At 42.6% G+C, this 55,267-nt stretch carries 39 protein-coding genes (1 of these 39 running past the window's edge); 26 read left to right on the top strand and 13 right to left on the bottom strand.

Annotated elements, in window-relative coordinates:
• Nucleotides 1-124 precede the first annotated feature (124 nt).
• Nucleotides 125-1,126 carry a FecR family protein gene (locus tag NBH15_RS10575; protein ID WP_250822627.1) on the bottom strand — a complete coding sequence of 334 codons (1,002 nt, stop codon included), beginning with the start codon at nt 1,124-1,126 and terminating at the stop codon, nt 125-127.
• A 137-nt stretch (nt 1,127-1,263) separates the two neighbouring features.
• On the opposite strand from NBH15_RS10575, the gene NBH15_RS10570 reads away from it, so the two are divergent.
• From NBH15_RS10570 to purL, 4 genes are all read left to right on the top strand, one after another.
• Nucleotides 1,264-1,863 carry an RNA polymerase sigma-70 factor gene (locus NBH15_RS10570; RefSeq protein WP_284706468.1) on the top strand — a complete coding sequence of 200 codons (600 nt, stop codon included), beginning with the start codon at nt 1,264-1,266 and terminating at the stop codon, nt 1,861-1,863.
• Nucleotides 1,864-2,204: 341 nt separating this feature from the next.
• Nucleotides 2,205-3,305: a DUF4934 domain-containing protein gene (locus tag NBH15_RS10565; protein WP_186960253.1), complete on the top strand. Its 1,101-nt coding sequence runs from the start codon at nt 2,205-2,207 to the stop codon at nt 3,303-3,305.
• 83 nt (nt 3,306-3,388) lie between these two features.
• Nucleotides 3,389-4,600 carry a DUF4934 domain-containing protein gene (locus NBH15_RS10560; protein ID WP_250822625.1) on the top strand — a complete coding sequence of 404 codons (1,212 nt, stop codon included), beginning with the start codon at nt 3,389-3,391 and terminating at the stop codon, nt 4,598-4,600.
• Between the two features lie 244 nt (nt 4,601-4,844).
• Nucleotides 4,845-8,534 carry a phosphoribosylformylglycinamidine synthase gene (gene purL / locus NBH15_RS10555; protein WP_250822624.1) on the top strand — a complete coding sequence of 1,230 codons (3,690 nt, stop codon included), beginning with the start codon at nt 4,845-4,847 and terminating at the stop codon, nt 8,532-8,534.
• A gap of 151 nt (nt 8,535-8,685) precedes the next feature.
• On the opposite strand, the gene NBH15_RS10550 is transcribed toward purL, so the two are convergent.
• Together NBH15_RS10550 and NBH15_RS10545 are read right to left on the bottom strand one after the other, a co-directional pair.
• The gene (locus NBH15_RS10550; protein ID WP_250822623.1) at nt 8,686-10,404 is read right to left on the bottom strand and encodes a RagB/SusD family nutrient uptake outer membrane protein; all 1,719 of its coding nucleotides are present in this window, start codon (nt 10,402-10,404) and stop codon (nt 8,686-8,688) included.
• An 18-nt stretch (nt 10,405-10,422) separates the two neighbouring features.
• A complete protein-coding gene (locus NBH15_RS10545; protein WP_128135022.1) occupies nt 10,423-13,419 on the bottom strand; it encodes a SusC/RagA family TonB-linked outer membrane protein in 2,997 nt (998 codons plus the stop codon).
• Between the two features lie 604 nt (nt 13,420-14,023).
• Between NBH15_RS10545 and NBH15_RS10540 the strand changes: the two genes are divergently transcribed.
• Complete coding sequence (locus NBH15_RS10540) at nt 14,024-14,788, top strand: glycerophosphodiester phosphodiesterase family protein (protein ID WP_250822622.1); 765 nt, start codon at nt 14,024-14,026, stop codon at nt 14,786-14,788.
• Between the two features lie 4 nt (nt 14,789-14,792).
• Here the strand turns inward: NBH15_RS10540 and NBH15_RS10535 are convergent, their stop codons facing one another.
• Nucleotides 14,793-15,341 carry an RNA polymerase sigma-70 factor gene (locus NBH15_RS10535; RefSeq protein ID WP_186960249.1) on the bottom strand — a complete coding sequence of 183 codons (549 nt, stop codon included), beginning with the start codon at nt 15,339-15,341 and terminating at the stop codon, nt 14,793-14,795.
• Between the two features lie 148 nt (nt 15,342-15,489).
• Here NBH15_RS10535 and NBH15_RS10530 point away from each other — a divergent pair, with 148 nt between their 5' ends.
• The 4 genes from NBH15_RS10530 (at nt 15,490) to NBH15_RS10515 (ending at nt 23,269) form a co-directional block, all read left to right on the top strand.
• Complete coding sequence (locus tag NBH15_RS10530; RefSeq protein WP_250817668.1) at nt 15,490-16,458, top strand: FecR family protein; 969 nt, start codon at nt 15,490-15,492, stop codon at nt 16,456-16,458.
• Between the two features lie 121 nt (nt 16,459-16,579).
• On the top strand, nt 16,580-20,020 hold the full coding sequence (locus tag NBH15_RS10525) for a TonB-dependent receptor (protein WP_250822621.1): 3,441 nt from the start codon (nt 16,580-16,582) through the stop codon (nt 20,018-20,020).
• Between the two features lie 32 nt (nt 20,021-20,052).
• Entirely contained in the window at nt 20,053-21,813 is a 1,761-nt protein-coding gene (locus tag NBH15_RS10520; protein WP_250822620.1) for a RagB/SusD family nutrient uptake outer membrane protein, read from the top strand.
• Nucleotides 21,814-21,895: 82 nt separating this feature from the next.
• Nucleotides 21,896-23,269, top strand: coding sequence for a Gfo/Idh/MocA family protein (locus NBH15_RS10515; protein ID WP_250822619.1), 1,374 nt, complete (start codon nt 21,896-21,898; stop codon nt 23,267-23,269).
• 39 nt (nt 23,270-23,308) lie between these two features.
• Here NBH15_RS10515 and NBH15_RS10510 read toward each other — a convergent pair whose 3' ends face one another.
• On the bottom strand, nt 23,309-27,337 hold the full coding sequence (locus tag NBH15_RS10510) for a hybrid sensor histidine kinase/response regulator transcription factor (protein WP_250822618.1): 4,029 nt from the start codon (nt 27,335-27,337) through the stop codon (nt 23,309-23,311).
• 616 nt (nt 27,338-27,953) lie between these two features.
• Here NBH15_RS10510 and NBH15_RS10505 point away from each other — a divergent pair.
• The 17 genes from NBH15_RS10505 to NBH15_RS10425 all read left to right on the top strand — a co-directional run bounded on the left by NBH15_RS10505 (nt 27,954) and on the right by NBH15_RS10425 (nt 49,536).
• Entirely contained in the window at nt 27,954-31,046 is a 3,093-nt protein-coding gene (locus tag NBH15_RS10505) for a SusC/RagA family TonB-linked outer membrane protein (RefSeq protein WP_250822617.1), read from the top strand.
• Between the two features lie 16 nt (nt 31,047-31,062).
• Nucleotides 31,063-32,745, top strand: coding sequence for a RagB/SusD family nutrient uptake outer membrane protein (locus tag NBH15_RS10500; RefSeq protein WP_250822616.1), 1,683 nt, complete (start codon nt 31,063-31,065; stop codon nt 32,743-32,745).
• Nucleotides 32,746-32,825: 80 nt separating this feature from the next.
• The gene (locus tag NBH15_RS10495) at nt 32,826-33,188 is read left to right on the top strand and encodes a hypothetical protein (protein ID WP_128133830.1); all 363 of its coding nucleotides are present in this window, start codon (nt 32,826-32,828) and stop codon (nt 33,186-33,188) included.
• A gap of 102 nt (nt 33,189-33,290) precedes the next feature.
• Nucleotides 33,291-34,481: a DUF4934 domain-containing protein gene (locus NBH15_RS10490; protein ID WP_244050660.1), complete on the top strand. Its 1,191-nt coding sequence runs from the start codon at nt 33,291-33,293 to the stop codon at nt 34,479-34,481.
• Nucleotides 34,478-35,338, top strand: a complete 861-nt coding sequence (locus tag NBH15_RS10485; protein WP_250822615.1) for a hypothetical protein — start codon at nt 34,478-34,480, stop codon at nt 35,336-35,338. The genes NBH15_RS10490 and NBH15_RS10485 overlap by 4 nt, the downstream gene beginning before the upstream one ends.
• Nucleotides 35,339-35,349: 11 nt before the next feature.
• Nucleotides 35,350-37,095, top strand: a complete 1,746-nt coding sequence (locus tag NBH15_RS10480; RefSeq protein ID WP_250822614.1) for an O-antigen ligase family protein — start codon at nt 35,350-35,352, stop codon at nt 37,093-37,095.
• The gene (locus NBH15_RS10475) at nt 37,095-37,694 is read left to right on the top strand and encodes a S26 family signal peptidase (RefSeq protein ID WP_250822613.1); all 600 of its coding nucleotides are present in this window, start codon (nt 37,095-37,097) and stop codon (nt 37,692-37,694) included. Before NBH15_RS10480 ends, NBH15_RS10475 begins: the two co-directional genes overlap by 1 nt.
• Nucleotides 37,673-37,825, top strand: a complete 153-nt coding sequence (locus NBH15_RS10470; protein WP_350472268.1) for a S26 family signal peptidase — start codon at nt 37,673-37,675, stop codon at nt 37,823-37,825. The genes NBH15_RS10475 and NBH15_RS10470 overlap by 22 nt, the downstream gene beginning before the upstream one ends.
• 11 nt (nt 37,826-37,836) lie before the next feature.
• Nucleotides 37,837-39,261: a transglutaminase domain-containing protein gene (locus NBH15_RS10465; RefSeq protein WP_128133834.1), complete on the top strand. Its 1,425-nt coding sequence runs from the start codon at nt 37,837-37,839 to the stop codon at nt 39,259-39,261.
• Nucleotides 39,262-39,299: 38 nt separating this feature from the next.
• The gene (locus NBH15_RS10460; protein WP_128133835.1) at nt 39,300-40,097 is read left to right on the top strand and encodes a DNA-binding domain-containing protein; all 798 of its coding nucleotides are present in this window, start codon (nt 39,300-39,302) and stop codon (nt 40,095-40,097) included.
• A gap of 122 nt (nt 40,098-40,219) precedes the next feature.
• Nucleotides 40,220-40,489, top strand: coding sequence for a 6-bladed beta-propeller (locus tag NBH15_RS10455; protein WP_233567043.1), 270 nt, complete (start codon nt 40,220-40,222; stop codon nt 40,487-40,489).
• Between the two features lie 35 nt (nt 40,490-40,524).
• A complete protein-coding gene (locus NBH15_RS10450; RefSeq protein WP_244050662.1) occupies nt 40,525-42,024 on the top strand; it encodes a hypothetical protein in 1,500 nt (499 codons plus the stop codon).
• Nucleotides 42,025-42,048: 24 nt separating this feature from the next.
• Nucleotides 42,049-43,932 (top strand): alpha-L-fucosidase, encoded by a 1,884-nt coding sequence (locus tag NBH15_RS10445; protein WP_250822611.1) that lies wholly within the window; start codon nt 42,049-42,051, stop codon nt 43,930-43,932.
• A gap of 45 nt (nt 43,933-43,977) precedes the next feature.
• Nucleotides 43,978-45,894, top strand: a complete 1,917-nt coding sequence (locus tag NBH15_RS10440) for a beta-N-acetylhexosaminidase (protein WP_244050664.1) — start codon at nt 43,978-43,980, stop codon at nt 45,892-45,894.
• 152 nt (nt 45,895-46,046) lie between these two features.
• The gene (locus NBH15_RS10435; RefSeq protein ID WP_128133836.1) at nt 46,047-47,333 is read left to right on the top strand and encodes a putative porin; all 1,287 of its coding nucleotides are present in this window, start codon (nt 46,047-46,049) and stop codon (nt 47,331-47,333) included.
• Nucleotides 47,334-47,508: 175 nt separating this feature from the next.
• A complete protein-coding gene (locus NBH15_RS10430) occupies nt 47,509-48,327 on the top strand; it encodes a phosphate ABC transporter substrate-binding protein (protein ID WP_250822610.1) in 819 nt (272 codons plus the stop codon).
• Nucleotides 48,328-48,468: 141 nt separating this feature from the next.
• Nucleotides 48,469-49,536 carry an NAD(P)H-dependent flavin oxidoreductase gene (locus tag NBH15_RS10425; protein WP_128133838.1) on the top strand — a complete coding sequence of 356 codons (1,068 nt, stop codon included), beginning with the start codon at nt 48,469-48,471 and terminating at the stop codon, nt 49,534-49,536.
• Nucleotides 49,537-49,614: 78 nt separating this feature from the next.
• Here NBH15_RS10425 and NBH15_RS10420 read toward each other — a convergent pair whose 3' ends face one another.
• The 8 genes from NBH15_RS10420 to NBH15_RS10385 all read right to left on the bottom strand — a co-directional run.
• Complete coding sequence (locus NBH15_RS10420) at nt 49,615-51,063, bottom strand: DUF3868 domain-containing protein (RefSeq protein ID WP_250822609.1); 1,449 nt, start codon at nt 51,061-51,063, stop codon at nt 49,615-49,617.
• Between the two features lie 15 nt (nt 51,064-51,078).
• Nucleotides 51,079-51,645, bottom strand: a complete 567-nt coding sequence (locus tag NBH15_RS10415) for a DUF3575 domain-containing protein (RefSeq protein WP_009859741.1) — start codon at nt 51,643-51,645, stop codon at nt 51,079-51,081.
• A 152-nt stretch (nt 51,646-51,797) separates the two neighbouring features.
• Nucleotides 51,798-52,412: a response regulator transcription factor gene (locus NBH15_RS10410; protein WP_128133841.1), complete on the bottom strand. Its 615-nt coding sequence runs from the start codon at nt 52,410-52,412 to the stop codon at nt 51,798-51,800.
• 6 nt (nt 52,413-52,418) lie between these two features.
• Nucleotides 52,419-53,111: a hemerythrin domain-containing protein gene (locus tag NBH15_RS10405; protein WP_186960230.1), complete on the bottom strand. Its 693-nt coding sequence runs from the start codon at nt 53,109-53,111 to the stop codon at nt 52,419-52,421.
• 76 nt (nt 53,112-53,187) lie between these two features.
• Nucleotides 53,188-53,574, bottom strand: a complete 387-nt coding sequence (locus tag NBH15_RS10400) for a type II toxin-antitoxin system RelE/ParE family toxin (RefSeq protein WP_250822608.1) — start codon at nt 53,572-53,574, stop codon at nt 53,188-53,190.
• Entirely contained in the window at nt 53,553-53,795 is a 243-nt protein-coding gene (locus tag NBH15_RS10395; protein WP_128133843.1) for a hypothetical protein, read from the bottom strand. Before NBH15_RS10395 ends, NBH15_RS10400 begins: the two co-directional genes overlap by 22 nt.
• Before the next feature lie 47 nt (nt 53,796-53,842).
• Nucleotides 53,843-54,988, bottom strand: a complete 1,146-nt coding sequence (locus tag NBH15_RS10390) for a Rid family hydrolase (protein ID WP_186960229.1) — start codon at nt 54,986-54,988, stop codon at nt 53,843-53,845.
• Nucleotides 54,989-55,090: 102 nt separating this feature from the next.
• Nucleotides 55,091-55,267, bottom strand: partial view of a response regulator transcription factor gene (locus tag NBH15_RS10385; protein WP_186960228.1) — the 3' end only. It continues 432 nt past the right edge of the window; the window shows 177 of its 609 coding nt (coding positions 433-609); its start codon lies off the right edge, out of view; it ends in the stop codon at nt 55,091-55,093.

Here is a 55,267-nt window from a genome sequence, read left to right as displayed (position 1 = left end):
GAACATGAATCTTATTCCATTTTTTTACTGGTTCACTCTTTGTCTTCCTTTCTTTCAATGGTTTGACATATTACAAATCTATCTTTTTTATCTTATCGAAATTCTATCTGCCAAAACTAAGGTATTATTTAGATCTCACATAGATTACATCATCTTTGATCGAATAACGGATTGGTGCGATCATTTCCAGCAACTTGAATATTTCGTCGGGCGACTCTTTCCGAATCGTCAGCGACAGGCGCTGGTCGACGGGAGTTCCCGGTTGGCAGACGAGTTCCATGCCGTACCATAGCTTTATTTTGTGTAAGATGACGGACAGTTTTTCATTGTTGCATACCAGCTTTTCGTTGATCCATAAAATATATTCCGAGGCATCGACCTGTCTTATTTCATGAACACCGGTCTCTTTATCCAGGATGATCCGTTGGTTGGGTTTCAACAGGATGCTGTTCGGATTATTCGGTAGCTGTATTTCAACCTTTCCGGTGATCAGGGTGGTTTCGCTGTTCATTTTATCCGAGTAATCCTTTACGTCGAAGCTTGTGCCCAGTACATTGACTGTCATTTGATTGGTCTCGACGAAAAACGGTGCCTGTTCGTTCTTCTTTACTTCGAAATAACCTTCTCCTTCCAGTTTGACTTTTCTGTATTTGTCGGAAAATTTTTCCGGATAAGTCAGCTTACTGTTCGTGTTCAGCCAAGCGACGCTTCCGTCGGGCAGTGTAACGGAACCTTTGCTTCCCTTGCCCATGATGGCCTGGTTCATAATGACGGCTTCTTTCTCTATGTAAACGATATCCGGAGTGTTTCTACCTATATAATATCCTCCGATCGAACAAATCAGGAGAATGGCAATGGAGGCGGCAATACGTAAAAACGGGCGTATAGAACGTTTAGACGAACGGCTGTTTCGTTCGTTACGGCGGACGCTCTCTTCAAATATCCGGAAAGCGTTTTCTGTGTAATCCGGCGCATGAACCGGAGTCTTTCCGGATACCAGCCAGATATCCCGTAAGTCGATGAATGTCTTTTTATTCGCTTCGCTTTCCCGCAACCAGGCGAGAAGACGTTCTTTTTCATCCTTGCCGGCTGTTCTCTGTAAATATTTTAATATGATGTCGTTCATCCTTGTTTTGTATCCCTTTCGGTAATTATTCAGTTACTCTTCTATACATATCACAAAACAAAACCGATTAACCCTACCTCAATGAGAAAAAAAAGATTATTTTTACGCAAATATTTTGGGGAACCGGAGATACAGTAATGATAACCATCAGTGATAATAAGTTTAACGAAAGGGGTAGTAGATTGGGTGAGTTTATTTTATTTCAGAGGCTTTTTGAGGATTATTTTCGCTCTTTGGTCACGTACTCGTACCGGTATGTGAACGACTGGTCGGTGGGTGAAGATATTGTACAGGATGTGTTTATGGCTCTTTGGATCAACCGGGATAAAATTGATTTTGAGGAACCGATAAAACCCTACTTGTATCGGGCTACCTATAACAGATCGATAAACTACCTTAATTCCGTGTCGGTTCAGCGACGCGTAGATCATGCCGATATGCTGGATGAACTGATCGACCGGGAGATACTGTCGTATAACCAGCATGACAATCTGCTACTGAAAGAGATAGAAGAGGAGATAACCTCTTTTGTCGGTACGCTTCCCGAACAGCGTAGAAGAGTTTTTCTGTTGAGCCGCGAAGAAAATCTAAAGAACAAAGAAATCGCACTTCGTTTGAATATCAGTGAGAAAGCAGTAGAAAAGCATATAACCAAAGCCTTATCCGATATCCGTACCCACCTGACAGAAACCGGCCTGATATCCGGGCTGATTTGTTTCTTGCTGAACCAGAATTGATTTCTTACCAATGTCTTTCTGATTACTATACGTACTAATTAGAATTAGTATGCCGGGAAATCAATGGTTGATAACCTTCGGCCGTATGGTTCATAATTATCGGCCGATTGGTTCATAATTATCAACCAAACGGCTGACAATTATCGGCCGCTGATTTGAATAGGAGCCAATATAGTAAAATAAGCAATAAGTTGTTTAATGCAAAGGCAGTAAATTCATATGTGATTGGAATTATTTTTTTGATATTTGATAGAATGACAATTGTTATGTGAAATCTTTTCAGTAAATTGCCTTCGAAACTTTGAAACTACACGTTTCTGTCGCTTAAATCTTGATTAATTATGAAATACGTGAAACTCTTTTTGTTGACAGTTGTGGTACTTTGTTCATTTAGTAATGAAAAAATACCAAAGATTGATTTACCGGTCCACACTCCTAAACAGACTGCGCAAATGAGTAAATTGTTCCGTAAAGTAAGGTATGTTCCTCTGGAAACGACAGATGATTGTTTACTTTCTTATATCCATGTGCAGAAGATACAAGATTATATACTAGCCTGGGATTACGATAGCTGTTGTTTGTTTAGTGCTAAAGATGGAAAATTTATACGGAGAATAGGGCATAAAGGCGATGATCCGGAAGCTGTATATTCATTTTATGAGAATTTCTATAATCCGTATGATGGACTTCTTTATTTTCAGGGTGTTGAAGGAATTCGAGTTAAGTATGGGCTGGATGGTAAATATATAGGTAAAATGAAAGTCCCGTTGTCGACAGGTGTCTCTCCTCAATTTGTAGTACCATTGGACTTAACGACTTTTTGTGCTTTTTTTGCGAATAGAAGTGGACGGGAGAAGAAAAGAATAGTTTTATTTGATCATAACGGAAATGTAAAAAAAGAGTTTCCTAACCATCATTTTGTAGAAACAAAAATGTATATTATTGATTCGGGTGATGGACTTACGTATAGATATAAAGGTAATCTTTATTTTAAAGAAATGTTTATAGATACGGTTTATCAAGTTAGTAAAAATCAGTTGAAGGCAGAATATATTTTAAATATAACATCTCGTTCTGTGCCTTATAAAGAGCGTTATGACAGACATAAGGAAGCGATATCACCTTATTTTATATATGAAAATGATGTAAATATAGCTTTTCGTTATCATATGAATGGAGTAGGGCAACTATGTGTTTATAATAAACAAGCAGGAGAAAGTTCTTACTATTTATGTGAAAATGGTCCGATTGATGATATCAACGGGTTTATGCCTGTTTGGATATCTACGATTTGTGATGATGGAACTTGTATGGGGCTTTTGTATGCTCCTGATATTTGCGATTATATAGATAAAAATGGAATATCTTCCAATCCGAATCTCAATTTCCTGAAATTGATTTCACCGGATGACAATCCGGTGGTTGTGTTTATGGAGAACTAAAATTAGGTCTGGTGACATAGCTGATCGTTACGCTTTGCGTGAACCAAATCTATTTTAATCGATATATAAATTACAAAAGCCTTATGACGAATAGATGGATATACATATTAGTTATTGCGTTATTATCCTGCCATGAACAAGGGAATAAAAGAGGTATGGAAATGATAATAGAGGATCCGGCAGAACTGGCAACCGTAACTGATGTGGTGAAAGTTCGTGATACACAGCATAATAATGATGATATATCGATAAAGAATGAATTTAAGAGTATAGAATATGTTCGTATTGACAATAAAAAAATAATCGGAAAGATAATAGATATAGCTTTTACAAAGGATTATATGTTTTTAATGCTCTCTCATGATGGCGGAATAATGAAATATGACCGGAAAGGTAATTTTATTAAAGTAATCGCCAGGGTTGGTGAAGGTCCTGAGCAAGTTAATCCACATCATATATTTGTAGATGAAAATAGAGAGAAGGTCTATGTAATGCAGTTTAGAAGAAAACATAGTATAGCCGTTTTTTCTTTTGAAGGAAAGTTTTTAGGAAACTTGGAATATCCGTTCGATAAAATAGATTTTATGTTACCTTTAGGTGATGAGGTATTTTTTTCTTTTAGTGAATCTATAGTTCCTTTGACTGATTCATTGAATTATGTTTCTGGTATGTTTGATATTCTGGGAAAAAAGTATTATTCAAGAAAATCGTATGTAAAACAATGCGACCTTGAAAATTGCAGATTAAGACGTGTGTTCTTTTTTTCTCATAAAAACAGTGTGTTATACAAAATCGGGGGTATTAATATCCTTTATAGGGCAATGCGAGATACAATTGTTCCTGCTTATTATTTGGATTTAAAAAATCCTATCAGAGGAGAAATTTATCAATTGGCTTACTCTTCTAAAGAGTATACAAATTCTCTTGATGGGAATAATCTGAATTATATATTTATTAATAGAGAAGGCTTTTTTGAAACAGACTCTTGTTTATATTTGAGATATGCAAGTGATAGAGGCGGTACCGTTTTGCGGTATAATAAAAGTAGAAAACAAACAAATAGTTATGCACCAAAAATAACAAGAGTTTTAGGTGTTAAAAATGATATTGATAATGGAGTTCCTATTTGGCCATTATACCATTATGCGAAAGAGAATATATATGTTCAGACTTTATCAGGAGGAGAAATTCAAGATTTGAAAGATTTGAACTATTTTAATGAACAAGCTCCAGCTGTCTATCGTGATATGAACGAAGATAGTAATCCTCTCGTTATTATATATAAATGTAATTGATTAATAGAAAAGTAGTCAATTTTAAAATTATCTGGGACTGAGAAAAGTCGGTTATTTGCTGGTTATGGGATCCGGCGAAAGTTGGATAGGGCAGGTATTGTTCCGTTACAACGCTTTTTCCAGCCTCTGAAAAAGATTCTGAAAGAAGGACTTTAAATCTAAAATGTAATGAGTAATATTCTTATCTGCTACATATTTACTATCTTTGCAGTCTGTTATTGGAATATCTTAATAAATCGACGATATGATTCTATTCTTTCAATCTCCAACAAAGACGGTGCTGGCTGTTGAGGCGGCACATGCTTTCTCTCCTGAAGATGTTCAAAAGCTCGTTTGGTTGTTTAGTGAAGCCGCTCCACTCCAATCCGAAACATTGGATGGATGGTATGTTGGTCCGCGCCGGGAAATGATTACCCCGTGGAGTACCAATGCTGTGGAAATCACTCAGAACATGGGTTTGAGCGGTATCTCACGTATCGAAGAATACTTCCCAGTTTCTTCCGGTGAGGCTGATCATGACCCGATGTTGCAACGCATCTACAACGGCTTGAACCAGGATATCTTCACAATCAGTAAACAACCGGATCCGATTGTTTATATCGAGGATATTGCAGCTTACAACAAAAAAGAAGGATTGGCTTTGAGCGACGAAGAGGTTTCCTACCTCAATGAAGTAAGCCAGAAGCTGGAACGTAAGCTGACCGACAGTGAAGTGTACGGTTTTGCACAGGTAAACTCGGAACACTGCCGTCATAAAATCTTCGGCGGTACATTCGTTATCGACGGAGAAGAGAAAGAAAGTTCTCTTTTCAATCTGATTAAGAAAACTTCGGCAGAAAACCCGAACAAGCTGGTTTCTGCTTATAAAGATAATGTGGCTTTCAATGAAGGTCCGATGATCGAACAGTTTGCTCCGGCAAGCGGCGACAAACCTGACTTTTATGAGGTAAAAGAAATCAAATCGGTTATCTCGCTGAAAGCTGAAACACACAACTTCCCGACAACGGTTGAACCGTTCAACGGGGCAGCAACCGGATCAGGTGGTGAGATCCGTGACCGTCTGGGTGGTGGTAAGGCTTCTTTGCCTATAGCCGGTACAGCCGTTTACATGACTGCTTATCCGCGTACGGAAGGTGCCCGTGAATGGGAAAAGGTGCTTGATCCGCGTCCCTGGTTGTATCAGACGCCGGAACAGATTCTGATCAAGGCTTCAAACGGAGCTTCCGATTTCGGAAACAAGTTTGGTCAGCCGCTGATCTGCGGTTCGGTGCTGACTTTCGAGCATGAAGAAAATAATAAGAAATATGCTTACGATAAGGTAATCATGTTGGCCGGTGGTGTCGGTTACGCTAATATGCGTGATGCGCTAAAGGGTGATCCTCAACCGGGTGAAAAGGTGGTGTTGCTGGGTGGTGACAACTATCGTATCGGTATGGGCGGTGGTGCTGTATCCTCTGTAAACACAGGGCAGTATACCAGCGGTATCGAACTGAATGCCGTGCAGCGTGCTAATCCTGAAATGCAGAAACGTGTATCGAATGTGATCCGTGCTATTGCCGAATCGGATAATAACCCGGTTGTTTCTATCCATGACCATGGTGCAGGCGGTCACCTGAACTGTCTGTCGGAATTGGTGGAAGCTACAGGCGGACATATCGATATGAGCCAGTTGCCTGTCGGTGACCCGACGCTTTCTGCCAAAGAAATAGTTGGTAACGAAAGCCAGGAACGTATGGGCTTGTTGATGAAAGAAGAAGATGTAGCCCGCGTAAGACGTATCGCCGACCGTGAACGTTCTCCGATGTATGTGGTTGGTGAAACGACCAACGATATGAAATTTGTATTCGAGCAAGCTGACGGTGTAAAGCCTATCGATATCAAGCTGGAATATATGTTCGGTAAACCGCCCAGAACGATCATGAAGGATCATACGGTGGAAGAAACATATGCTCCGGTCGTTTACAAAGAATCGGAACTGCATCATTATCTGGAAAACGTACTTCAGCTGGAAGCTGTGGCATGTAAGGACTGGTTGACCAATAAGGTGGACCGTTCCGTAACAGGTAAAATCGCCCGTCAGCAGTGTCAGGGTGAATTACAGTTGCCGTTGAGCGACCTGGGTGCCGTAGCATTGGATTACCGTGGAAAAGCTGGTATCGCTACTTCTATCGGTCATGCTCCGCAGGTGGCAATGATTGATCCGGCTGCCGGTTCTGTTATGGCTATTGCCGAGTCGTTGACGAACATCGTCTTTGCTCCGTTGGCAGATAAGCTGACAGGTGTTTCTTTGAGTGCCAACTGGATGTGGCCGTGCCGCAACGAAGGGGAAGATGCTCGTCTGTATACCGCTGTTCAGGCCGCTTCCGATTTTGCTTGCGAACTGGGTATCAATATCCCGACAGGTAAGGACTCTTTGTCGATGACACAGAAATATGGTGACGATAAGGTGATTGCTCCGGGTACGGTAATTATTTCTGCCGGTGCTGAGGTAAGCGATATCCGCAAGATCGTATCTCCGGTATTGGCTCACGAAAAGAACTCTTACATATATTATATAGACTTCTCGTTTGATACGATGAAGCTGGGCGGTTCCGCTTTTGCACAGACTTTGAACAAGCTGGGTGATGAAGTGCCGACCGTGAAGGATAGCGAATATTTTGCTGATGCTTTCAATGCAGTTCAGGATGCCATCGAAAAGGGCCTGATCCTTGCCGGACACGATATTTCTGCCGGCGGTATGATCACTACCTTGCTTGAAATGTGTTTCGCAAACGTAGATGGCGGTCTGGAAGTCAATCTGGATAAGCTGTCTGAAACAGACATTGTGAAGATCCTGTTCGCTGAAAATCCGGGTATCCTGGTACAGGTGAAAGACAAGAAGGCGTTCGAAAAGCTGATGGAAGAAGCCGGTGTTGGTTGCGCAGTCATTGCCAAGCCGACCGACGAACGTCATATCCTGGTGGAAAAAGAAGGTGTTCAGTATCATTTCGGTATCGATTATATGCGTGATGTATGGTACGAGTCTTCTTATAAACTGGATATTAAGCAGAGCGGTAGCGTATGTGCCGGAAACCGTTTCGAAAACTATAAGATGCAGCCGTTGGAATTCAAATACAACAAGAACTTTACTGGTAAGCTCGCCGATTATGGCCTGACTCCTGATCGTAAAGGAAAGAGCGGAATCCGTGCTGCCGTTATCCGTGAAAAGGGTTGCCAGTGTGAACGTGAGACTTCTTACGCGTTGTATCTGGCCGGTTTCGACGTGAAAGACGTTCACATGACTGACCTGGCTTCGGGACGCGAAACACTGGAAGATGTGAATATGATCGTTTTCTGCGGTGGTTTCTCCAACTCCGACGTTTTAGGTTCAGCCAAGGGATGGGCCGGTGGTTTCTTGTATAACGAAAAGGCTAAGAAAGCATTGGATAACTTCTATGCACGTCCTGATACGTTGAGTCTGGGTATCTGTAACGGTTGCCAGCTGATGGCTGAACTGGGTGTGGTTTATCCGGAACACGAAAAGAAACATAAGATGTTGCATAACGACTCTCACAAACTGGAGTCTAACTTTATCTCTGTGGAAATACCGAAGAATCATTCAGTCATGTTCGGTCCGATGAGCGGTCAGAAGCTGGGTATCTGGATCACGCATGGAGAAGGAAAATTCTGGTTCCCGTACGAAGAGAAGGAATATCATATCGCACTTAAATATAACTACGAAGGTTATCCTGCCAACCCGAACGGTTCGCCCTGGTCGGTTGCCGGTGTTTGCTCGCATGACGGACGCCATATGGCTATGATGCCTCACCTGGAACGTGCTTTGTTCCCTTGGCAGTGCGGTTATTATCCTGCTGACCGTAAAGGTGATGAAGTAACTCCGTGGATTGAAGGTTTCGTAAATGCACGCAAGTGGATTGAAGAAAACAAGAAATAAGAAAGAGAGATATATCTTTATAAAAGTAAAGGTTGCAATGTTCTGAGCATTGCAACCTTTTTTCTATGAATAAGCAGCCTGGAAATATTATTATTAAGTGCGAAATTGTTAGTTAATGCAGCCACTTATTCATAGTAGTTTCATCGGGTGATTACCAACCTTTAGTTGTTTGCTTTAACAACGGATTGGCATCCAGCTGACGTTTGGGGATCGGGAAGATCGTGTATTCTTTATCCGACGGATCGACATCTTTATCCCACCAGGCATTACCGAAACGTCCCCAACGGATCAGGTCCGAACGGCGGCGGCGTTCGCCGATAAACTCGCGTCCCCATTCGTCGACAAACTCCTGGTCGGTCAGCAAGGCCGGATTTTGTACATAGCTGTATTTACCCCATTCGTCTGCCGGATAGTTTCTGACACGGGTAAAATCGAGCAGTTCGGCAGCCTTAGCTTTGTTGCCGCTTCTGTAATTGATCTCTGCCAGCATATAATAGATTTCTGTTAGACGGATCTCCGGTGCGGATTGGCACATATATAGTCCGTCGCCTTCCTGCAAATAAGGGAACTTATTGAAACGTACGCCTGAATTTTCTTCTCCTGTCGTTACGCGCGAACCTTTTTCTTTAGCCGTGCTGAGACCTTCGGAGAAACGGCCGACCTGATCTACGTAGATCAACGGTTCACCTTTGTATTCTTCCGTTCCTTTTACTGTTTCGTTCGTGTAGCCATATCCTTTTGTATAGTCGAACTTATACTGGGTTCCGATCATAAAGAAACCTTCGTAATCGCCGTTGGCACTGGTGATCTGGAACGGTTGTTTACGGTAATCGCAGTCTGCATACTTTTCATACGGGGTTCCCAGTTGGCTGGCGAAACTATACACGTTGCCATCGAAATCCCGTGAAGGTGTCATGTGAATACCATTGTTGCCACCGTCGGGATTACCCAAAGCCTGGCCGGAAGTGTAATGCAGGAAAGAATCATGGAAACCGCCGAACTGGTACACATTGCGTTTGTGGGGGAATTCGAACAACAATTCAGGTGACCTGTATCCTTTGATGCCGGAGCGGAACGGATCGCGGTAATCGTTCTGGTTGATATGATATTCCCCGTATTTACCGGCAATGATATCTTCACAGAATGTTTTACAGTCTGCCGAACGGTCGACATTGAGCCACACCTGCGAATTGAAATAGATACGGGCCAGTAATGCCGCAGCTGGAGCCTGGGTGAAACGACCGACGATATTCTCTTTTTTCAGTTGAGGCAATACATCTTTCAGTTCGCTCTCGATATAGCTGAATACTTCTTCGGGTGTAGCCTGAGCGAGCAGTTCGTCCGGTGCATCCTTTTCTGTGAAGATAGGCACATTCCGGTAGAAGTCGATCAGGAAGATATAGAACCAGGCACGCAAAGTACGTAATTCGCCGATGTAGTTGTTTTTCTCTTCATCCGTGATCCCCATGGCCTGGAAGTCCAGAACGTTGAAGTCGCGAAGGAGTGAATTGATCTGTTGGATACCTTGGTACGGACCGACCCAACCTCCATTGATCTGGTTCATATCATAATTCCATTTATGCTCGTGCAGGCGAACCCATTGTCCGTCGTCGTAGCCGTGGCGTCCTTTCTGTGTCCAGACGAAATGGTCGCCGGTAAGCTCTTGCAACTGCCAGCGGTCGCCGTCCCAACCACACCATTGGGCGTGTTCGTAGGGACGGAGTACGGTTGCTTCGACAGACGCTTTGTCTGTGAAGTAGTTGTCGCTTGTCAATATATTGAATGGCTCTTCCGTCAGATCCGTACAGGAAGTGAAAGCCATGGTTGTAGCCATCAGGCTGACTGCACAAAGTGATTTTATATTTTTCATGCTGTATATACTTTTAGTTTAGTAACTGATTTGAACTCCGAATGATACGTTGCGGGCTGTCGGATATAAGTCCATACTACCTCTACCGGCCCATAAGCCAGTGACGTCGACACTTGACGGGTCCATGCCGCCTGAATACTTCGTGATGGTGAACACGTTCTTCATGGTTGCATAAATACGCAGGTTGGAGATCCATTTCGTATTCAGTTTAGGTGTCCATCCCAGCGTGATGTTATCCAGTTTCAGGTAATTACCGTTTTCGAGGAAGTAGTCGCACATGATCTTTTCTCCTTTGATATGGGCATTTTCCTTATAGGCGGATGTCAGCTTGTTAATACCTGTTACTCCTTGCAAACCATAATACATCTGGTATTGATTCAGAATCTGGTAGTCGAAACGTCCGCGGAAATAAAGGGACAGGTCGAATCCTTTATAAGTAAATGTGTTTCCCCAGGCCATTTCCCATTTGGGCGTACCGTTACCGATATAGGTTCTGTCCGCTTCGCTGGCGTCACGTCCCCGTACGGTTTCGCCTCCTTTGATACCATCTTTGAAAACCATAATATTTCCATCTTCGTCGACACCGGCGTAGCGGTATCCGTAGAATGAACCGATTTCAACACCATCCTGCAAACGCTGGCACGGGCCGGGGTTTCCGGGTGAAGGCAGACCGTCGCCTTCCATATAACCCAACTCATATTTCTCGTTAGAGAATGATTTCAGCTTCGATTTGGTATAGGCAAGCGTGGCATTGGTTGAATAGGTGAACTTGTCGTTTTGTACGGCATCCCAGTTTACCTGCAATTCAAAACCTTTGGAATTGGTTGTACCTACATTAGTCATGATCTTTTCGTGCAAATAGGGAGGAACCGGAACCTGATATTCACCGATTACATCTTTCCCTTCGCGGATGAAAAGGTCTAAACTTCCGGATAGGCGCGAATTGAACAAGGTATAATCGATACCCAGGTTGTAGGATATTTGTTTTTCCCAGGACAGGTCTTTGTTAGGATTGTTTCCCGGGCCGTATACCTGAACCCATTTACCTTCACTGTTCGGCATCCATCCGTAACCGGTATATTTCGCCAGAGAAATATATTTATCGAAGCCCGAGCGTCCGGTCTGTCCGTAAGAGAAACGGAGTTTCAGGTCATTCACGGTCTGAGAATCTTCGAAGAAGGAAAGACGGGAAACACGCCATGCGGCAGAAGCTGCAGGGAAAGCACCCCATTTATGATCCGTACCGAATTTGGTATTTCCTTCGTAACGGATAGAACCCGTGAACAGGAAAGTATTATCGAAATCATAGTTGACACGTCCCAGGAAGGCGATCGTCTTTTCTTTGTTTTTATCGGATTCCATGCCCAGACGTCCGTCGGCCTTGTTGTAGTCTCCGGCTCCCAGGTTGTTGTACAGGAAAGCGTCTGTCGGGAAGTTCATGTTTTCGGCATTGAACTTTTCCCAGTTGAATTCCTGATAGGAGTAACCGCCCATTACTTTCAGGTGGTGCCGATCTATATCCAGCGAATAATTGCCTAACCATTCTAACGTATAGTCCACCCATTTCTCATTTTCCAGGCGGGCACGTCCGTTACGGCTGTTGTTGATCGACTCGCGATGGTCTTTGAAATAATACTCGCGTTGCTTCTTGTCATGTCCCTGGCGGCCGAGTTTTAATTCGGTATTCAGGTTCTTCAGGATGTTGAGTTTGATGTTGAAGTCGGTAGTCAGGTATTCCTGTGTAGCTCCGTTTTCACGTCTTGTCAGGTTGAAGATCGGGTTGTAACTATCGAAGTTATTCCGAAATGCATCCATTTCATCCTTCGAATAGGTCGGGTTCAGTTCGACTGCTTGTTTGAAACTTCCGTAATCGGTGTAATCTTCATCGGCGTAACGATAGGATATGTTTCCTGTCACTTCCAATAAACCTTCTAAAGTGATTTGTTTGAAGCTGGCACGTAAACCATATTCTTTACGGTCTGTTGCAATGTCGAGCCCCTCTTTCGAACGGTAGTTTGCCGAGATACGGAAGATGCTGGATTCGCTACCACCGGAGAGGGCCAGGTTGTGGTTCTGTCCGAAGTTGTTTTTGTTGAGCAACTCGTTGTACCAATTCGTACGGGAACCGTAATCCTTTCCGATATTGTTGGCCACAAACTCTTCCGGGCTTAGTATTTCCGGTCGTGCAGCAACGAAATCATGTTCGGCATAACCATCGTATGTAATGGATACTTTACCGGCTTTTCCCTGCTTCGTCTGAACCAGGATAACTCCGTTCGCTCCGCGGGAACCGTAGATGGCAGCAGCGGAACCATCCTTCAATACAGTAATAGATTCGATGTCTTGCTGGGCAAGATTCCGCAGGTCACCGCCTGGCATCCCGTCGATAACGATCAACGGGCCGTTTCCGGCTTTCAAAGAAGAGGCTCCGCGTACCTGGATACTCGGACTGGCATTCGGATCGGCGGCTGCCGTATTGGATACGGATACACCGGCTACTTTACCGTCGATCATTTGTAACGGACTATTGGAAGCTCCTTGCAGGAAGTCTTTACTTTTTACACTTGTCACGGCAGTTGTCAGGTCTTTTTTCACCGTACTACCATAACCGACAACAACTACTTCCTGCAGATTTTCGGTATCTTCTTCCAGTGTGACTTCTATTTTTAACTGGTTGCCTACCGGTATCTCCTGTGATTTGTAACCGATATAAGATATTTGTAGCGTTGCATTTGCAGGTACATTGTTCAGCGTGAAATTTCCGTCGAGGTCCGTAATGCTCCCATTGGTTGTTCCTTTTACTATTACATTGGCTCCGATAACAGCCATCCCTTTTGTATCGGTAATGGTGCCTGTTATTGTTTTGCTTTGCTGGGTAATACTTGTTACCGGTGAATTTTCTGTTGTCGATCGTTTTATATCAGATGCATTTATAGGAAAGGCATAGAATAGAAAACAGAATGCCGACATTTTTGCTATCTCGTTGAAAGAGATGTGATTAAATGTTTTCTTCATAATTGTGAATTAATACTAGTTAGAATTAATAATTTTAATAGGTAAGTGATACGTATCTTATACGTATTGTCTGAACTGTTGTTTTTTCTACGTCATAGGCCTTATTTTTTTAGATTAGAATTAAAGTTGATTTAGTACTCGCATTGAAATTCAATCAATAGTTCTTCAGGAACTAATTACTTTATGGATTTGATTGAGAGAGGAGACAGTCTTTTTATTGGGCAGTTTTGCAAAAAATGTTCTTGAGCAGGAGAAGTAAGTCGGGTAAGACATCATACTCTGTGTTTTTATAATAAAATATTAGCTTATTATTTACTTTGTCTGATTTTAAAGTCAATGTGTTATGATATTATATTAATTTTTTTATTATTTTTGTCCAGTGTTATTCTCAATTTGATTTGTTTTCCATAGTTCCTGAAGAACTATGTCCGATATCCTCTATTCCCGTTAAGATAATGTAAGACTATCATTTTTTATACTCGCATTGATTACCGGCAGTTTTAGCCGGAGTTAGAAATCTTCCGCGGATGCTCCCGAATATCGGATAAAATCTGTAAGTTTACATGCTCAATATTTTGTAACGGATTCTAATACAAAAAAGAAGATGAAGAAAAGATCAATGTTTACTATGCTGCTTGTCTTGTTTTTATGTGCAAGTAACGTTTATTCCCAGACAAAAGTGATTGCCCACCGGGGTTATTGGAATTGTGAAGGTTCTGCTCAGAACTCGGTTACGGCTTTGAACAAGGCTCATGAGGTTGGAGCGTATGGCTCTGAATTCGATGTCTCTATAACGGCAGATGGCATTCCGGTTGTCAATCATGATGACAGTATTCAGGGTTTTTGTATAGAAACTTCTCTCTATGAACAACTGAAAGACCTGAAGTTGAAAAACGGAGAAACGTTACCGACTTTGGAAGAATACCTGATACAAGGAAAGAAAAATCAGGGAACTCAGCTTATTCTCGAGATCAAACCTCATAAACGAGTTGTGAATGAAGATAAAGCGGTTGCAACTATTCTTTATCTGGTGCAGAAATACCAGATGGAAGATCAGGTGGAATACATCTCTTTCAGTATGAATATTTGTAAGGAGTTGATCCGCCGTGCTCCGAGTGCCCAGATTTCTTATCTTCGTGGAGAAGTTTCACCGACAGACCTGAAGATATTAGGCTTTTCCGGCCTGGATTATCATTATAAAGTATTTGACAAACATCCTGAATGGATTCAGGAAGCCAAGAATGCCGGCCTGACGATCAATGTGTGGACAGTGGACGACCCGGCAGTGATGGAGTCATTCATTGCAAAGAATGTCGATTTTATTACAACGGACAAACCGGTACAGCTGAAGGAGATGATTGGAAAGTAACCTGCTATACTGCAAGGAATAATTGCAGGAAGTAAATATTCTTTTTCAGATATTTCAAAGCCTCATTGATGTGTCTTTCCACTGTCTTTGGGGTAATGTCGAGCCTTTCGGCAATTTCTTTATAGCTAAGTTGTTCATGGCGGCTCAGGTAAAAAACTTCTTTTTGCCTGGGCGGCAATTCATTTACCAACCGTTCAATATAAATCTGTAGATCTTTTGCCTGTAACTCTTCTTCTATATCATAAGCCTTGTCGTAAGCCGCAAGGATAGACATTTTATAGAAAGTTTCGTTGAAATTTTTCTTTGAATTACTGAAAATCATATTCCGGGTGATGATGAACAGTAAGCCTTCCAGATTTTCATTTTCATTTACATAACTGCGTATATCCCATAATTTGATAAAAACTTCCTGTACTACTTCCTCGGTGGTAGAATCGTTTGTGTAATAGAGTCTGCAAAACTTGTAGACTTTGTCGCAATATTTGTGATACAAAGAAGTAAAGGCCTCCTCGCTACCGTTTTTTAATGCCAGTATTAGTGTTTGATTATCCAATTTAGCTTCTTTATTGATTATTGCAAAGATAGAAAAGAATTGAAGAATAGCAAAAGTCTCTTAGAAAGATGGTAGGTTTTGTTAAAATAAAAAAAGTTTGATATTCTTCTGGGGGATAACTCTGAATTTGGAGTATTTAGTGTTAGATATGAAGGAAATGAAAGAAGAAGATATTATAAAAAAGGCTTTGACAAGCGGACTAACTGATAAGGAAAAAGAATTTCTGGCCGGTCGGGAGCCTGTTTTACGTCATTTGAAAGAACAGTGGAATGAACCGGGAGATTCGTTTCTTAGCCCTGTGGCTAAAGAACGGGTGCTGGGCCGGGTTATGCGGAAGATACATCCTTATAATACCCGTCGGGATTATTGGATGAAATATGCGGTAGCAGCCTCTCTGGCTCTGCTTATTTCAGTTGGCTCCTGGCTGATAGGACAAAACGGGGCAAAAGAGAAGACTATTTATGTAGTAAGTGCCGGCCGGCAGTCGATGGAGTCGTTCTATCTGCCGGATGGCAGCCATGTGTCGTTGAATGCCGGCGGAAGATTAACTTATCCGGAGTCGTTTGACGGAGAAAAAAGGGAAGTATCCTTATCCGGGCAGGCTTTCTTCGCGGTACATCATGATCCGGAACATCCTTTTATCGTGAAAACAAAAAGTATGGATATAAAGGCATTGGGGACTGCTTTCGAAGTGTTCTGTGTTGACTCCCTTTTTTATGCGGAAATGATTCTGACAGAGGGGGCGGTTGAGGTAAGCACAAAGAAAGAGCGGGAGAAAGGTGATGTCTTACTGGTCAAGCCTGATGAAAAACTGGCTTATGTGATGGGCGGAAAAGCAGAAATCATGCGAGTAAATGCCGATCAGTATTCATCCTGGCGCCGGGAAGGGAGGCCAAATTTCAAAAATGAAAAGTTAGGAATGATCCTTCCCCGTCTGGAAAGCTGGTATGGCATAAGTATAAAATGTCCGGCTGAACTGGCCGGTAAATATAGTTTTACCTTTTCTATTCATGATGAATCGTTGGAACTTTTGCTGGATATCATATCCAAGAGTTCTCCGGTTGCCTATCGTAAAAAAGGAGACAGCTTTGTCTTGTATGAGAAAGTCAATAAATAATTATGTTAAACTTAAATCAGGGATATATGAAAAACAAGCAAACCGGATAATGAGAGACAGTAGGAATACTGGCTGATAAAGAGAAAGAAAAAACGCATATTTATTTTATCTAATTATTAATATGAACAAACGAGTTATTTTGTTGAAAGATGTGTTCTGTAAACAATTCAAAAAACAGATCACACAATTGTTTCTGGTAGGTGCGATAGGCCTGGTTCCTATTTCGGCTTTTGCACAAGTCTATCAAATTACCATGAAGAAAAGTAATGCATCTTTGTCGTCTGTGATTGCAGAGATAGAGAAAGAGAGCGGCTATACTTTCTTTTATAATGATGACCAGATTAATCTGGGCAAGAAGATTTCAATCGATGTTACCGATGCTTCTCTGGATGTAGTATTGAACCATATGTTCAAGAATACAGGATACGTTTACCGTATTGTAAACAATCAGATCGTGGTTTCAAAATCATCCGAAGGGGGGATTGCACGTACATCGTCTGTGAATACGACGCAGCAGCAGAAGAGTGTCATGGTCAAAGGTGTCGTGAAAGATGCGCATGGTGAGCCTGTTATCGGTGCCAGCGTGGTGGAGGCCGGTACGACAAACGGAACTGTAACTGATTTTGAAGGTAATTTTGCCCTGACACTGTCAGGGAGAGATAAGCACGTGCTTATCTCTTATATTGGTTATACAACAAAAAATATTGCGTTGAAAGATGGTCAGACTTCGATTAATGTTATTTTAGAAGAAGATTCTGAATTACTGGATGAAGTAGTGGTTGTAGGTTACGGTACACAAAAGAAAGTGAACCTGACCGGCTCGGTCGCTGCGATTAGTTCGGAAGAAATCAAAGACCGTGTACAGACAAATGTACTGGCCGCTGTCCAGGGTACGGTTCCCGGCGTAACGGTTATTTCCCGTCCGGGTTCGACACCTTCAATCAATTTCCGTGGTCGCGGTAACCTGGGTACTTCTTCTCCTTTATATGTGATCGATGGTGCGATTGCTGATGCCGACTTGTTTTCGAACCTGGATCCGAACAGTATTGAGACAATCTCTTTCCTGAAAGATGCTTCTTCTTCTGCAATTTACGGTTCACGTGCCGCTTATGGTGTAGTATTGGTTACAACCAAGCGCGGTCAGAAAGAAAAAATGAATGTTTCTTACAGCGGCTATGTCGGATTGAAAATGCCGACTTACCTGCCGGACGTACTCGATTCATGGGATTATGCGACCTTGTTGAACGAAGCATTCTATAATCGCGATGCAAGCAATGGTAAAAATGCCGCTTATTCGGAAGATGAGATCAAGTGGTTCCGGGACGGTTCGAAACCGGATTATTACCCGAATACGAAATGGGCGGACCTGGTGCTCGATAATCCGGTGGTTACCACACAGCATTCGTTGAATTTTAGCGGTGGTAGCGATAAAGTACGTTTCTTCTCAGGATTGGGGTATCTGTATGATGATAAGTTCATGCCGGGACAAAGTTCGCAGCGTTATAATCTGGATATCAATGTGGCAGCCGATGTAACAAAATGGCTGACATTGAAATCGGGCGTGAAGTTTATCCGTAGTACAAATAAAACGGAACATGGAGTTGCTTCGATCGGAAATTTCCTGATGGTACCTTCTACGATGGTTGCGCAGCAGTCGAACGGTGAATGGGGTTCCATTGCCGGCGGAAAGGCAGCTACCCAGTCGTTTATGAACGGTAACCCGTTGCGTGCCCTGAGCAAGAATAATTGGTCGGACGGTAAGACCGACAATACAATGATTGATCTAGGATTCGATCTTAAACCTGTTAAAGGCTTGGTGATCTCCGGGCAAGGTGCATTCAAAGGATGGGAAAGTAAATCAAGAGGGTATACCGCTTTGCAGGATAACGTAAAGAATTTTGAAACAGGTGCTGAAATCCCTGGAACCGGTGTGTATACAAATGAAATGAATATGTTCTGGCAGAGTGAAAACCGGACCATGTATACGTTGACTGCCCGCTACGACTGGTCGAATAAGGTACATAATATCGGCATACTGGCCGGTACCTCGTACGAACATTATAAATATGAACGTCTTTATGCAAAATGGAAAGATTTTGTAACGGATGATCTGGAAGATATGACGACCGGTGGAGAGATCAGCAAAGATCAACCGGACCAGAATTCGTATGGTACGCCGCTGAGAGAATATAAAATCCTTTCTTATTTCGGTCGTTTGAATTATAGCCTGCTGGATCGTTATCTGTTTGAAGCCAACCTGCGTGCGGATGCTTCCTCCCGTTTCCATAAAGATAACCGTTGGGGGATCTTCCCGTCTTTTTCTGCCGGATGGCGTATCAACCAGGAAGATTTCATGCAACAGATCGATTGGATCAATAACCTGAAAGTCCGTGCTTCATGGGGTACGTTGGGTAATATTAATAACGTAGGTAATTACGATTATTTCCAGTTGTATAATAATGGTTCGGATTATAACTTCGACAATGAAGCGGTAAAGGGGGTATTGGAATCGAAACCGGCAAACGAGAAATTAGGCTGGGAAACGGTTGCCCTGACCGATATAGGTGTCGACTTCGATATCTTCAACGGATTACTGAGCTTAACTGCTGATTACTATGTGAAGAACACCAGCGATATCTTGCTGAGTTACAATGTGCCGTTGGAAACGGGTATCTGGTCTAACCCTTCGCAAAATATTGCCAAGGTGCGTAATAGTGGTTTTGAGTTGGCTTTGACGCATCGCAAATCGTTCGGTGATTTCTCTTATATGGTAAGTGCCAATATCGCAACCAACCATAATGAGATCAAAGACATGGGCGAATCTGACGATATTATCCAGAGTGGAGGTGACAAGATACGTTATATCCTGCGTGAAGGCGAGTCGATCGGTTCTTTCTTCGGATTGAAAACAGACGGGTTGTATACACAGGAAGAGATTGATGCCGGTCATTATTATACCTACGGTCGTAAACCGAAAGCCGGTGATATCAAGTATGTTCCGCAACGCGAAAATGTAGAATGGGGGAGTGCCATTAACGGAGAAGACCGCACGATTATCGGTAAAGATGTGCCTGACTTTACATATGGTATTAATTTGAATCTGCAATATAAAGACTTCGAACTTTCTATTTTCGGACAAGGTGTATCCGGAACAATGGCCGGTTTTGAATCTGAACAGGTTTCTGCTTTTATGTTGAACTCAAACCCGCGTAAGTTCCATCTGGGACGCTGGACGGAGGAGAATCCGAATCCGCGTGCTGTTTATCCCCGTATCTATGGCGGACACAGTCTGGATGATTATAATCAGTATTTCTCAGATTACCAGTTATTTGATGCAGACTATTTCCGTATCAAGACTATTTCTCTGGGTTATCGTGTTCCGTCTAATCTTATTTCCAAATGGGGAATGTCTTCTTTGAAATTTTTTCTGACCGGTGAAAACCTGTTTACATTGCGTGCCGATCATGTGATGAAAGATTTCGATCCTGAAGCCTCTTCCGGACGTGGTATCGGTTCGTTAGGAACCAAGTCGGTTGCTTTCGGCGTGAACGTATCTTTTTAATCGATTCAATAATTTAAAATTAAGTAAGAGTAATGGTAAATCTAAATATAAAGAAATGGGCAGTGTTTGGCTTGATAACTGCCTCTTTTACAGCTTGTGATTTGGACGTGATTCCGCCATCCGATATATCGGCAGAAAGTTTCTGGACATCGGAGAAAGATGCATGGTACGGTTTAAATGCTTGTTATGCACAAGGTAACGGTTTTGATATCTGGGATGAGATGTGTACGGATAATGCCCATAGCCATAAACCCTGGGAAGGCCCGTACGAATCTATCCAGCAAAGTGAACTGAGTACGGCGGAAGACCGTGGATATAGTTTTAGTACGGTTCGTATTGTGAACAACTTCCTGGAGAAGGTGGATAACTGTGAAATGGACGAAACCCTGAAAGAAAGGATGAAGGCGGAATCTCGTTTTTTCCGTGCTCAGGCTTATTTGGATCTGACAACTAAATTCGGAAAAGTGCCAATCGTAACAACCGTGATGGAATATGATGCGCCGAACGTTCCGCGTGATCCAGTCGATAAAGTGCAGGCTTTCATCCTGGACGAACTGGCTGCTATCGCTGCTGTCCTGCCGGACAAATACAACGGTGGTTATACAGAGGAGACCGGGCGTATCACACGTGCCGCCGCTTTGGCTTTGCGTGCACGTGCCGCACTGTATTTCGGTAATTACACGGAGGCCGAGGCTTCGGCAAACACCATTATTAAAGAAGGACACCATTCATTGTTTCGTGTGACGTCTTTGAATGAAGCACAGCGAAAAGAAGCGGAAGAATTAGGTCAGTTCATTGATTTTGAAGCAAAGGGCATAGATAAGGACAAATTCGCAAAAGGACTGTTCAGCTATGAAGCTCTTTGGCATCATGACAATGCTTCTCCTTCCAATCCTGAGTATATCCAGACCCGCGAATACATGAATGACGATAATAACAATGACTGGGCGCGTTATACGTATATCCGTCCCAGCCAGATGGGATCAGGATACTCTTCATTCGAACCGATGCAGGATTTGGTGGATGCTTATTGGGATATCGACGGCAAGACAATCCGTTCGTTGATCCCGATGGAAACCCGTAAAACAAATTTCGAGGCGATTAATGCTGAGGTGGATGGCCTGGACCAGGCAGCCTATATAGCAAAGGTTCCGACTATGGATCTTACAAAATTTGCTTATATGCAGGAGTTCCGTAACCGTGACAGCCGTTTGTATGCTTCTATCCAGTTCCCGTTCAAGGGCTGGCACGAAACAGACTTTAAAGGCGGCACGTTTTATTACAGATGGGATCCGACTAAAGCCGGACTGGACGGAAATGAGTCATGGAGTGGATATAGCTATCGTAAAATGGTGGCATTGAGTCCATATAACGATTATAACAGTTCTGATGATTATCCTGTCATCCGTTATGCCGAAGTGTTACTCACTTTCGCTGAAGCCCGTATTGCCAATTCTGGTTGGGACGGTGAAGTGCAGGCTGCATTGAACGATCTGCGTGACCGTTGCGGAATGCCGGATGTGCCGGTTACCATGCCTTCAAAAGACGCTGCTTTGGAATTTGTACGTAATGAACGCCGTATAGAACTGGCCGGTGAAGGACATCGTTATGATGATATCCGTCGCTATGGTTCGGCCTATGGGCAGAAGGCTATGAGTGGAATTACATATGCTCCGAACGGATATAAGCTGATCGAAAAGAAATGGAACGACCGTATCCTTCTGATGCCTATACCTCAAAATGCAATGGACTTGAACCCGCTTCTGAAAGATGATCAGAATCCAGGGTATTAATTAACCTTAGTTCCGGGCCGTCCGGTATGAAGGATGGCCCGCCTTTCTTAACTTATTCGCACTTTATATATTTAAAATACTTATGAGAAGAATTGTTTATTCATTGTTTTTACTGGCTGTTTTAGCCGGTTTTACCTGTAATCAGTCGGTGGCACAGGTAAAAATGATCCCGACATCAGCTCCTGAACGTCCTGCCGGACAGGCAGATGTTTTGAACCTGGCTTGCGATCCTATCCCGACAGTACGTATTGCGTATATTGGTTTGGGTATGCGTGGAAGCGGAGCTGTTTATCGTTCTACTTTCCTGGAAGGGGTAGAGGTGAAAGCTCTTTGTGATCTGAATAGTGATTACGTGAAAAGTGCGCAAAAAACGTTGACGGATAAAAAACTACCCGCTGCCGATGAATATACCGGTTCGGAAGACTGGAAAAAGATCTGTGAACGGGATGACATCGACTTGGTTTATATTTGTACAGACTGGTTGAAACATACTCCTATGGCTGTTTATGCGATGGAGCATGGTAAACATGTGGCTGTGGAAGTTCCTGCTGCCATGTCGATCGATGAATGCTGGCAGTTGGTTAATACGGCAGAAAAGACTCGTAAGCACTGTATGATGCTTGAAAACTGCTGTTATGATTTCTTTGAAATGGCCACCTTGAATATGGCTCAACAGGGTGTATTCGGTGAGGTGATCCATGGGGAGGGGGCTTACATCCACGACCTGCGTTCATTGAATTTCTACCCGAGTGAAAAGGGCGGTTATCAGGGAATGTGGCGTTTGAAATACAACGAGGAACATACCGGAAATCCGTATCCGACCCATGGATTGGGGCCGATCTGTCAGATTATGAATATTCACAGAGGGGATAAAATGAATTATCTGGTATCCATGTCCACTAAACAGGTAGGGATGACTGAATATGCCAAAGAAACTTTCGGTACCGATTCGAAAGAAGCCAAACAGACCTATAAAGTAGGTGACATGAATACCACATTGATTCAGACGGAGAAAGGAAAAACTATTTTGATTCAGCATGATGTAACCAGTCCACGTCCGTACAACCGCCATCATGTTGTTAGCGGAACGAAAGGTTTTGCTCAGAAATATCCCGTAGAAGGTATTGCGCTGGAGCCTGAAGCACATGAATTCCTGAATAAGGCGCAAATGGATTCTATCATGGCTTTGTATGAACATCCGATAACTAAAGAGGTTGGAGAAAAAGCCCGGAAAGTAGGAGGCCATGGCGGTATGGACTTTATTATGGATTATCGCCTTATTTACTGTCTGCGTAACGGCTTGCCATTGGATCAGGATGTATATGATGCAGCCGAATGGTCCTGCCTGACCGAGCTGACGGAAACATCCGTGAAGAATGGAGGTGCCCCGGTCGAAATCCCCGATTTTACCCGTGGTGCATGGGATAAGCTGAAAGGGTTGCGGTTCGCTGAATAGTTACGGATTTAAAATCAATATCAGAGAAAGTCTCCCAGGTTATTTCCCGGGGAGACTTTTTTGATTCTCAATATATTGGCTGGGGGATTCTCCAAATTGTTTTTTGAAACATTCCCTGAAATACTTCGGAGAAGTGAATCCTGTTTGATAGGCAATTTCTGTGATGTTCAAATCACTTTTCAATAAAAGTTTGGCTGCTTGGTTTAAACGGATGTCACGAATGAAATCGTTTGGAGTTTTTCCGGTAAGATTTTTTAGTTTTTTGAAAAATGGACTTCGGCTCATGCCTGCATTTTTAGATAGGTCATCTACTTTTAAATCAGGATTGGATACATTTGCTTTTATGAATTCGATGATTTCCAGTAGAAAGGTTGCATCTTTATCTTCTGTCACAAATTCTTCTGGTTCTAAAGCGGACAATGTTGCATAGCGGCGAGATATAAGTTCTCGACTTTTTAATACGTTCTTGATCTTTGTTTTTAAAATTTCCGGATTGAACGGTTTGGTGATATAATCATCAGCACCGACTGTCAGGCCTTCTATCTGATCGGTTTCTGAACTCAAAGCTGTTATCATAATGAAAGGGATGTGGCAGGTTTGTATGTCTTGTTTGATTTGTACACAAAGTTGCTTTCCATCCATTTCTGGCATCAGAATATCGGAAATAATAATATCCGGACTGTCTTTTCGCGCTATATCCAGTGCTATGGCTCCATTTTCCGCTTCTATTACGTTATACTTATTATTCAGAATACTCTTAATAAATTCCCGGAGATCATGGTTGTCTTCTGCTATCAATATGGTTGGGGAACTTGAATTGGTTTCCTGAATATCCTGTTCGTTCAGCATTTTCGTTAGATATGCCCGGTCTTTTTCTTTATTAGGCCGATTGTTCTCTTTACCTGTCGGGATAATTATTGCTTCATTTGTTGTTGCATCTTTATAAGGAATATGAATGGTGAATATTGTACCTTTATTTACTTCACTTTCCATATCGATACTTCCATGATGTAACTCTACCAGACTTTTCACTAATGACAGGCCGATGCCGGTACCATTAGGTATATCTCCGTCTAACTGGTAGAAACGATCGAATATCAGTTTTTGTTTATTAACGGGAATTCCTTTTCCTGTGTCTTTTACCGAGAGGTTCAATAAATTACCTTTTTCCAGTGTAACACAAACTTCTACTGTCCCATTTTCAGGAGTATATTTTATGGCGTTTGAAATTAAATTGTATAGTATTTTTTCTATAATATTGGGATCGATAGAGCAGACAAAATTCTCTTTGTCGGCATGAAAGATGAGTGTAACATTTTTCTCTTCGGCTAAAGGCTGGAAGTATGCAACACCGTGTTTAATGGAAGATATAATGTCTATATTAATCGGATTAAAGGTGAAGCAACCGGATTCTACTTTTGAAAAATCCAGAAGTCTGTTCACCAGATCCAATAGTTTATAAGCATTGTTTTTTATCGTAGTGAGATAATTCTCCCGGAGGGAAACTCTGCCTTTAGTATTACTGATGGCTTCCAGTGAGCTGATAATAAGCGTTAATGGAGTTCTGAATTCGTGGGTGATATTGGAAAAGAATTGTGATTTTAACTGGTTTAGTTTTTCGAGTTGTGCCCGTTCGAACTGTTCCCTGTTAAGCTGATTTTGCATTTTCAACCGATTAGTATAAATTCTGATTGAAATAAGAATAATACCGCCGATTATTATTGTATAGATAAAATAAGCCCATGTTGTTCGCCACCAGGGAGGAAGTATCGTTATTTTCAGAGAGGCTCCTTTTTCGTTCCAGACGCCGTCGTTGTTGGAGGCTTTAACCCGGAACAGGTAAGTGCCGGGATTTAAATTCGTATAGGTTGCCATGTGTTGTGTCCCGACATAGTGCCAGTTATTGTCGTAATTTTCTAATTTATAGGCGTATTGGTTTTTAGGTGTGTTTGTATAGTTGAGTGCAACGAAGTCTATGCTGAAAATAGACTGTTTAAATGGGATTGTTATCTCTTTGTTTGAAGGGACAGGGATACGTGATATATCCCCACTTGTTTTATTTTTAGGGGAATCATCATATAACCGGTAGTGAGTAATGATAACCCCAGGGGCATAAGGATTCATTTTTATTTGATCCGGACGGAAACTGTATATTCCGTCTACACAACCAAAGAAGAAAGTTCTGTCGGCACCTTTTTCGAAACTCATATCATTGAATTCAGTTCCGACAATTCCATCTTTTAGTCCGAAGTTTATGAATTGGTAAGAAGACAGATTCAGGCAACTGAGTCCGCGATCGGTCGATATCCAGAGTTTATTATTCGGTTCGTCGTACAATAAGCCTTTGATACTTTCGCTCGGCAGTCCGTCTTCCACTTGAAATATTCGATGTTTTTGTTCTTTGTGTGAATATTTGATGAGCCCTTGCCGTGTTCCAAGCCAAAGCGTATCTTGGATTGGGCAGATCGGGATAATAGTGTTTGCCAGTGAATAGGGTTGTTCTTGGTTGGCGAGAAAATTTCTTGTAAAAGAATCCTCTTCCGGATTGTATAAATATAGTCCACAGTTTGTTGCTACCCAGAGTAGGTGGTTCTCGTCTTCGATAACCGAGGTTATCAGATCGGGATAAATGTATTTTTTTAGTTCTTTCGTATTCCCGGGGAGAGTATGTAACTTCGGATCGTAGCAGAACAGTCCGCTGTTATCTGTTCCTATCCATATTCTGCATTGAGAATCTTCATACAGATATTTAATTGAGCTTGACGGGGATAAACTTTTTTTTATTAGTTTGTTTATTGGTTCGGTTAAGTTTCTGGGACCGGATATGATTAGCGATTTTTTGTAAGTTCCCAGCCACAATAAACCCCGGCTATCTTTCAGAATGGTATTGATTGTTGTTTCGCTTAGTTGAGGGGCTATTCGGTTTATGGCAGTATTGTCAATTTCATAAGTCTTGCTATTCAGCGAATAGACTCCTTTTGTATTTAATCCGGCTAAAATTGATTTATTATCCAATGTCTCCAGTGCAAAAACACAATGGATTGTAGATGGCGTATTATACTTGGGCGAAAGCGACAGGTGTGCAAACCTGTTCCGGTTCGGATCAAATTTATTTATTCCGCCGTTGATCGTTCCTATCCATATTGTTTGTGTGGAATCTACATATAATGAAGTGATCCCTTCCGAATTGAGATTTACATTTTCGTGTGTATTGTTTATATATTGAAATTCGTCAGTATCTATATTGTAGCAAGCAAGACCATCTTCTTCACTACCTAACAAGGCAAAAGAATCTTTATAAAAATGAATGTCCAGGATAGTCTGTCCGGATAGTTTGTTGAGGTTTTTCCCGTATAGATAAATTCCGTGACTTTGTGTACCTATCCAAAAATCTCCTTTTGGGTCAGTAGCAATGGTTGTGACTGTCTCAGAATTGAATGTTGAGTCGATAGAAGTTTGATAAAAGGCTTCTTCGATAGGATCGAAGTGCATGATACCTTTATTTCTTCCTCCTATCAGTAAAGAACTTTTGTCCTGCTCAATAGCCTTGATTCCCTGAGAAGCTCTATATATTTTGAGTCCTTCTGTGTTTAGGTCGAATGAAATCAGACACCCTTCTTCTGTTCCGATCCATAAAATATTATTTTTGTCTTCGAAAAGAGAGGAGATGTTGTAGTTGGAATGTGGGCTATCCGTGGTTTCGAAGTTGAATTGTTCGAAACAGTCTTTTTCTGAAATGTATTTGCACAAGCCTGTATTTGTTCCGATCCAAAGATTGTCTTTTGAGTCCTGATATATGTAGGAGATGTAATTATTAGGAATTGATGTCGAATCATTTTGTATATGATTGTATATGGTTATTTCGTAACCATCATATTTATTGAGTCCGTTTTTAGTGCCGATCCAAATAAGTCTGTTCTTATCCTGCTTAATATCAGTGATATAGTTTTGGGATAATCCATCGGCTATTGTTATGTGTTCAAACCAGAAGTCAGGAAAGTTTATTCCGCTTACCTGGAAAACAAAGAAAAGGATTGATAATATTATCAAACTTGTAATTCGTATCATCTTTATAATTTTTGAGCCTTAGTACTAGGAGAACTATGTTATCAAAATTCATTTTTCAGACCAGTCAATAAGTTTATTTTTATGGATAGTCGTCTAGGAAAAAGCTTGTTTTTCTTTATAATTGGTCCAGATTTAACTTAAAGTTCATTTGTGTATATATGTTATGTAATATATACAATCTATAACATATTTGTATCTTGTCTTTTAGATAGAACTATGGGATATTATTAGAAAAATGAATAAAAATACGTTATATTTGCCCATATTAACATAGTTCTCCTAGAACTACAGTATTATTGTGTTTTGGTTAATGTGTTGTTAGTTAGTTGATTGTGTTTTGTTTGATACAATTTTATCCCTATAAAAACCAATTTTTTTCCCTTCAAGTACAATATTATCTTCTGTTAAATCTGATTTGCTCCTATTGAATTTTGTGGTAACTGTAATTTCGCCCTCAGTAATGTTAATCTAAATTAAAGAAAGGAGGGCTATTAGGAGAAAGTAAAAATTATCACAGTTCAAACAGGGTTATAAGAACAGTTGTTAATCATCAGATAAATTATGACCCTTTGCTACAAACAGAAAATGAATTTAATCAACTATTAATAATAACATTATGAAGAACACAGGTTTTTATCTGTTATCTAATCAAAAAGTTTTAAAGCGTTCGCTTTTATTTGTTTCGTTAAGCAGTGCTTTGATGGGAGGAGGACCTAGTTTATGGGCTGCCGGTTCACCTGTTGGATTTGCTGGGGGCGATATTACAGTAGAGAATACATTCTCGGGTAATCAACCAGGGGTTGATGAGATTACTGACGACCGTGAATGGACTATTCAGGGGCAGGTCATGGAAAATGTAGAACCACCTATGTCATTGCCTGGTGTGAATGTAGTTATAAAAGGTACAACATTGGGTACGATTACCGATGGAAACGGTTATTTCAGTATCAAAGCCAAAAGAGGAGATATATTGGTGTTTAAATACATTGGCTTTAAAGATTACGAATACGTTGTATCCCGTCAAATCAGTAACTTGTCTGTCGCTATGACGGCCGACTCAGAAGAATTGGATGAAGTAATCGTAACCGGTATGTCGGAAGAAAAGCGTTTGAACTCCGTTTCTGCCGTATCTACATTGAACGTAACAGCTAATCTGACAACAAAGCCCATTACTTCTCTTTCTCAATCTTTACAGGGAGGTATCACTGGTTTGAATGTGTCGCAAAGCACCGGTCTTCCGGGTGCGGATAATGCCGTGATAAAGATTCGTGGTATCTCTTCTCTTAACACAAACAACGACCCGTTGGTGTTGGTGGATGGTATCCCGATGGATATGAATAATCTTGACCCGAATACCATTGAGAGTATGACCGTCTTGAAGGACGCCGCTGCTGCTGCCATGTATGGTGCCCGTGCAGCCAATGGTGTCATCGTGGTAAAGACCAAGCGTGGTATGCCGGGTAAAGTAAATGTTAGCTATAATGGATATGTCGGTGTTCAAAAAGCTACTTATTTGCCCAAATTTGTAGATGGCGCTACTTTTATGGAAATGACCAATATTGCACAGCAAAATATTGGTGGTGACCCGACTTATTCGCAAGAAGCCATTGATGCAACCCGTAACCATACAGATCCGGTCAAATATCCGGATACGGACTGGGCGGATTATATGTTTAAGGACGGTTTCATCCAAAACCATTCTGTCGGTATATCCGGTGGTAGTAACTTAGCCCGTTTTGCTTTGAATGTTAACTGGTTGAAGAACCAAGGTTTGATAGAAAAAGCAAAATCAGACCGTTTGACTATCCGTGCTAATACGTCGGTCAACTTGTTGGATAACCTCTCTGTTAACATGGACTTCAATGCGTACCGTACGAATCGTTACGAACCGATGTACCGTGGTGATGAACATGCAAGCAAGATTCTAGAATTCATTTATCGTACACCGTCTAATGTCATGTCGGTTTATCCGATGAAAGAGGGGCGCGATGTCGTCTTTTATGGTAACCGTCCGGAGCAGCGCAACCCGGCAGCCATGATTGAACGGGGTGGTGAATTCAAAGCCTTGGAGGATAACGTAAGTATCAATATTGCTCCTCGTTGGGAGATCATTCCGAAGTTGATCGTTCGTGGACAATATTCTTACCGTGTCAGCAGTTCGGCCGAAAGAGAACAACGCCGTGCTTATAACTTCTTCGATTACGAGACGGATGTGTTTTTGCAAACATGGGATGCCATCAACAATGCTTCTAAAGATCGCAGTTCTTATTACTATTTAGGAGGCACGGCTGAATACACGTTTGAAAAAGACAAACATCGTTTGTTTGTGTTGGGAGGGTACAACCAAGAGTTAACAAACAGCAAAGACTGGGACCAGTGGTCAATGGTTTCTTTGTTTGCCAAAGCCAACTATACATTCAACGACCGCTATTTGTTGGAAGGTACGGTTCGTCGCGATGGATCTTCTCGTTTCGGGAAAGGGCATAAATATGGAGTGTTCCCCTCTATAGGTGCCGGTTGGAACGTGACGGAGGAAAACTTCATGAAGGAATTGTCATTTGTCAACCACATGAAGATCAGGGGATCTTATGGTATGTTGGGTAATGAAAACATAGGCTTGTACAAATACCAGAACTTGATTAGTTCAGGCGACGGTACTGAAACGGTATTCGGTAACCCGGATCTGACTTGGGAAACGGTTCGTATGTTGGACCTCGGTTTCGATATGACCTTGTTTAAGGATTTGGATATCACGTTCGACTATTACAACAAGTTGACTACCGATTTGATTCTTGCACCGCCAACATCTTTTATCGGTGGTACGTTTTTGGGTAACGACAAGAGAGTTCTATTAAACTCCGGTAAACTGAGAAACCGTGGTTGGGAGTTGGATCTGAATTACGGAAAGCAATTGACGAAAGATTTCTCGTTTAACATCCATGGTGGTTTGAGCCATAATGAAAATGAAATCAAAGAGTTGTTTGGCGGCCCGTATGACAACGGTACCCGTATCCATACAGAAGGATATGCTTTGAACAGTTATTATGTTTATCCATCCGATGGATTGTTGCAGGAAAGCGACTTCACGAAAGATGCCAGCGGAAATTGGATCCCGAAAGAAGGGGTGGTTATCTATGACGGGCAGCAGCCGGGTGATATTCACTATATCGATACCAATAAGGATGGCAGTATTACAGCTGATGACCGTGTGGTACGTGGTGATGATCAGCCGAAGTTAAACTATTTTGCCAACATTTCGTTGAATTGGAAGAAGTGGAGTTTTGAAACGTTGTTCCAGGGTGTAAGCGGTTCGGAATCTTATTATACAGCTCCGTTCTCATACGGATTGGATATTACAGGGGATGGCTTGACACCAATCACTGCCCAAATGGATTATTGGACACCGACCAATACCGGTGCACGTTATCCGCGTTTGGCTCCGAATGCATCTTATGGTAACAACCACCACCAATCTGATTTCTGGCGTTTCAATTCAAGCTATTGCCGTATCAAGTATATCCAATTGGGGTATACATTCGACCAGATGGCTTTGAAGAGGATGGGTATCCAGAGTATCCGTGTGTATGTCAATGCGCAAAACCCGTTTACTTTTGCACAGGACGATTTGATCGACCCGGAAGGAAAGGGGCAAATGAGTTCTTACCCAATGGTGAAAACGTATTCTTTTGGTCTTAATTTGAACTTCTAAAACAGGAATATACGTCATGAAATTAAATAATGTATTAAATAAAAAGATGTTGGCTGTGTTTGCCTCCTCTTTTTTACTTTGTGGTTGTGAAGACTTTCTGACAAACGACCACCCGACAGGAATCACGGATGAAGATTTCTGGAAAACGCAAGATGAATGTAGCAGCGCTTTAGGAGCGTGTGCTGTTTGGCCCGGTGGTTCTTATTATTATGAAGAACCATATATGGCTTTGATGCACATGGAAGGTATGACGGACAATATGCATTGGGCTGGAAACTTCAAAAGTGAAATTGGTCAAATAGGGAATGGTACTGCTACAGCTACAACCGGTGGCTATATGAGTGACTTCTGGTCTGATTTCTATAAGCGTATCCGCCGTTGCAACCGCTTCTTGGAGCATGTAAACAGTGCATACTTCATCGATGAAAATGAACGTGAACGTATGATTGCAGAAGCCAATACATGGCGGGCTTGGCACCACATGCGTCTGTTGATGTACTATGGATATCACGATGGTATTCCTATTGTAGACAAGTCGTTGGATGGTACCGAGATTTATAAAGGAAGGAACAGTGTGGATGAGGTACTCGATTTCATCAATAAAGATTTGGATGAGGTTATCGCTATCACCAATAAAGATGTATTCCCTTGGGTATTCGATGACAGCCGCCGTTCTCGTATGTGCCGCTCGTATGCATTGATGCTGAAAATTGATGTGAATCTTCAGTTTAAAAGATATGATGTGGTAAAAGAGGCTTGTAAAAAGTTCTTTACACTTAATGAGGAAGCCAAAAGTGGAGGCATGGGCTATGAACTGTATTATGATCCGGATATGAGTAAAGAGGCTGTTGAAAGACATTATAGCGGTATGTTCACTTATGCCGGCCATAAGAATAAGGAATTCATCATTTACAAAAATGGTGCTGCCTCTGAAGCCTGGTTCCGTAATGCTCCCCAGAGTTTGAGTGGTCAAGGGGCTTCCGGCGTGTTGAAATCGTTGGTAGACGAGTATGAAACAGCCGAAGGCGTTGCTTTGAAAGATTTGCCTGCAGACGAACGCACGAAGTTTGAACACGATCCGTTATACAAACCTCGTGACCCGCGTTTGTATGCAACTGTTATCGTGCCGAATGATAACACTTCTATCTCAGGTTTTGAATATAAGCCGTTTGAAGATGGTGGCGCAGATAATGTGGGTACAGTAGGTGCAGTAAAAACAGGATATATTTTAAAGAAGTTCTTGGATGAGGAAGACCGTTCTCACCCTGCCGGTGGTTCTTTGATCTATCCTTACTACCGTTATGCCGAAGTATTGCTCGACTATGTAGAATCTTTGGTTGAAACCGGTGATTGGCAGAATCCGGATGTAGAAAAATACATCAATATGATTCGTAACCGTGCCGGTCTGCCGAATATGAACAAGACGGTTTACAATACACAGGAAAAAGTGCGTGAACTGTATCGTCGCGAACGCCGTGTTGAATTTAGCTTTGAAAATAAGCGTTATTGGGATATTCGTCGTTGGGGTATTGGTAACGAAACCATGAATGGTCCGGCTTTAGGTGCTTATAACCCAAAGACAAACAATTATGTGAGATTGGAAAACCGCACATGTACATTCCCGAAATACGATGCATGGCCTCTCCCGCAAGATGAATTGAACTCAAATCCGAATATTGAACAGACTTCGGGTTGGTAAATAATTCTTAGAATAGTAGGAGGGGGGCTCCTCCTGCTATTCATTCGATAATAAATTATTAATCTTTAAATTAAACGGTTATGAAAAAAGTAATGTATTTATTAGGAGTAATGATGGCTGTTGTTTTAGCTGGTGTTAATGTATTCTTTGTGGTACAGGATGGTAGGAGTGATTCACTGGAAGTAAAGGATGCTCAGGCAAGTATAACTAGAACTAGTAATGCGGGATGTGATCCAATTAAGTATCAAATAGGGTATAGGGAAGATTGGGAATCTCGCGAAGCTATAGATGGGTATGTAAAGGTAAATGGTGAATCTAGCTTTATCGGAAATATTGTAGGTGGCGGAGAAGTTAAAATTAATGTTCAAGTTCCTGTATGTTCAGATTCGCCTCAAAATTGTTGTGATAAAAAGCATTTAGATAAACCATTTCAGGTTCTTTAATCCTATTTTGACGTTGTTTTGATTTATTAATCCCTAATGATAGTGTGTAATAAATTCAAAGCAACGTCAGTTACATGTAGTAATAATGAATAAAGAAATCCTATGAAGTATTTATTATTTTCTATATTCTATATATTTCTGATTGCATGTTCGGGGCAAAATCAGAAAGGACAAACGGTTTGTGATTTGCAAACGATCAGTATCAAGGAAGGTGAGATTGAAAAGTTAACAGATGCAGATGTTCTTAATTCCATTCATTTCGTGCCGTTGGAGACGACGGATAGCTGTTTGGTAGGAGGAGAGATAAAACAGCTTGAAATATTTGAAGGTAAAATTTTTCTATTGGATATGAATGCGCAAATCTTTGCATTCAACTGTTCTGGTAAATTCCTTCAACGCATAGGGAAACGTGGACCTGGTCCTGAAGAATACGTAAATGCAACCCATCTTTATATTGATCCTTTTCAAAAATGTATTTGTATATACGATGCTTCTACTTCATATATGGTACGATATACTTTGGATGGTACTTATCTGAATAGGAGTAAGGTTCAAATTAATCATAAAAACATTTTAGTTTCACATGTTAATCTTTTGGATAAGAGACATATTTTGATACAACCTAATAACTCTCCAACAAGTTTATATAATTATGTGGTTTTGAATGATGAAAAGAATGAAGTAACTATCCAATCTTATCATTTACCCTATTTAGGTATAGGAGATAACAGTAATTCTTTAGGTAAAGCGAATTATTGTATAGGAAAGAATTTTTATGCAACTAGGTTATTGTCCGATACGATTTATCAGTGGACCAAAGAACAGTTTGTTCCTAAGTTTATTCTTGAGACAGGATTGAAATATACCTCTAAAGAGGTTGTGGATGAATATGCTCCTTATTTTATAATTGCAGAAGCAAAAGGCAAGTTAAATCAAAATGGATATTCAATAGGAATAGATCGTTTATTTTCTACAGATAATTATTTGCATTTACAATATTCAGGATTAGGATACTTTGATGCTATCTTTTGGAACTTTTCATCCAATAAAGGATATTTATACCGAACAGAGTATAATTCAAATCCATTGTCATTGTTTTATCATAATATAATGTCCACATCAGAAGATGCGTTGATCCGGTATTTGACAACAGAGGAACTATATAGGTGGGAAGATAAAATTCGCACCACCAATCACCCGGAAGTACCAGAGTTATATAAAAATCTGAAAGAAGAAGACAATCCGGTATTGGTGTTGTACGATTACGATAAACTTTTGAGTCGATTTAAATGAAAAATACAGTTATATCAGCCTTACTCGTTTTGTTTGTCCTGTTAAACGGTTATTTGTTGTACAAAACGGTTTATCAGCAGATTCGTATTGCTCGCTTAGAAAGGAAAAATTCTGATCTGGTGGTTTCGAATGCCAATTATGAAGAAATCAACCATTATCTCGGTTATATCCTGCGGAAGAATCAGGAGGCAACCTATAAGCCGCTGGTTATGAATCAACGAATTTCGTCCTTTCTTGCTTCTCAACCCAAAGACAGCTATATTTTGGTGAGGTACGACGTGAATATATGTTCGACCTGTTTAGTGAAGTTCTTTAATTGGTTGAACGAATTGATAAAAAGAGCTGGTAGTGATAATGTCCTTCTGTTTCAGATAGGTGAAAGCGACCATCCGGATGTCGCTGCGGCTATGCCGAAGAAATGTAGGATTGTCCCGATTAAAGCGGACGAACTCTATTCAGAAGTGTATCCGGAGACAGAAACCCCTTATACATTTGTCTATAAGAAAGGCGAAAAGTTCCCATTCCTGTTTGCCATGTATCCGGACGACATCATTGGTATGAATGAAATGTATTGGGATAGTTTTGTCAGTTACATACGTAATACAGCCACATTTGAAAGCGATGTGGAGTTGTGCGATACAACTTTTTTTATTCGTGATGCTGTAGAAATATGGGCGGACTATAAAACGGATGTGCAATTGGAAAAGGGGGATTCCTTGTTGCTTCCGAACGGGCGAAAGGTGGTGATACGTTCCACCATTCCTAAAGGGGCTTCGCTTCGTTACCCGCATTATGAATATTCAAAGGGAAATTGTTGCGATAAAGACTTTTTGAAACAGGAGTATCGATTTCCTTAAAATGTAAAAATATGAAAGGTATTATCTGTAAATACTTATATACGATAGCCCTTGTCGCTCCTTTGTTGGCTGTAGTTGTTGTCAACAACCAGTGGGCGTATGGTGCCATTTATTACCGGTACGGTTGGTTTTATCTGACTGTATTTGTGATTTTGTTGTTTACCGTTTTGGATTTTTTGTTCCGGAAAGGTGGAGGCAAACTGTTTCGTGTATCTGTATTGGATATGATCCTTTTCCTTTTTATCTCTTATTTGGCTGTCAATTATTATTTATCGACATCCATCTCTGAAACGTATTTGTGCTTGTCGATTTTGCTATATGTCTATTATATCTGTTTTCGGTATGCTTTTGTTGTGAAAAGATTGTCGGTACGTCCGGTCTTGTTTACCTTATTGGGAGTGGGAGGCATAGAGGCCGTTTGGGGAATACTTCAAATATATAGGCTTTTGCCTTCTTATCATGCTAACTTTTTAATCACTGGAAGTTTTTTGAATCCGGGGCCTTTTGGTGGTTTTCTGGCCATTTGTGTTCCGTTGGCAGTATATGCTTTTTTGAATGAAGAGAAACAAAGAATTAAAGGCTTATTGGTCTTTTTACTTTTGCTGTTTGTTGCCGCTTTGCCTGCTTCTATGAGTAGGACGGCATGGATTGCTTCTTTTGGCGGTACTCTTTATGTCGTTGTATCGCATTATGGATGGTTTGAAAAAATGAAACAGATAAAAAACTGGCAAAAGATTGTTTGGGTTATTTTATGTTTTATCACTTTTACTATTGTTATTTATTTCTTGTTTATATTGAAAAGTAACTCGGTGTTCGGGCGTTTTCAGGTTTGGTTCGTATCTCTCCAGGTATTGGCAGAACACTTTTTTACCGGTGTCGGTTTGGGGAATTTTTCGGCAGCATACGGATTGAAACAGATTGCCTGTTTTACCACACCGGGCATATTCCCCTTGGATGAAAAGTTGGCAGATTGTCCGGAATATGCGTTCAATGAATTTATCCATATAGGGGTGGAGTTGGGCATTGGAGGGGTTTTATTCCTTATCGCTATTTTTTATATGGCTTTGCGGAACAGTCGCTGTACCCATAAAGGAGTTACCGGTTCATTGATCGTATTGTTTATATTTTCTTTGTTTTCTTATCCGCTCAGATTGTTACCTTTTTTGATCGTATTTGCTTTTTTATTATCAGTACAATCTGAGAAGGCGGGAATAACGTTGGGATGTCCGAACCTTTGGGTAGCTAAAACGACTATGTTGTTGTTTTTCTGCCTGTCTATCCTTTTGTTTGGAAACAGGTTGGCGCATTATGAAGCATTGAAAGTATGGAATAAAGCTGTTTATACAAACGAATTTAAACAAGGTTATCGTTATTTGCGCGATCAGCGTTTGTATTTGACCAATTATATAGATGCCTTGATTGTTGAAAAAAGATACTTTGAAGCTAATTGTGCGATCCATCAGCTGCAATCGTATTGTTGTGATTTACGCCCTTATATATTAGCCGGAATGAATTATCAAAGCTTGGATGATTTCAAACGGGCGGAAAACTGTTTTTTGAATGGCCATTATTTGGTGCCTGAACGTCTTCTGCCTTGTTATTTTCTAGCCCGTTTATACCTTCAATATGAACAAAAAGAGCAAGCTCTTCAGTGGGCAGAACATATAGTGAACAAAGAAGTTCGCATCCAGTCGGAGTTGGCTTTCAATATACAACAGGAGATGGAGAAATTGATAAAAGAACATAAATCCTTATAATGATGAAGCGTAGGACTTTATATATGATAGGAGGAATCGTATTCTTGTTGGCAAATATCTTTTTGTTTGCAGGTTCTTCGGTGTTTGTTTTCTCGCATGTCGTGTCGGAATCGATGATGCCGACGGTGTTGAAAGGCGACTATGTCGTTTCGTGCCAGTTCATCCCCGGTTGGAGATTGGCGCATACGGACCGGGATACGGTTTCGGTAAAACGGATTTTCCCGTTGTCGGCTATTCGGCGAAATGATTTGGTTGTGTTCAATTTCCCTTTTGTAGATAATGGTTGGAGGATGATATACAATACAGGTAATTATTATATAAAACGATGTGTGGGACTTCCGGGAGATACTCTTTTGAAGGAGGAAGGAAAATGGGATGTGGATAGCAAACTTGGTTCGCGAAAGACAATTTATATACCTAAGCAAGGAGATACCATACCTTTAAATAAAGATAATTATATGTTGTATTGGCGGTGTATGGATTATGAAACGAGGATGGATTTGGAATATAAGGATTCGACCTTTTTTTCAATGGAAGAAAATTGGATTATTATGTGTTCAAGAAGAACTACTATTTTATGCTGGGCGATAACTGGATGAATTCGAATGACTCTCGCCATTGGGGATTATTGCCCGAAGATTTCATTGTGGGTAAGTCGTTGTTTGTTTGCTATTCGGTTGATCCTGAAACAAAACGGCTTCGATATGGTCGAATAGGTAAAAAACTATAAAGCTTGGAGATATGCAAATAAAATATTTGTTTTGGGTGCTAGCGTTTGTTTTCGCTGGATGCGTGAAGACAAATGACAAGGAAATCGAAGTTTATTTTCGTAGTTCCGGAGATTCTTTGTGTCTTTATGCCTATTTGCATTTGCAGGAACAGTTGCCTCCTGAAAAATTGGAATGTTTGACAATCGATAAATCTTTTTTAATTCAAGACATTGAAAGGGCAGTAAGTACTTATAAGAAACGGCTGGAAACTTCTTATATTCCGTTTAGCTTGTTTGAAGAATATTTGCTTCCACCTGTCATAGAAGACGAACCGTTGGAAAATTGGCGGGAGATATGTTTGGATAAATTTTCGTTTCAGAACACTTTGGATGTAGTGGAAGTGTGTGATACGGTTAACGCATTGCTGAGTAAGGATTTTTCTTTTAGTTACGGAGAGATACCTGCCCGCTATTTGTCGTGGAGTTATTTGGACACGTTGACAAAAGGCGATTGCTACCACATGGCAAAGTCTGTGTTGTATCCGTTAAGGGCGTTAGGTTATCCTTGTACGATTGATTTTAGTCCCTGTTGGGGAAATACGACCGGTGGGCATTCATGGAATGTGGTTTATATAGAAGGGAAGATGATTCCGTTTATGGGACGTGAAAAAGGGGTATATGCATACGACCCTTTCCGGATTTATAACTTTGAAAACCCCGAAAGGATGAATCCTGCACGTTATCCGGGAAAAGTGTATAGAAAAACATTCTCTGCTAATAAAAAGTTAAAACAGTTGATAGGGCATATTTCAATGGATGATTTGCCACCTTTTTTATCAGACTGTCGAATGATGGATGTGACGGCCGAATATCTGCCTGTATCGGATGTGGAGATAGAGGTTACAGATACGATTCCTGCGGAAGAATCGGTTTATCTTGCTGTCTATTCGGATGACTGGACGGCCACAGCCTATACTGATACGTATCAAAATAGGATAGCGACTTTTAAAGATGTGAAGAATGAAATGCTCTACATGCCGGTTGTCTATCGAAAAGGAAATATATATCCGATTGATCGCCCTTTCATAGTGGATAGGGTAGGTGAAAAAAGATTTTTGACAGCGGATGATTCGACGGAAAGATGTGTAGTATCTTATCTATTACCTTTAATGACCGAAATGTCAACTGCTGTGGCCAACAAAGATCGATTACCGAAAGATATTTTCGACCGCCTGTATTCCGGCGAAGCACGTAAAAGGCCTGTTAATGGCGAAGCTTATTCTCTTTTTTATTGGAATGCTAACCAATGGCAATATATCGGCACTGAAATTGCAACTAATAATCATATTATTTTCCCGGAAGTTCCTCAAAATGCCTTGCTGTATTTGGCAGACAAAGACAAGAAGTTCGTAGGGCGATGTTTTACCTTGAATAAAGGAGAAATGATTTGGTGGTAATAAGAAAATCCAAATGAATATATAACCAGCGTAACTTTATGGTTGCGTTTAATTTAAATTATAATATCATGAGTGCATTCACAAAATTCTGGAAAGTATGGTTGAACTTGAACCTGCTTACCAAAGACGTAGAGAACGATTACACAGCAGAAGTATCTACTGTAGGGAAAACATCACGCAACGAAGACATCGCGAAACAGATTATCGAGGAAGGTTCTGAAATAAAGTATGATACTTTATTGTCTGTCATCAACCAGCACGACCGTATTATCCGTGAATTGTTGCAAAACGGCACCAGCGTATTGACCGGGGTTGCCCTCTATTCACCGAGTGTGGGGGGAGTATGGAATAGTTCTACTGAGAAGTATAATCCTGAGAAACATAAGGTTTCAGTCAGTATAAGTCCTTCTGCCGAGCTGCGGAAAGCTCTTTCGGTAGTTGGCTTGGAAGTGCTGGGCGTGAAAGACAGTACCGCGCGTATCGGTTTGGTGACTGATACGGCTACCGGCTTGACCGACGGTTCGATGACACCGGGCGACGATATCTTGATCTCCGGCGAAAAGATCCGGGTTGCTGGAGAAGCTGAAGGTGTCGGTGTATTCTTTATCGATTCGAAAGGCGTGGAAACGGCAGTTACCCGTCGCTTGACACAGAATGATCCGAAGACAGTGATTGCCCGTGTGCCGGCAGAATTGGCCGAAGGCACATATACGCTCCGTATTGTCACGCAGTATTCCAATAGCAATACCTTATTGAAGGCTCCGCGTGTGATTGAATACGAGCATGCTTTGCGTATTGGCAACGGTGGAGGTAGCGACCGTCCGGAAATCGAATAATTTGTTCGATCGACAGACGTACACCTGTTCGACTGACAGAGGCGCTTCTGTTTGATCGACAGGCGTACGTCTGTTCAGTTGACAGCAACGTGGAGTGTGACCTATGATTAAATTATCCCCCAATGAAATCTGAAAAGATGGAGACGAAGCAGAAGGCTTTCATGATTCCCGCCTCATGGAATAGTTTCGACTTGGGTAGCCGATATCCGTTTTCTTCCTTTCAATTGGATTTTTATTATACAAAAGCATTGGACTATACGGTTTATCAAATGGATGAAGCGGATGGCAGTTTCTTCCCTAAATATCGGTTTGATTTGGGCGACAGGAGTTGGCCCGAAGATGCCAAAGAAGTTCAACCATACGAAGAACTGCGGAGGAGTAATATTATTTAAAATAAAAACATATTCAGTAATCAAATAGAAAGTGTATGAAGAAACATTGGATGTTATTGGCGGCATTGTTCATGCTGTCTTGTTCGGACGATAACGATCCGATAAAAGAGGAACCGGAAACGGACGAACCGGATGAACCGGGAATAGAAGTGGTTGAACCGGAACCATATCGTGCAAGCCGTATGTTGATCAAACATGGGTTGCAGTTGCAGTGTTGGGTGGCTACCGATAATTATGAATTGGGTGGAAAAGCCGGGCAGCCAGCCTATAACCTGTCGATTCCGGATTGGAAGCTGACGGGGTTTACTGGGCCTACTTTTTACGGACCGCCTCTGATCAACACTTCTTATTTCAAGGAATTTCCCGATAGCCAGTGGGCAATAGCCAAAGCGCCTCATGCCGATCAGTTGAAGAAAGAACCGACGGATTATGAAGAGAAGAACGGGTTCCTTTCGGAAGATCAGTTGAAGTACCTGGACAAACTGACTACGATCTGTTTCGGTGACGAAGAAAACTACTCGTTTGACGTGGCGAAGATACTGAAAAAGTGGTATGACGTGGCGCGCCGTTTGTATCCGGACGCCTTGTTGCATAACAATCAATTCGCCGGGCAGTGGAGCCGGACGGATATGCTTACTTACATCAAACTTGCCAAGCCGGATTTGCTGACCTACGATTGGTATTATTTCCATACCTGGGATAAGGATAATTATATAGGAGCCAAAGACATGGCCGGGCATCTGGCCGAATACCGCGATCTGGCGTTAGGCGGATGGGAAGGTAACAAGAAAGATTATATGGCGTTCGGACAATATTCGCTGGGATTTGTAAACGAAGGCACCTACAAACTGACTGAATCGCAATTGCGCCTGTATTATTATATGACCTGGACGTTCGGCGGGAAGTGGCTGAACTGGTTCCGCTTCTTACAAGGGGATGGTTATGGAGGACAAACGGCACCGACCGACTGGTCGCTATTGCTGGAACAGGGGATGCCCGGGCATCCGACCAAACACATGGATTGGGTGAACCGTTGCAATCGCGAGAGCCTGCATATTGGCGATTATTTGGTGCGTTTGAAAACAACCGATGTCCGTTATGTGCCGGGTACCACTAAATATACGGAAGGCAAACCGGGGATGATTTCCGTTCTTAATCCGGAGGCTTCGTTCTTGAAAAAGGCTGAGGGCAGGATCGTGTCGGAGCCGGAGGAAGGTGCCGATTTGTATGTTGGTTTCTTTGATGTCATACCGAAGGAAGAGCAGGGTGACCCGGGCTTCTTCAAGGAAGGCGAAAAGACGTTTTTCATGGTCACCAACGGGTATGCTTCGAAGTTGGAGGAAGAGGCTGCTCCTTTGACACAGCGTGTCCGGTTGGGTATAGACTTAGCTGAAGCCGGTGCCACAAACTGTTATTGGATTAATCCGGAGACAGGTAAAAAAGAATCACTGGAGGCTATAGGCAAAGAAGATGATACGACCTATTTTCAAGTGGATTTGCAGGGAGGAAGCGGAGCTTTATTTATGGTAGAATAAGCAGATTAATAAAAGAAAGGGAAGATGAAAAAAGATTGTTTATTATTGGTTTTGATCGCATTATTTAATTTAACAGGTTGTGAGCAGCCGAAAGCGCCGGAGGCATGCGGACCAGTTCCGACGGAAGCCCAACTTAAATGGCAGGAGCTGGAGCGTTATGCTTTTATTCATTTCAGTATGAATACGTTTACCGATATGGAATGGGGATATGGTGATAAAGATCCCCAATTATTTAATCCGTCGGAACTGGATTGCAGGCAGTGGTGTCGGTTATTTAAGGACGCTGGAATGAAGGGGGTTATTCTGACGGCAAAACATCATGATGGTTTTTGTTTGTGGCCTTCGGCTTATACGGATTATAGTGTGAAACAATCTCCGTGGAGGAATGGTAATGGGGATTTAGTGCGTGAACTGGCTGACGCCTGTAAAGAATATGGATTGAAGTTGGGTATTTACCTTTCTCCCTGGGATAGAAATCATAAAGAATATGGAACGGAAGCTTATATCACCTATTTCAGAAATCAACTGAATGAGCTGTTGACGAATTACGGAGATATTTTTGAAGTTTGGTTTGATGGTGCAAATGGCGGTTCCGGTTATTATGGCGGGGCGGATGAAACACGTAGCGTAGATCGTAAGACCTATTATGACTGGCCCGGTACCAATCAATTGGTAAAAAAATTACAGCCGGATGCTGTAATTTTTAGTGATGCAGGTCCTGATGTTCGTTGGTGTGGAAACGAGGCCGGATGGGTAGGTGAGACAAATTGGAGCACGCTTCGAAGAGAAGAAGTCTGGCCGGGATGGCCTCATTATCAGCAATTGCAGAATGGACATGAAGATGGTTCGTACTGGGTACCGGCAGAAGTGAATGTCTCTATTCGTCCGGGGTGGTTCTATCATGAAGATCAGGATGAACAGGTGAAGACTGTCGATCAGTTACTTGATGTGTATTATCATTCGGTCGGTCGTAATGCTACTTGGAATTTGAATATTCCGATCGACAAACGTGGGTTGGTTCACCCGACCGATTCTGCCGTCCTAATGGAAGTTGCAAAGATCTTACAGAATAACTTCAAAGAAAACTTAGCACTACAAGCAGAGGTCAGGGCTTCGAATGTGAGGGGGAAAGATTTTGCTGCTGCTCATTTAATTGATGGAAACAAAGATTCTTATTGGGCAACGGATGACGAGGTGACTTCTGCTTCTGTGGAGTTTGATTTTAAAGTTCCTACCGCGATCAATCAATTCTTGGTGCAGGAATATATTCGCTTGGGACAGCGTGTAAAAGCGTTTACTTTGGAAGCCTTTGTCGGTGATGAATGGCAGGTTGTGGCGACAGGCTCGACAATCGGATATAAGCGAATCTTGCGTTTCCCAACAGTGGAAACACAAAAACTTCGTTTCACGATTAATGATGCAAAGGCTTGCCCCTTATTATCGAACGTCGAAATTTATCGGGGAGAAGAAAGGAATATAAAAACTTCGGAGGAACAGGCTACTCTTCATTCGGGACAGGAAAAATCAGAATGGAAGGTCTTGTCGAAAGGGATTACTCCAAGCGATTATTTATTGGATGGAAATTACCAGACGGTTTATCGCCAGGCTGAACGTTCGATTGTTGTCGATTTGACGAATAAGTTGGGGGTAAAAGGTTTTCAATATTTGCCCAATACCGAAATAGGCTCGGATGGGTTGATATTCGAATATAAGTTTGAAGTATCGGAGGATGGAAAAGAGTGGCAGGTTGTGAAAGAAGGCGAGTTCTCGAATATTCAAAACAACCCTGTTTTGCAGACAGTTTCTTTTGAACTGGTGCAAGCGCGTTATGTAAAACTTTCGGCGAGAAGTGTTGTAAATGACGCTCCTACGATTGAATGTGCAGAATTAGATGTGGTAATTGAATAACTATTCTTATCTTCGAGCACTAATTGTAAATATGTTTGAAATAGAATGAAGAAGTCATTACATGCATTTTTAATGACGGGAATAGTCTGTATAAGTATTTCTTGTTCCCGTCAGTCTGTAAGTGAGCGTGATACGCTTGCCTTGATTCCTGTTCCACAGGAAATGAAAGTAAACTCTGATTCTTTTACGCTTACCCGTAATGCTGCGATTACGCTCGATCAGTCGAATCAGGCATTGGTGGGAATTGCCGAATATTTGAATGAGAAAATTTCACCTGCTACAGGTTTTGAACTTTCGGTAGAAAAGCATGGGAAAATAGAATTCAAGCTGGTGGAGGATGCGTCTTTAGGGGATGAAGGTTATCAGCTGAAAGTGAAACATTCAGATATCCTTATTACAGCCAATAAGCCTGCGGGTATCTTTTATGGTGTACAAACACTGTTACAGATGTTTCCGGCGGAGATTAAAAGCAATACTGTGCAGCCTAAAGATAAGAAATGGACTATTCCTTGTGCTGAAATCACTGACAAACCCCAGTTCCCCTGGCGCGGGCTGATGCTCGACGTTAGTCGCCACTGGTTTACCAAGGAAGAAGTTTTGAAGTATATTGATGAACTGGCCGAATACAAGATGAATGTCTTCCATTGGCACCTGACGGACGACCAGGGATGGCGCCTGGAAATAAAGTCCTTGCCGAAACTGACGGAAGTTGGTGCCTGGCGTGCTCCCCGTGTGGGCCAATGGTGGCAGCGTGAACGTCAGCAACCGGGAGAGGAAACTACCTACGGCGGTTTCTACACCCAGGAAGATGTGAAAGAAGTGCTGGCCTATGCAGCAAAACGTTATGTACGTGTTATTCCTGAAATAGACGTACCCGGACATAGCGTCGCAGCGTTGGTCGCTTATCCGGAACTGTCCTGTATGAAAGCTCCGGATGCTGTGAATGTCGGAAATAAGTTCTACGGAGAAGATGAAAATACCCTTTGTATCGGAAAGGATTATACATTCGAGTTCATGGATAAGGTACTGACGGAAGTTGCCGCCCTTTTCCCGGATGAATATGTACATATCGGAGGTGATGAATGTTTTAAAGGCTTCTGGCATAAATGTCCTCGTTGCCAGGCCCGCATGAAGGCAGAGAACCTGAAGAATGAAGAAGAACTGCAAAGTTATTTCATCCACCGGATGGGCGATTTGCTGAAGTCGAAAGGAAAGAAACTGGTCGGCTGGGATGAAATCCTGGAAGGCGGTCTGGCTCCCGATGCGAACGTAATGAGCTGGCGTGGTATGGAAGGTGGTATCAAAGCGGCTAAAGCCGGCCATCATGTGATTATGACTCCGACGGAACATTGTTACCTGGATTTATGGCAAGGGGAACCTTCTGTTGAACCGGATACCTATTCTATGTGCCGTCTGAAAGATTCATACAGTTTCAACCCCGTACCGGAAGGCGTTCCGGCCGAAATGGTGCTGGGCGGACAAGGAAACCTGTGGGCTGAATCGCTTCCTACTTTCCGTCATGTCGAATACATGACCTGGCCGCGCGGATGGGCCTTGTCGGAAGTATTATGGAGCGGGCCGGCTAAAACGGATTGGGAGAAATTCTGGCCGCGTGTCGAAAAACATTTTGTCCGTGCCGACCAGGCAGATATAAACTATGCCCGCAGTATGTATAATGCAATTGTGAGCCCGTACTTGCAGGATGGTGTTTTGCAGGTGGAACTAGGTAGTGAGATTGCCGGAACGGATATCTACTATACATTCGATAATACGGACCCGGATAGCCATACTCCGAAATATACCGAGCCGTTGAGCATACCGAAAAATGCAACCTGGTTGCGTATCGTGACCTATCGCGACGGTAAACCGGTTGGCAAAGTAATCACCCTGACAACAAAGGAACTGGCAAAGCGTGCCGAGTCCGACAAAAGAACCGGTCACGGGAATCTGACTGTTGAGTAACAGTCTTTTAACGAGTTGTTTGTAACATATTTGTAACAACTTGGTTTTATCTTTGTAATAAGGTTGAAATATGTGTGAAACAGAAAAGCTGTTTCTTTGCTGCCGGAAACAGTGATGTAACATATTTTTCACCGCAACCAACAAAGTTAGGAATGAAGATAACAAAATTAATGGCGCTTGTCCTGTTGGCGCTGCTTCCCTTTCTCGCGGAAGCTCAGAACACGGAACAAATAGATGCCCGCATCGATTCGCTTGCGGAAGAGACAGCAACACTGGATAAAATAGTGCAGAAACTGAGCAAATTTAAAGTTTCTGCCTATATCCAGGGTCAATTTCAGTACGGACAGGAGGATGCAACCCTGAAAGTCGGCGATAAGAACGAACATGAAGATAAAGGTTTTAACCGTATCGGTATCCGCCGGGGACGACTGAAGTTTGAATATAACGACGGCATCGGAACCGGAGCAGTACAGATTGAGGCCAACGACAAAGGCGTCAGCTTCCGTGACCTTTATATCGGTATCAAAGACCCCTGGACGAAACGCAGTCAGTTGATGGCCGGTGTCTTCAACCGTCCTTTCGGACATGAGATAGGTTACTCTACCAGTGGCCTGGAATCGCCTGAACGTGCAACGATTATCCAGTATTTTTTCCCGGACGAACGTGACCTGGGTGCTATGCTGACGCTGCGTACCAAAAAAGAAAGTCCTCTCGCTTTCCTCCGTCTGGATGCCGGTCTGTTTGCCGGAAACAGTATCAACCGCGAAACCGATAACCGCAAAGACTTTATCGGTCGTCTGGGTGCTGACAAGGAAATCGGCAACTGGGGTAAATGGGGAGCAGGTATTTCTTATTACAACGGAGGCGTCTACAACCCGACTACAACTGCCTATGAGATGGACGGCAAGCGTTTTATCGAAGTTGATAAAGGTGAAACCGGAACGTATATGAAACGTGAATATATCGGTATGGATGCCCGGTTCAGTTTCTTGAGTTCATGGGGAACAACCTCTTTACGTGCCGAAGGTCTTTTAGGCACACAGCCGGGAATTGCCTCCAGCAGCAAAAGTCCGAATACCGGAACACGTCCGGAGAATCTTCCCGAAAATGCCTTGTTCAAACGTCCTTTTATCGGTTATTTCTTCTACCTGGTACAGGACATCGGGACTTCCCCATTCTCTGCCGTACTTAAATATGATGTATACGACCCTAATACGAAACTGAAAGGTAACGAAATAGGTACGGATAACTCATTTACTTCTAAAACAGATTTGGCCCAAAGTACATTAGGCATCGGCGGTTTATACCGTTTCAACAAACATATCCGTGTCCAGGCTTACTACGAATTCAACTTCAATGAAAAGAGCGACTTCGTAAAAGGATATGAAAAAGACCGTAAGGATAATGTGCTGACGGTTCGTTTGCAATACAAATTCTGACAATAAACAGCCGACAGGCATTTTTTGAAAAGGGTGCATGCTTTTCCCGAAGAGCATGCACCCTTTTTGGGTATAGCATGTATCCTTTTTATTCATAGAAATGTAATATCTGTTTCATGTAGTTGAAATACTTGTGTTGTTCCTTTGCATCAGGAAATTAATTCAAATAAGAGTAATGAAAAAGACAATTCTTTTGGCAGCTATGGCAGCCTGTTTGTTTGCAACAAATGTATTTGCACAGAAAATTAAAGGAAGTGATACCTGTTTGCCGGTCAGCCAGACAGAAGCTGAAAACTTTATGAATAAGAATAAAGGAACCAAAGTGACTGTAACAGGCGGTGGTTCCGGTGTCGGCATCTCCGCCCTGATGGAAGGAACAACCGATATCGCCATGTCTTCCCGTAAAATGAAATTCGACGAGAAAGTCCGTTTGCAGGAAGCAAAGAAGAATGCAAAGGAAGTGGTTATTGCCTACGACGCTCTGGCTGTAGTGGTTCACCCCTCCAATAAGGTGGATAACCTGACCCGCGAACAACTGGAAGGTATCTTCACCGGAAAAATCAAGAACTGGAAGGAAGTAGGCGGAGCCGATATGAAGATTGTTGCTTATTCGCGCGAGACTTCATCCGGTACATACGAGTTCTTCAAGGAAAGCGTATTGAAAAATAAGAACTATATGAACGGTATCCTGAGCATGCCTGCAACCGGAGCCATTATCCAGTCGGTCAGCCAGACAAAAGGCGCTATCGGTTACGTCGGCCTGGCCTATGTAAACAAAGATGTCAAGGCGCTGCATGTGTCTTATGATGCCGGCAAAAGTTTCGTTGAACCTTCATTTGCCAATGCGAAAAATAAGACTTATCCGATTGTCCGTCCTTTGTTCTATTACTATGAAGCAAAGAGTGAAGGTAGGGTAAAACCTTTCATCGACTATGTACTCTCTGCCGAAGGCCAGGAGACTGTTAAAAAAGTAGGATATATCCCCGTAAAATAAGATAATAACTCCCGTTTTTCCCACGGATCGATAATATTGCACAAAAGTGTTATACTTGTGCAATATTATTGGTCCTTTTTGCACATCATTTGGTTTATTGTGCTACCTTTGCCTCGCATTTATAAACTATATAAACATTTCATGAAGACATTAACAATCGGAGATTTGAAACCTCGCTTCCCAATCATCCAAGGTGGGATGGGCGTAGGCATTTCTCTATCCGGCTTAGCCTCAGCCGTAGCAAATGAAGGTGGGATTGGCGTTATCTCCGCTGCCGGTCTCGGACTTTTATATAAAAAGCTATCACCCAATTACACAGAAGCAGGCAACCTGGGCCTGGCCGAAGAAATCCGTAAAGCCCGTGAAAAGGCAAAAGGTATCATCGGTGTAAACGTAATGGTGGCTCTTTCCGATTTCGCAGAACTGGTGAAGACGAGTATCGCCGAGAAGGTAGATATCATCTTCAGCGGTGCCGGACTGCCGCTCGACCTGCCGTCGTTCCTCAAGAAAGACAGCGTGACGAAGCTGGTGCCCATCGTATCAAGCGCCCGTGCCGTACGTATCATCTGCGAGAAATGGAAGAACAACTACGACTATCTTCCCGATGCCGTTGTACTGGAAGGCCCTAAGGCCGGCGGTCACCTCGGTTATAAGGAAAACCAGTTGGAAGACGAACATTTCTCACTGGAAGAATTACTTCCGCAGGTTGTGCAGGAAGTATCTGTTTTCGAACAGAAATACAACAAGAGAATCCCGGTAATTGCAGCAGGAGGCATTTATACGGGTGAAGATATCAAACGCGTGATGGACCTTGGAGCATCGGGCGTTCAATTAGGAACCCGTTTCGTCACTACTACCGAGTGCGACGCCAGCGATGCTTTCAAAGAAAGCTATATCAAGGCGGAAGAAAAGGACATCGAGATTATCAAGAGTCCTGTCGGAATGCCGGGGCGTGCCATCCATTGCAACTTCCTCGAGAAGGTGAAGGCCGGCATCAAGCAACCGAAAGCGTGCCCGTTCAACTGCATCAAGACGTGTGATATTTCGAAGAGTCCATACTGCATCGTTACGGCGCTGTATAATGCTTTCAAAGGAAACTTTGAAAACGGATATGCCTTTGCCGGAAGCAATGCCTGGAGGACCAGCCGTATCATGTCGGTGAAGGAGACAATCAACGAACTCATTAGTGAGTGGAAAGCAAAAGAATAAATTTTGTCTACTTATATGAATACAAAAAGCCCCGGTAAGCATGATGCCTATCGGGGCTTTCTTTGTTATCTTTGATGTTTATTGTTCATCCAGCCATTTGCTCAGTTCATCCCGGTTCTGGGCGGCAGCCTTAACGCCTGCGTTGGCAGCTTTGCCGAAATAGTCGAGCGCCTGCTGATACTCTTTCTTCTTGGCGTAAGCTACACCGAGGTTGTTCCATGCTTCCGGTGTATTGATTTTTTGCAGACGGGCGATACCTGCATCGTCAGCTCCACGTTCTATCTCGAGGGCGGCAGTGTTCTGCTGTGCCACCGGGTCGGTCGGGTAGAGGCGTACGGCAATGTCGAATACTTCCTTGAATTCAGGGCTGTCTTTCGGATAGGTGTTGGCTACCACGAACATCTCGTTCAGGCTCAGATACTGCGGTTTCGTTTTGATCACCTGTTTGGCTTCGTTCACGTCGAACGGACGGGCGATGTAAGCCAGCGTATAGTCTATACGGCGCAGGGCAGGATAATAATCATCCAGTAACATACGGTAAGTCTTGCCGCCGTTCAGTGCTTTCAGTTGCGCTTTGCGTTTATTGATATCGGACACTTCCAATACTTTAAGGATTTCATCGCGGTTGGACAGGTTGGATGCCTTGATTGCGTTGCGTAAGCCTATCCAGTCTTCACCTTCCCAGTTCACCTTCATCAGGGATGCCGGCATGTCTTCCTTATCCTTCATATAAGCGGCGAATGCTTTGGCGCGGCTTTCCGACAGTTTCATATTATAATCGTAGCCACCTTCCGGTGAAGCATATCCGGTGATATTGAATTCCGTAAACTTCAGGTTCTTGTCGTTGCGTACTTCGCTAACGATCTTGCTTACCTCTTTCAGTTCGGCGGCGTTGTTTTTGAAGTCATGCAGCAGGACAGACTTACCCACTTCGAAGTTGAGGTAGGCCGAGTGCGTTTCGCTACGTTGTTTTACCGGCTCTGCGGGAGGTGTCACATAACTTAGCTCGTAGGTCGGTGCGACAACCGGCGGCAGGATACGGGATGACAGCGGAGTGATATTGCTTGCCACGTCGCATGAAGCGCATCCGGTCGTATTGGCCTGCATGACCAGTGAGGCGTTACGCATCCAGCTTTCGTACGGTACGGTCAGCGTCATCGGGATAGATTCCGCCTCGTTCTTTTTGTGGCGGAAGATGACTGTCGGAGTCTGTTCGAACGGTTCTGCGCCGAAGCCCATCTCACGGTCGAGTGCTTTCATACGTTTCTTTCCGGTAATCACGAACGGGTCGAATTTGATAGTGTGCGCCTTGTCCGCCGATTGGAGTACCGGGGTTATGATGACCATGTTCTGCGATTTCAGTTGCATGTTGTTGAGGTTGGCTGTTGTAGACAGGCTCACCTGGCTTCCCTCTTTTTTTACTTGCAGGTCGCTGTATGCTATGCCGTCGGGACTGACAACCTGCGCCTGCATGCTCCCATAGGCGGAGCATAATAAAACGGTTACTATATAGAATAACTTCTTCATTTTGTTTGTTCGTTTTTAGTGGATAAAATAGATAAATGAGATGGAGGCTTTTGTTACACCCCAATAGTTGTGGTTGCCGGTGCGTAGTTTGGGCATGTCTTTGCCTTTGGCGTATTCGTCGTAGTGCATACGGGCATAACCGGCACCTATCTCGCCTTCAATACCCCAGCGTTTGCTCAGAATCCATTGATGTCCAATACTGATACCGCCGCCATACATATAACCGTCGTAGCGATGGTCGCGCAGTTTCTTGAACATGTCGAATGGCAGTTTGAAGCCGGCCACGTCGTACTGTCCGCCCAAGGCGTGTACACCGATAAATGTACCGTTGAACTTCTCGCAGGTCCAGAAGCGTACGCCTGCATGGGCCAGCCAGTGTTTGGCTTGTTTGTCGTTGTTGAACTCGAATGGGTTATAACCCGCAGAAAGGTCCATTGTAACCTTTTTCCCTAATCCCACTTCCAGACCGAGGTTTGGAGTGGCAGTGGCATCATAGACGATATTATTCTTTAATGCTACATGCTGTGCACTTGCATAGAGGGATAATAATAGCGTTGCCCCTATTAAAAAGAATTTCTTCATGTGATATTCAATATTAGTTATACTCTTCCTTCTTAACAGGACGGTTCCGGCGATTGTTTGGTTTGTTTGATAAAAAGGGTGAAAGGTTATGATTAATTATCAAGAAAAACGATGGTTTTTGTATTTGTTATGTTAATACGGTATGAACCGGATTATTCCCGTGGCTTTTGAATATCGCTCAGCTCTACCAGCTTATTGACAATGGCATATACAGTCAATGCACTTGCACTATGTACCTGCAATTTGCGGGCGATATTTCTCCGGTGTGTAATGACTGTATGGGTGGAAAGGAAGAGACGGTCGGCTATTTCGCGGTTGGTCATTCCTTTGACGACACAGACAACGATTTCCTTTTCGCGGGTACTCAATGTTTGTTGTTCATCGCCATCCCCTTCGCCGTCTTTGCCTTTGGTATGCAGGCGCTCCAGTTTGAGCTTCATTTCGTCTGCACTGTCGAATATGCTGATTTGGTCGTCATAATACCGGATAACGGCATGTTCGGCTACGGAATAGAGCAGGGCCAGGCATTTCATATCCGGGCAACCGGTCATCTCCTTCAGGTGAGGGATAGTGAAATAACCCGGGATGGAAGGGTTGATGATGAGGACGTCCGGCTGGTGTGTCCGGAGGTCCTCCGTAAGCGATTCGATCGTCGCTATTTCTGATACCTGGATACGCAGGCCGGGGAGACGTTTCAACATGGTCTCCAGCCCGTAGCGGACAATGGCGGAAGGCTCAGCAATAACGATTTTCAGATTGGTGCTCATGGGGCATCATTTTATTGTTTTTTCTAAAGCAAGTATAGCAGGCATGAAAAGGTAGTCTTCCACATGGTTGTGGGAGGCAAGGTCCTGTTCCGTTGCGAAGATGTCGAACAGCACGCTGTTCAGCAGGTTGCTTCCGGGGCCCGGATAATATTTGATGAGGATATTCTTCAGTTCGATAATCTTCATCTCTATCTGGTCGTGCCGTTTGCGGAAGATTGAAATATTGTATTTCGGGTCTTTCTTCCCTTCCAGCAAGCCGCGGACATACGGGAAAACGACTTTTTCTTCGTATGACATGTGTTTATTGACTTCCTCTGCATATTCGTCGAAGAAGCGCTGGATGACGAATGCTACGTCCTGCGGGCATTCTGCGATGGCTTCCAGAAGTTTTCTTCTCAGATGCGGCAGACGGAAATTCAGGAAATAATCGTGTGCGTTATGCAGATAGGTAATTAATGCTTCAATGGAGAGGCAATTGCTTACGTTGGTGACGGGAGCGGAAATCTCTTCCGTCAGGAAATTGACGACTGTCAGGAAAGTACAGGCGTCTACTCCGTTCTGGCGGCATACTTCTCCGATATTCTTTTCTCCGAATCCCAAGGCAATACCAAAGCGGCTCATCACAAGAACCATCGGATAGTTCTCGCAGATAAGGTCGCTCATTTTGTCGGTTTCCCGGTATTTCCCATTTTTATACATAGGCTGTTTCTTTCTTGTTTTGGTGTTATTAATTCACCAAAGGTACTCCTTTTTCTTTTAATGACTTTGAACGTTATTAATCTTTCACGTTTGTTGAGGACGTTTGCTTTCCATAAGGAACCGTTGGTTCGTTCAGATATTGCGGGTCTTGATTACGTAAGGTATAGGCCAGGCGCTCCGGATTACGGCGGTTATCCCATATAACGAGAACGGTAATTAGTTCATCGCTGTAATGATAAAAGAGGGAGTATTCCGGAACAGCAATAAGATATCGTAAATGAGGATATTCCGTAGCTTTTCCTGATAAAGGAAAGGATACAGCCTGCTTTATTGTTTCTCTAAACTTGTTTAATAAATAATTGCTGTACCGGTTATTACCATTGCGTTCGTCATAAAAGTCTGCAATTTCTTCTATTTCTTGCAAGACCTCTTCATCCCATATTATTGTTCTGGTGCTAACCATTTGGCAAATCTTTTTTTCATTTCTTCGTCAGAAACTCCTTTTCCTGCTTTCATTCGTTCTAAAGCACGGTCTATCTTTCCTTTTAATTCCGAAGAAAAGTATAAGATATCGTTTTTTTGCTCCTTTTGGTCGAGTAACTGTTCGATTTCATTGATAAGATGTTCGTCGAATACAGTTTCCAAGCGTTGGAGAAGTTTTTGTTTGCGTTCAATTAATGTCATATCGCTCTTGTTTATTGATTTTACTACAAATGTAAGAATATAATCGGTTACAGCGGCGGATACTCCGGTTCGTCTACGGCAACGACGGCCAGGCATTCGATTTCGACCAACCAGCCGGAACGGCATACCGGGGCACGGACAATCAGGTAAGGCATATTGGGATGATTCGCTTTCATGTATTGTTCAATGCGGGCGAAATCACCGGTGTCACGGATATAGACGATAGCTTGCATGATGTCGTTCAGGTCGGCTCCGGCTTCATTCAGCAAGGCGGTGATGTTTTCAATCATACGTTCCGATTGCTTGATGACATCTCCCGGATGTACGATCTCACCATACCGGTCGATGCTGGCGGTACCTGAAACGAATACATGGCGGCGGTCGCCATATGTGATGGCTGTTCCCCTTTCAAAAGTCACGCCATATTCATACGTCCGGCTCAGGTGGTCGGGGGCATAGAGATATTGAATCTGTTCCTGTCCGATACCCGATACGGCATACGTGTCCATTGTCACGAAAACATTGGTATCCTGATAGCGTCCCTCAATGCCGGTACTGGCAATAAAATGAGTGTTTTCCGTCAGGTTCTGTGTTGCAAATACATCTTTGCGGGCTTTGACGACTCCCGGATAATTCACGTCTACGTTCTGAACAAATATCCAGGTGCGGATACAGTTGTTTGCCAACGTGCAGTTGGCGGCCGTCAGCTGCATGATATAATCGCGGAAGATGAGTCGTGTCTGATACTCCGAATTGGCAGCACGGTTGCACAGGTTAGCCCCGAATAGTTGGCGGTAGTTGCCATGACGTGCTTCAAACAGGTTACTGGGAAGAACCTGCGTCTGTACTCCGGTCTGAAGCCATGCCCAAAGAGCTATTTTGGTACCGTTCATCGGTGCCTGTTGTACGATGGACAAAGCGCAATACGGGTTACTGCGGTCCTGTTCCATCAGCGATGCTGTCTGGTTGGTGACATCGCTCAGGAAGTAGCGGCGGAATACGGCTGTCGGGTTTCCGGGAAGTTCTTCTACACATTGCGTATAGGCTTGCAGAAGATTCTGTAGTTGGGTAGGGTAATCTTCCATGCAATCTGTTTGCTGGAAGAGAAGATGATATTCTGTAATACCCTTTTTAGTCTCGAATGAGGTGATTTGCACCTCTGTCTTATCGTATTGTTTGGAAATTAGATTCATGGTATCCTGATATGTTTTGTTTCTTTCCCAAAGATACAGCATATCAGTATGAACCCAAATTTTGGAGTGTGAAAAGAAAACAAAAGCTGTAAGAAAAATATATCAGGCTTTTTTTATGTCGTTCAATTCAATCAGTTTATTTACAATTGCATATACGGTTAAACCGCTGGCACTATGTACTTGCAGTTTGCGGGCTATATTGCGGCGGTGTGTGATTACCGTATGGGTAGATAGATAGAGGCGGTCAGCTATTTCGCGATTAGTCATTCCTTTCACAAC

Origin of the sequence: Parabacteroides caeci (assembly GCF_023656795.1) — a bacterium.
Lineage (GTDB): Bacteria > Bacteroidota > Bacteroidia > Bacteroidales > Tannerellaceae > Parabacteroides > Parabacteroides segnis.
The sequence above is the reverse complement of the archived record's forward strand: the minus strand, read 5'-3'. Positions and strand labels throughout refer to the sequence as shown.

Excerpts from the sequence above, each read along its gene's own strand:
- NBH15_RS10575 (WP_250822627.1), bottom strand. The coding sequence starts at position 1,126 with ATGAACGACATCATATTAAAATATTTACAGAGAACAGCCGGCAAGGAT.
- NBH15_RS10570 (WP_284706468.1), top strand. The coding sequence starts at position 1,264 with ATGATAACCATCAGTGATAATAAGTTTAACGAAAGGGGTAGTAGATTG.
- NBH15_RS10565 (WP_186960253.1), top strand. The coding sequence starts at position 2,205 with ATGAAATACGTGAAACTCTTTTTGTTGACAGTTGTGGTACTTTGTTCA.
- NBH15_RS10560 (WP_250822625.1), top strand. The coding sequence starts at position 3,389 with ATGACGAATAGATGGATATACATATTAGTTATTGCGTTATTATCCTGC.
- purL (WP_250822624.1), top strand. The coding sequence starts at position 4,845 with ATGATTCTATTCTTTCAATCTCCAACAAAGACGGTGCTGGCTGTTGAG.
- NBH15_RS10550 (WP_250822623.1), bottom strand. The coding sequence starts at position 10,404 with ATGAAAAATATAAAATCACTTTGTGCAGTCAGCCTGATGGCTACAACC.
- NBH15_RS10545 (WP_128135022.1), bottom strand. The coding sequence starts at position 13,419 with ATGAAGAAAACATTTAATCACATCTCTTTCAACGAGATAGCAAAAATG.
- NBH15_RS10540 (WP_250822622.1), top strand. The coding sequence starts at position 14,024 with ATGAAGAAAAGATCAATGTTTACTATGCTGCTTGTCTTGTTTTTATGT.
- NBH15_RS10530 (WP_250817668.1), top strand. The coding sequence starts at position 15,490 with ATGAAGGAAATGAAAGAAGAAGATATTATAAAAAAGGCTTTGACAAGC.
- NBH15_RS10525 (WP_250822621.1), top strand. The coding sequence starts at position 16,580 with ATGAACAAACGAGTTATTTTGTTGAAAGATGTGTTCTGTAAACAATTC.
- NBH15_RS10520 (WP_250822620.1), top strand. The coding sequence starts at position 20,053 with ATGGTAAATCTAAATATAAAGAAATGGGCAGTGTTTGGCTTGATAACT.
- NBH15_RS10515 (WP_250822619.1), top strand. The coding sequence starts at position 21,896 with ATGAGAAGAATTGTTTATTCATTGTTTTTACTGGCTGTTTTAGCCGGT.
- NBH15_RS10510 (WP_250822618.1), bottom strand. The coding sequence starts at position 27,337 with ATGATACGAATTACAAGTTTGATAATATTATCAATCCTTTTCTTTGTT.
- NBH15_RS10505 (WP_250822617.1), top strand. The coding sequence starts at position 27,954 with ATGAAGAACACAGGTTTTTATCTGTTATCTAATCAAAAAGTTTTAAAG.
- NBH15_RS10500 (WP_250822616.1), top strand. The coding sequence starts at position 31,063 with ATGAAATTAAATAATGTATTAAATAAAAAGATGTTGGCTGTGTTTGCC.
- NBH15_RS10495 (WP_128133830.1), top strand. The coding sequence starts at position 32,826 with ATGAAAAAAGTAATGTATTTATTAGGAGTAATGATGGCTGTTGTTTTA.
- NBH15_RS10490 (WP_244050660.1), top strand. The coding sequence starts at position 33,291 with ATGAAGTATTTATTATTTTCTATATTCTATATATTTCTGATTGCATGT.
- NBH15_RS10485 (WP_250822615.1), top strand. The coding sequence starts at position 34,478 with ATGAAAAATACAGTTATATCAGCCTTACTCGTTTTGTTTGTCCTGTTA.
- NBH15_RS10480 (WP_250822614.1), top strand. The coding sequence starts at position 35,350 with ATGAAAGGTATTATCTGTAAATACTTATATACGATAGCCCTTGTCGCT.
- NBH15_RS10475 (WP_250822613.1), top strand. The coding sequence starts at position 37,095 with ATGATGAAGCGTAGGACTTTATATATGATAGGAGGAATCGTATTCTTG.
- NBH15_RS10470 (WP_350472268.1), top strand. The coding sequence starts at position 37,673 with ATGCTGGGCGATAACTGGATGAATTCGAATGACTCTCGCCATTGGGGA.
- NBH15_RS10465 (WP_128133834.1), top strand. The coding sequence starts at position 37,837 with ATGCAAATAAAATATTTGTTTTGGGTGCTAGCGTTTGTTTTCGCTGGA.
- NBH15_RS10460 (WP_128133835.1), top strand. The coding sequence starts at position 39,300 with ATGGTTGCGTTTAATTTAAATTATAATATCATGAGTGCATTCACAAAA.
- NBH15_RS10455 (WP_233567043.1), top strand. The coding sequence starts at position 40,220 with ATGAAATCTGAAAAGATGGAGACGAAGCAGAAGGCTTTCATGATTCCC.
- NBH15_RS10450 (WP_244050662.1), top strand. The coding sequence starts at position 40,525 with ATGAAGAAACATTGGATGTTATTGGCGGCATTGTTCATGCTGTCTTGT.
- NBH15_RS10445 (WP_250822611.1), top strand. The coding sequence starts at position 42,049 with ATGAAAAAAGATTGTTTATTATTGGTTTTGATCGCATTATTTAATTTA.
- NBH15_RS10440 (WP_244050664.1), top strand. The coding sequence starts at position 43,978 with ATGAAGAAGTCATTACATGCATTTTTAATGACGGGAATAGTCTGTATA.
- NBH15_RS10435 (WP_128133836.1), top strand. The coding sequence starts at position 46,047 with ATGAAGATAACAAAATTAATGGCGCTTGTCCTGTTGGCGCTGCTTCCC.
- NBH15_RS10430 (WP_250822610.1), top strand. The coding sequence starts at position 47,509 with ATGAAAAAGACAATTCTTTTGGCAGCTATGGCAGCCTGTTTGTTTGCA.
- NBH15_RS10425 (WP_128133838.1), top strand. The coding sequence starts at position 48,469 with ATGAAGACATTAACAATCGGAGATTTGAAACCTCGCTTCCCAATCATC.
- NBH15_RS10420 (WP_250822609.1), bottom strand. The coding sequence starts at position 51,063 with ATGAAGAAGTTATTCTATATAGTAACCGTTTTATTATGCTCCGCCTAT.
- NBH15_RS10415 (WP_009859741.1), bottom strand. The coding sequence starts at position 51,645 with ATGAAGAAATTCTTTTTAATAGGGGCAACGCTATTATTATCCCTCTAT.
- NBH15_RS10410 (WP_128133841.1), bottom strand. The coding sequence starts at position 52,412 with ATGAGCACCAATCTGAAAATCGTTATTGCTGAGCCTTCCGCCATTGTC.
- NBH15_RS10405 (WP_186960230.1), bottom strand. The coding sequence starts at position 53,111 with ATGTATAAAAATGGGAAATACCGGGAAACCGACAAAATGAGCGACCTT.
- NBH15_RS10400 (WP_250822608.1), bottom strand. The coding sequence starts at position 53,574 with ATGGTTAGCACCAGAACAATAATATGGGATGAAGAGGTCTTGCAAGAA.
- NBH15_RS10395 (WP_128133843.1), bottom strand. The coding sequence starts at position 53,795 with ATGACATTAATTGAACGCAAACAAAAACTTCTCCAACGCTTGGAAACT.
- NBH15_RS10390 (WP_186960229.1), bottom strand. The coding sequence starts at position 54,988 with ATGAATCTAATTTCCAAACAATACGATAAGACAGAGGTGCAAATCACC.